Source organism: Janthinobacterium sp. EB271-G4-7A (genome assembly GCF_020858075.1).
In the GTDB taxonomy this organism is placed as follows: domain Bacteria; phylum Pseudomonadota; class Gammaproteobacteria; order Burkholderiales; family Burkholderiaceae_D; genus Janthinobacterium; species Janthinobacterium lividum.
In genome coordinates this window covers 1,348,042-1,405,712 of the sequence record NZ_JACYMI010000001.1, presented here as the reverse complement: position 1 = coordinate 1,405,712, position 57,671 = coordinate 1,348,042, and the positions used below count along the sequence as shown (strand labels likewise).

The window sequence follows — 57,671 nt, the reverse complement described above, 5'->3', positions numbered from 1 at the left end:
GTCGAGATGGTGATGCGCAGGCTGGAAACGTCCCTGCTGGACGGCAGCTTGCCGGCGGGCGCACAGTTGCCGGCAGAACGCCTGCTGGCGCTGCAATATGGGGTCTCGCGCAATACCGTGCGCGAAGCGGTGCAGCGGCTGGCGGCGCGGGGACTGGTGCGCAGCCGGCGCGGCGCGGGCGTGTTCGTGACGGATCAGTTGCGCACGGGCATGGCTTCGCCGTGGAGCCAGCTGGTGGCCGACCACCCCGCCCTGCGCGACGACATCCTGGAATTTCGCCGCGTGCTGGAAGGGGCGACGGCCTACTTTGCGGCGCAGCGGGCCAGCGGGGACGAGCGCGCGCAGATCATGGCGCTGCTGGCCGAGCTGGAACAGGCGCGCGCCAGCGACGACAAGCACGGCGAGGCGCAGGCCGATGCACGGCTGCATGAAGTCATCGCGCAAGCGTCGCACAACACCATGTTTTTGCACCTGCACACCAGCATCATCGGCATGCTGCGCGAACACATCACCATCAATGGCACGGGCTTGCGCCAGCAGGATGACGCCACGTCGCTGCACCTGCTGTCGCAGCACCGCACCCTGTGCGAGGCCATCTGCGCCAGCCAGCCCGAGGAAGCGCGCACGGCCATGCAAAGCCACATCGATTTCGTGCGCACGCGCGTCACCAGCGACGACGATTGAGGCCACTGGTAGGACCAGTAGATGAGCACAGTGGCCGCAAAAACTGCTACTATCGCGCGCCGCCACCTGATCCATCCTGCCATGACCGTCCTCGTCCACACCCACCCGCTGGTGCTCCAGCTGGAAAACGACTTGCTGCCCCTGTTCCGCGCCGCCCTGCCGCCACTCGCGGCCGCCATGCCCCGGGCGCTCGCCTCCGTCTTCGCCTTTTCCAGCGGCACGGCCAGCGCCTTCCAGGATTATCACTTCGGCATTTCCTGCCTGCTCGAGGACATGCCCGACGATGCCCCCGAGGAAGTCGCCCTGCTGGTCAGCGTCACGGGCCTCGACGCCGGCGCCCGGCTGGGCGCACAGGTTGTCTGGGGCCAGCCATCGGGCCTGGTGGAAATGCAGGCCGAACTGCAGGCCGACGACATGCCAGCCTTGCATGCGGCCCTGCCCGGCCTGCTGGCCAGCCTGCAACAGGCCGCCAGCCGAGGCAGGCCGGAAATGTGACAGGAGCATGAAAAAGTGCCAGGAAACAACAACTTACGCTTTCCGTAGCGCAACTTTATTGACTTCCACTAGCCCCAGCCCCTATCCTTTCAGTTACGTTTGGTGAGAATGTGTGCATGTTCATGCGAGCATGCCCGCAAGCCGCCTTGCCCCCACAAAAGTCCATTCCGCATTTTTATTGCAACCATCAGGGCAACGCGCCTGGACGGCCGCTGCCAGCAAATACGGAGCTGACTGCCATGCCATCGCACCACCATTTTCCTGCAACATCCTTGCTCGGCTGCGCCTTCCTGCTGGCCGCCGCCCTGCCCGTGCAGGCGCAGACGACGGACAATCCTGCCGCCACCTTCAGCGCCAATGCCAGCCTCACTTCGCAATACATTTCGCGCGGCTTTCGCCAGACCTGGGGCAAGCCGGCACTGCAGGCGGGCGCCGACTACGCGCACCCGAGCGGCTGGTCGCTGGGCACCTGGGCTTCCACCGTCAGCGACCGCTATATCGAGGATGCGACCATCGAATGGGACCTGTACGGCGGCTACAGCGGCACGGTGGGAGAACTGGGCTACAGCCTGCTCGCGTATTACTACAAGTATCCGGGCGCCGTCTACCGCGCCACGGGTGTCAAGTATGACTATGGCGAACTGTCGCTGGGCCTCAGCTACAAGATGCTGTATGCCAAATACAACCATACCGTCACGCGCGACTTCTTTGGCATCACGCATGCGCGCGGCACGGGTTACCTCGACGTGGGCGCGAATGTCGACCTGGGCAATGCCTGGACCTTGAACCTGCACGCCGGTAATGGCCGGGTGGCGGGCACGGGCAATGCCATCTGGAACTGGCGCGACGCCAAGATCGGCGCCACCAGGGCCTTCGACGGCGGCTGGAACGCCAGCGCCGCCATCACGCGCGCCTGGGGCGCCACCGATGCCTACGACCATTACACCCTGGGCATCCCGAATGCGGCGGGTCAGTTCGACACATCGAATCCCGCCGCGGCCACCGTCGTGCTGGCCGTCAGCAAGACCTTCTAGGCGCGCTACCCGCGACGCCCATGACACCGATATCCCTCCCCATCAAGGAACAGCCTCATGCAACTCTCACTGAACAGTAAAATCTGCGTCGCCGCCACTGCGCTCGCCGTCCTCAGCCTCGGCGTCACGGCGGCCGTGATCGGCTACAAGAGCAGCGCCAGCGCCGAAGCGGCCGCGCTGGACCTGGCGCGCACGTCGGCGCGCGAAGTGGCCGGCGCGCTGCAGGCGCGCATCGCCAGCAACCTGTCCAGCGTGTCCAGCCTGGCCGGCGCCATGCGCGGCACCAAAAGCGCCAGCCTGCCCCTGCAGCGCGAGCAGATCAATGAGCTGACCAAGGCGACCCTGACCAGTTCGGAAGACTTGCTCGGTTCGGCCGTGACGTGGGAGCCGAACGCGCTCGACGGCAAGGATGCGGATTTCGCCAACCAGAAGCCGTACTACGACGCCAGCGGCCGCTTCATGCCCTACTGGACGCGCGGCGCCGGCGGAAAACTGCAAGTCGAACCCATCGTCTTCGACCCGAAACCGGGCGCCAACGACTGGTACGACGTGCCCAAGCGCACCGGCAAGACGTTTTTCACGGAACCGTATATCTACCCCGTCGATGGCAAGGATGTGCTGATGGCCTCGCTGGTGGCGCCCATCATGATCGACGGCAGCTTCAAGGGCGTGGCCAGTGCCGACTTCATGCTCACGCGCCTGGCGAAAATCCTTGCCGACCTGAAAGTGATCGAGGGCGGCAAGCTGGCCCTGATCTCGAACGGCGGCCTGTACGCGAGCCACCCCGTGCCTGAGCGGCTGGGCAAGAAGGCGGACGACGTGCCGGCCGCCGGCCTGGAGAAAGTGCGCCAGGGCCAGCCTTATGAATACGAGGACGACAAGGGCTACATCCACTTGCTGCAGCCGCTGCAGATCCACCCCGATATCGCCCCGTGGAGCGTGGAACTGAACTTCCCGAAAAGCGTGGCCACGGCCTCGGCGCGCGACCTGATGATCTATACCCTGATCGTCGCCCTGCTGTGCGCGGCGGCCACGGCCGGCATTTTGATCCTCGTCGTCAACCAGCTGACGCGTCCATTGCGCACCCTGGGCCGCACCATGACGGATTTGTCGAGCGGAGACGCCGACCTGCGCGTCAAGCTGGAAGTCAAGGGCACCGACGAGCTGGCCGTCATCGGCAAGGGTTTCAACGCCTTCGTGGAAAAGATCCATGCCGTGTTGCTGCAAGTGCAAGCCAGCGCCGACAACGTGGCCCGTGCCAGCGCGGAAATTGCGCAAGGCAATAACGACCTGTCGGCCCGCACGGAACAGCAAGCCAGTTCGCTGGAAGAGACGGCCGCCTCGGTGGAAGAGCTGACGGGCACCGTCAAGGAAAACGCCGACCATGCGCGCCAGGCGAATCAGCTGGCCGCCTCGGCGTCGGACGTGGCGCAAAAGAGCGGCGAAGTGGTCAGCAAGGTGATCGAAACGATGACCTCGATCAATGATTCGTCGAACAAGATCGTCGATATCATCAGCGTCATCGACGGCATTGCCTTCCAGACGAATATCCTGGCCCTGAACGCGGCCGTGGAAGCGGCGCGCGCGGGCGAACAGGGGCGCGGTTTCGCCGTCGTCGCCACGGAAGTGCGCAACCTGGCGCAGCGCTCCGCGGCGGCAGCGAAGGAAATCAAGCTGCTGATCGACGATTCCGTGGGCAAGGTGGCCGTCGGCAGCAAGCTTGTCGATGAGGCGGGCGCCACCATGGAACAGGTGGTCGACAGCGTACGCAAGGTGACCGCCATCATGGCCGACATCAGCGTCGCCACCACCGAGCAAAGCGACGGTATCGCGCAAGTGAACCAGGCGCTGGCGCAGATGGATGGCGTGACGCAGCAAAACGCGGCCCTCGTCGAGGAAGCGGCAGCGGCCGCCGAAAGCCTGCAAGACCAGGCCAGCCATCTGGCCGAGGTGGTCAGCGTGTTCAAGCTGGGCGCGCAGCAACAGGCGGCGCTGCCGGCAGTGAAGACAGTGGCTGCGCCGCGCACGCCGCCAGCCGTCAAGGCGCCGCCGCCAGGCAAGCGCCTCGCCTCGATCAAGCCGGCGCCAGCGGAAAGAACGCAAGCCAAGACGCCGGCAGGCGATGACTGGGAAGAGTTTTAAGCCGGCCTTTCCTGCCGGCAGCGAGTTACTCTTGATTTAAATCAAGTCACGAATACATTCGGTGAGAATTGCCCCTCATCCATCCTTTTATACTGTTGCCGCGCTCACGGCACGCATGCTTGCCGGAATAAAAGGATGGGGCATGAAAAAAATAGTGGCAGTCTTATTGGCATCAAGCACCGCACTGCTGGCAGGTTGCGGCGGTGGCGGCGGCAGCGGCGATGCAGGCAATTCCAATGCTGGATCGGCGCTGGCTCCCTATGTCGGTACCTGGCAAGCGCCATGCGATGGACACGAGCGCGAGATCATGGTCGTTGCAGCCAAAGCCGATGGCAGCGGCGCCATGGAACTCAGTTCCACCACCGAAATCTATCTCAAGACCGGCTGCGGCGGCACCTTGCTGGGGACGGAAACCATGACGGCAAAGATCAGCGCGACACCGGATGGCGTGGTCGACGTTCTGGTCAAACTGACGGAAAATGGTGCCGCGAGCAACGTGCGCATCGACAAGCTGAACCTGTCCATTCCCGCCTATGCATTCAACGTCACGGGCCCTGGTGTGCAATACGTGAAGAAAGATGGCAAACAGCAATGGTGCATCGAATATGAAGGCGGCTCCACCTGCCTGCTCGACGAAGGCATGCGCCCGGCGCAAACCATCAAAGGTGGCATCGTCTTGCGCGACAACAACCTCTACACCTTCTCGCATAACGGCACCGCTTATGAACCCGACATGCTGTATGTAAAAAAATAAGCGCGTAACTTGCTGCGGAGCCCGTGGCCCCGCAGCTTCAGCGCCTCGGGTCCGTTAGCGAACATATGTGTAGAACCGAACATACATTGCGAAAATAGAAAGCTATTCTGTTGAAAAACAGGAGCTTGCCATGTCGCCCACCGCCTTTACGCTGCCATCCCACGCCGAGCTGACCGCCTTGCTGCGGCCACACGATAGCACTTTCTCCCCCGTCGAAGGCTTGCGCCGCTTGCGCGAGGCGGGACTGGACCAGCTGCCCCTGCCCGGCCACGGCGCCACTCTGCAGCGCTGGCAAATGCTGGCCGCCATCGCCGCCATCGACCTCTCCCTGCTCAAGCTGTATGAAGGCCATACCGATGCGCTCGCCATCCTGGCGGAAATCGATGGCCCCGGCGTGCCGGCCGGCAGCAGCTGGGGTGTCTGGTGTGCGGAAATGCCGGGCGCACGCGTCCGCTTGCAGCAGGCAGCCGATGGCCGCTATGTGCTCGATGGACGCAAGGCATGGTGTTCCGGCGCGAATGGCCTCAGCCATGCCTTGATCAGCTGCTGGAATGAGGACGGCCAGGCTTGCCTGGCCTCCGTGGCCCTGTCGCAGCCGGGTGTGCACGTCACGGACGAAGGCTGGCAAGCCGTCGGCATGCTCGCCTGCGCCAGCGTCGACGTGACCTTTTCCGCCGCGCGCGCCTTTCCCGTGGGTGCGCCGGGCGCATATCTGCAGCGCCCCGGTTTCTGGCATGGCGGCGCCGGCATCGCGGCCGCCTGGTATGGCGCGGCCTGCGCCGTCGCCAGCCACCTGCATGCGCGCGCGCAGCACGCCGCCCCCGATCCCGTCCGCCTGGCGCAACTAGGGAAAATCGATTGCGCGCTGCGCGCCGCCGGCGCACTGCTGCGCGAAGGCGCCGCCGAAATCGACGCACAGCCGCAGCGCGACGTCATGGGCCTGGCGCTGCGCCTGCGCCTGGCGGTGGAAGATGCCGCCACCCTGGTCCTGCACCTGGCCACGCGCGCCCTCGGCGCCGGCCCCCTGTGCCGCGATGCCCGCTTCGCCCGCCTGGTGGCCGACTTGCCCGTCTTCCTGCGCCAAAGCCATGCGGAACGCGATCAGGCCGTGCTGGGCGGCATCGTCGCCGGTGCCGAAGACCATCCCTGGGCGCTCTGACATGCCCGCCCTTCCCGATACGCATGCGCGCCGCATCGAAGGCCGCGGCACGCCGGACGACGTCTGGCTATCCTGGCCGGGGCTGAACGATATCCCCGCCATCGGCGCCCACACACTGGTGCCGCCGGGATCGCGCGCCGTCATCGTCGCGCCCCATCCCGACGATGAAATCCTCGCCTGCGGCGGCTTGCTGCAGCTGCTGGCGGCGCAGGGCAGCGAACTGCTGTTCGTCGCCGTCACCGATGGCGACGCCAGCCACCCGGGCTCCCCACTCTGGCCGCAGGAACGCCTGCGCCGCGTGCGTCCGCAGGAATCCGCGCAGGCGCTGCAGGTACTGGGGCTGGCGTCGCCCGCGTGGCTGCGCCTGCACCTGCCCGATGGCAGTGGGGAAGCGATGACGCCGCAGCTGAGCACGACCCTGGCAGCGCAGCTGCGTCCCGGCGACACCGTGTTTACCACCTGGCGCCTGGATGGCCACCCGGACCATGAAGCCTGTGGCTGGTCCTGCGCTGCGGCATGCTCGGCAAGCGGCGCCACCCTGGTGGAAATGCCCGTCTGGGGCTGGCACTGGGCCGCGCCCGGCGATGCGCGCGTACCATGGCACCGCGCGCATCGCCTGCCATTGCCGGACCAGATCCTGCAGCGCAAGCGCGCCGCCCTGCGCTGCTTCGCCAGCCAGATGGATGCCGATCCGTCTACCGGCCGTCCCGCCATCGTGGCTGGCGATGCCTTGCAGCGCCTGCTGCACGCCTGCGAAGTGTATTTTCTATGAATGCCTCGTCCATGCCAGACGACCAGCGCGGCAGCTATTTCGAGCAGCTGTACCGCCAGGATGCCGACCCGTGGCTGGTGCGCCAGCGCTGGTACGAGGAGCGCAAGCGGGCCCTGCTGCTGGCCAGCCTGCCGCAGCAGCGCTACCGCCACGCGTATGAACCGGGCTGCGGCAACGGCGAATTGACGGTCGAACTGGCACGGCGCTGCGAGCGCCTGCTGGCGGCCGATCTCTCGGCCGAAGCGTTGCGCCTGGCCCGCCAGCGCCTGCAGGACGCGGAACAGGATGCGCATGTCACCCTGGCACAGCACCGGCTGCCGCAGGACTGGCCGCGCATCCCGCCCGGCGCCGGGAAATTCGACCTGATCGTCTTCAGCGAGATCGCCTATTACCTGTCGCCGGAAGAACTGGCGCGCGTGGTCGAACACAGCATCGCCAGCCTGGCGCCGGGCGGCAGCATCGTCGCCTGCCACTGGCGCGCGCCGTTTGCGCAGCGCATCATCTCGACCGTGCGCGTGCATGCGGTCTTCCAGGACGCGCACGGTCTGCACCGGGTGCTGCGCCACGAAGAAACCGACTTCCTGCTGGAGATCTGGTCGAACGATGCGCGCTCGGTGGCGCAACGCGAGGGCTTCGCATGATAGGCGTGGTCGTTCCCGTACATGACGAGGAAGCGTGCCTGGGCGACTGCCTGGCGGCGCTGCGCTTTGCCGCCACCTGCCCGCTGCTGTCTGGCGAAGCCGTCAGCATCGTCATCGTGCTCGATGCCTGCAGCGACCAGTCGCAGCGCATCGTGCTGGCGCACGCCATGCAGGCAGACCTGCACTGGCGCCTCGACTGCATCGCCGTCAATGCCCATAACGTGGGCGCCGCACGCGCCGCCGGCGCGCAGCTGCTGCTGCAGCAAGGCGCACGCTGGCTGGCATTTACGGATGCGGACACGCGCGTCTCGCCCTCCTGGCTGAGTACCCAGCTGGGCTTGAACGCCGATGCCGTCTGCGGCACGGTGGCCGTGGACGACTGGTCGCCGCACGGGGCCAACGCCGATGCGCTGCGTGAACACTACGCCCGCACCTACACCGATGCCGACGGCCACCGCCACATCCATGGTGCCAACTTCGGCGTACGCGCCAGTGCCTACCTGCGCGCCGGCGGCTTCGCGCCATTGGCTTGCAGCGAAGACGTGGCCATGGTGGCGGCCCTGCAAGAATCCGGTGCGCACATCGCCTGGAGCGCCGCGCCGCGCGTCACGACCAGTGCCCGCCGCCATGCCAGGGCACGCGGCGGCTTTGGCGACACCTTGCTGCAGGTGGTGGCGGCGATGGAACAGTCTCCCCGCTCCTCACGCTGACATAGCCAAAAAAAATCGCCGGACCGGATGGACTCCGGGCCGGCGATCAGGGCTGGCCTGAAAGCTAACTGATTACTTGAGCGGCATGGCAATGCCGAACATCACCGACTGGCTACGCCCGCTATCCATATTCAGATTGCTGTTGTAGTCCAGGGTAATGGTCATGCCGTTCGACAGCAGCAGCTTCACGCCCAGCCCCGCCGTCCAGTTGCCCGTCTGCTGCGGCACCGTGCGGATCACGTACACGGGGCCGTCGGCCGCCAGGTCGGCATAGGCCAGGCGCGCATCGTCGGCACCCTGGAACTGGTGGCGATACTCGAGGCGCGCACGCGGGAACCACGTGCCCAGGCCGCCCACATAGATGCCCTCGGCCCGCACGCCCAGCGCGCCGATGCGCGAACGCACCGTCTGCTTGAAGTAGCTCAGCGCGTTGATGCCCGCCGCTTTCTCCGTGTACGGATCGAGCTTGGCCGACATCAGTTCCACCCGGCCATACGGCGACCACATCCACATTTCCTGGCGCATCTCGATGCCGCCCACCAGCGCGCCGAACACTTGCTTGCCGTCGCGTTCACCCGTGGCGAAACCGCTGCCATCGGTGAGGTAGCGCGACGCATCGTATTGCAAGGTACCGTAGCCGAGCACGCCGTCAAGGAAGACGCCCTTGCTCGGACGCAGGCTGCCATACACGGCCGCCACGGCGCTGTCGGCCGTGCTGCGGCTGCCGTTCTGGCCCACGTCGCTGCGGTCATGGCTGAAGCCGGCACCCACACCCAGGGTCGCTAGGTCGCTGAGGCGGTAATCGCCACCCACGCTCACGCCGTTGGTGCGGAAACGGAAGCCCGTGTCGCGGCCATTCACATAGTGCTGGCCAAAGTCCACCGCGCCGCCCAGCCACAATGCCAGGGCCTGCTTCTGCGTGTCCGGACGCTGCGGCATGTCCGGCAAGCCGTTCGTGGCGCCGCTGACATCCACCTGTTGCCGCTCGCTGCTGAAACCGGCATCGGGCTGGCGCAGGGAAGCCTTGCGCATGAACGGTTTCACGGCCGTGCCAAACACGCGATCCGCTTCCTGCTCCTGCCAGCGCGCCAGCGCCGCCGTCGGGTTGCCGCTGTCGTTCGGCGGCGTCAGGCTCAGGCCAAAGCTGGAACGTCCCCAGCCGTCGCCATGCAGGCTTTCCAGGCGCTGCGTGAAGTTCGACAGCTGCGCGCTGGCGAAACGCCGCGCCGCGTCGGCTTGCGCCGCCTGCAAGCCGATCACTTCCGGATCGACCGACGGATCGCGGCGCGCCGTCACCGTCACGTTGACCACGCCCGGCTTCGAGGTGGCAAAGGCATTGCTCAGGGTGTAGCTGACCACCGCTGCGCCGGCAAACTTGCCCGAGGCCGCAAAGCTCAGCTGGTACGACGGCTTGCCGGCCGTGCCCACATCGCGCACCACCGCCTTGCCCGCCTCCGCCGGCGCCACGCTCAGTACATTCGCCGCCGTGAACGGACCGCCCGTGGCGCCCGCCGTCAGGTCCACATTGACCGTCAGACCGGCCACCACCGTGGCGCTCTGGCTGGCCACCTGCGGCATCGGATTGACGGAAATCGTCGACGTCACCGGCGCCGAGGTGCCGAACACGTTCGACACGGTGTAGCCGATGCTGATCTGGCCGCTGGTATTGATGCCTGGCGTGTAGACGATGTCCATGCCATTCACCACTGCCGTGCCGCTGGCCGGCTGCGTCGTGATGGCCACGGCCGTGAACGGGCCGCCCGTGGCGCCTTGCGTCACGGGCAGGGTCACCGGCGTGCCGGCCAATACCGTGACCGTCTTGGCGACAGGTACCGGCACCGGCTGCGGCGCCACCGTCACACTGACCGTCGCGGGCGCGGACGTGCCGCCCGGCCCGGTCGCCGTGTAGCTGAAGGCGTCAGGACCGAAGTAGTTCGCATTCGGCACATACGTCACCTTGAAGGAGCGGCCGCTGCCGCCCCCCGCCGCGCCGCTCGCCACCACCGTGACGCGCCCATGCTGCGGCGGCGTGACGATGGTCACATCGGTGATCGGGCTGCCATCCGTGGAAGCGATGGTCAGGCTCACTTCCTGGTTGGCCGAGGTCGTCGCCGTTTCATTCGGCACCGGCGGCGGCGCCTGGTTCACTTGCAGGGTCAACGCTTGCTGCACCGTGAACTGGTGCGCGTCCTTCGCTTGCAAGGTGAAGTTGTAGCTGCCCGCCACCGTCGGCGTGCCGCTGACGATGCCGGTCGCCGCATTGAGCACCAGGCCGCTTGGCAAGGCGCCGCCGCTCACGGAGTACGCATACGGCGCGATGCCGCCGGCCGCCGTGAATGTCTGGCTGTAGGCATCGCCGGCACGGATTGCCGCCAGGCTGGCCGGCGTCAGTGTCAGGACCGGTGCCGCCACTGCCAGGGTATAGCTGTTGCTCGCGCTGAATGGCGCGCCCACGCCTGTGCTGCTATCGGTGACCTTGATGCTGAACGGGAAGCTGCCCGCCACATTCGTCGTGCCGGACAGTACGCCCGTGGCCCCGTTCAGGCTCAGGCCAGCGGGCAAGGTACCGCTGCTGACGCTGAAGGTGTACGGCGCCGTGCCGCCCGTCGCCGAGAGGGTCGCGCTGTAGGCCGCTTCCGCCGTTGGATTGGACAAGGTGGCTGGCGTCAGGCTGACCGTCGCCGAAGACACCACCAGGGTATAGCTTTGCGTGCCGGTAAACAGATGCGCATCGGCCGCCTGCACGGTCAAGGTAAAACTGCCGGCTGCCGTTGGCGTGCCGCTCAGCAAGCCGCTGCTGCTCAAGGCGAGGCCCGCTGGCAGGCTGCCGCCCGACACCGTGTAGGCATAGGGAGCGACGCCGCCGCTGGCCGACAGTGGCTGGCTGTACGCCGTGGCCACTGTCGCCGCCGGCAAGGTGGCCGGCGTGAGCGTGATCGTCGGCGCGGAAACGGCCACCGTATAACTCTTGCTCGCGCTGAACGGCGCACCCGCGCCCGTGCTGCTGTCGCTGGCGCGCAGGCTGAAAGTAAAGCTGCCGGCCACATTCGTCGTGCCGGACAGCACACCCGTGGCAGTGTTCAGGCTCAAGCCGGCAGGCAGGCTGCCGCTGGTCACGCTGTAGGTGTACGGCGCCATGCCGCCCGTCGCCATGACGCTGACGCTGTAGGGGGTTTCCGCCACGGGATTGGGCAAGGTGGCCGGCGTCAAGCTGACCGTCGGCGCGCCCACGGTGACTGTCACGGTGGCCGGCGCCGAGGTGCCGCTGGCATTCGTGGCCGTATAGGTAAAGCTGTCGCTGCCGCCGTAGCCGGTCGTCGGCGTATACGTGATGCCGGTACCGCTGGCCGTCGCCGTGCCGTGAGCGGGTAGCGACGCCACTGCCACGGAGGCCGCCGCGCCGCCGCCCAGGTTCAATGGAACCGGGTTGGCGCTGCTGCCGTAGGCCACCGTCGTGGTGACGGCGCCGGCCACGGGCACGGCGATCGCCACCGTGCCGGAATAGGCATGCACGCCTGTATACGGTCCGCTGCCGGTGCTGCTGTCTGTAGCAGTGATGCTGAAGCTGTAGGCGCCCGCCACCGTCGGCGTGCCGGACACGGTACCGTCCGCCGCCAGGCTCAGGCCTGTCGGCAGGCTGCCAGCCGTCACGGCATAGCCATACGGCGCCGTGCCGCCCGTGGCGGTGACGCCCTGGCTGAAGGCGACGCCGGCCGTCATGGCCGGCAAGGCCGCCGGCGCGATGCTGATCGCCGGTACCGCCACCGTCAGCGAATAGGCGCGCGCGCCCGCATATGGACCGCTGCCCGTCGAACTGTCCGTGGCCCGCACGGTGAAGTTGAAGGTGCCGCCCGCCGTTGGCGTGCCAGCCAGCAGACCGGCATTCGACAGGCTCACGCCGGCCGGCAAGGCACCGGCGCTGATCGCGTAGGCGTACGGTGCCAGGCCGTTCCCGGCCGTCAGGGTCTGGCTGTAGGCCGTGCCGACTGTTGCACCAGCTACGTTGGTTTGCACAATCGTCACGGTCGGCGTGCCCACCGTGATGCTCACGGTGGCCACCGCCGAGGTACCGATGCCGTTGGTGGCCGTGTAGGTAAAGCTGTCTGGCCCGCCATAACCGGCCGTCGGCGTATATGTAATGCTGGTGCCGCTGGCCGTCGCCGTGCCATGCGAGGCGCCGGAAGACACGCTTACCGAGGTCGCCACACCGCCGCTCAGGCTCAAGGCGATCGGGGTGGCGCTGCTGCCGTAGGCCACCGTGGCGCTGACATTGCCGGCAATGGGCGCACCCGGTGCCACGCTGCCGGAATAGGCGCGTGAGCCCGAGAAGGGAGCGCCTGCGCCGGTGCTGCTGTCGGTCGCGGTGACGGTAAAGCTGTACGCGCCCGCTGCTGCCGGCGTGCCGGACAAGGTGCCGTCCGCCGCCAGGCTCAGACCCGTCGGCAAACTGCCCGCAGTGACGGCATAGTTATATGCTGCCGTCCCGCCGGTGGCGGTAATGGCCTGGCTGAAAGCGACGCCGGCCGTCATTGCAGGCAAGGCAGGCGGCGCTACCGAGATCGTTGGCGCCGCCACCGTCAGCGAGTAGGCCTGCGTGCCGGCATACGGGCCGCTGCCCGTCGAACTATCCTGGGCGCGCACGGTGAAATTGAAAGTACCGGCAGCCGTCGGCGTGCCTGACAGTATCCCGCCGCTGGACAGGCTGAGGCCTGCCGGCAAGGCGCCTGCGCTGATCGTGTAGGTGTAAGGCGACGTGCCGCCCGCGGCCGTCAGAGTCTGGCTGTATGCCGTGCCGACTGTTGCGCCCGACACGCTGGTTTCCACGACAGTTACCGTTGCCACGCCCACCGTAATGGTCACGGTGGCCGGCGCCGAAGTACCGACGATATTGGTGGCCGTGTAGGTGAAGCTGTCAGGGCCGCCATAGCCGGCCGTCGGCGTGTAGGTGATGCTGGTGCCGCTGGCCGTCGCCGTGCCGTGCGAAGCGCCGGAGGCGATGGCCACCGAGGTCGCCGTGCCGCCGCCAAGTGACAAGGGGATCGGGGTGGCGCTGCTGCCGTACGCCACCGTGGCGCTGGAACCACCCGCAACTGGCGCACCGAAATAGGTGAACTGGTCCGCCGCACTGGTGGCGCTGGTACCGCCAAGCGTGGTCACGCGCACATCCACCGTGCCCGTGCCGCTTGGCGCCGTCGCCGTGATCTGCGTGGCGCCGTTGACGGTGAAGCCGGTGGCCGCCGTGGCGCCGAACGTCACGGCAGTCGCACCGCCCAAATTCGAGCCCGTGATGGTGACCGTGGTGCCGCCGGTAGCAGGGCCCGTGGCAGGCGAAATACCGCTCACCGCCGGTGCGGCCACATACGTAAACTGGTCCGCTGCACTGGTGGCGCTGGTGCCGCCAGCGGTGGTGATGCGCACGTCCACGGTACCCGTGCCTGCGGGCGCCGTCGCCGTGATCTGCGTGGCGCTGTTGACGGTAAAGCCGGTGGCCGCCGTGGCGCCGAAGGTCACGGCTGTCGCGCCGCTGAAATTCGAACCGCTGATGGTGACCGTGGTGCCGCCGGTAGCCGGACCGGCCGTCGGCGAAATGCTGCTGACCACCGGTGCCGCCACATAGGTATATTGATCGGCCGCGCTGGTGGCGCTGGTGCCGCCCGTCGTGGTGACGCGCACGTCCACCGTGCCCGTGCCGCTTGGCGCCGTCGCCGTGATCTGCGTGGCGCTGTTGACCGTAAAGCCGCTCGCCGCCGTGGCGCCAAACGTCACCGCCGTGGTGCTGCTAAAGCCCGTACCCGTGATGACGACGCTCGTGCCGCCGGTGGCCGGACCGGCTGTCGGCGAAATGCTGCTGACTGCAGGCAGCGTCACGTAAGTAAATTGATCGTTGGCACTGGTGGCGCTGGTGCCGCCCACCGAAGTGACGCGCACGTCCACCGTGCCAGCGCTGCCGGCCGGCGCCGTGGCCGTGATCTGCGTGGCGCTGTTGACGGTGTAGCCGGTGGCCGCCGTGGCGCCGAACGTCACGGCTGTCGTGCCGCTAAAATTCGAGCCGGTGATGATGACCGTGGCGCCGCCGGTCGTAGGTCCTGAAGTGGGCGAAATGCTGCTCACCACCGGCCGTGCCACATAGGTAAATTGATCGGCGGCGCTGGTGGCGCTGGTGCCGCCCGCCGTAGTGACGCGCACGTCGACCGTGCCAGCGCTGCCGGCTGGCGCCGTGGCCGTGATCTGCGTGGCGCTGTTGACCGTGTAGCCGGTGGCCGCCGTGGCGCCGAAGGTCACCGCCGTGGTGCTGCCAAAACCCGTGCCGGTGATGGTGACGGTGGTGCCGCCGGTGGCCGGGCCGGCCGTGGGCGAAATGCTCGTCACCGTCGGTACCGCCACAAAGGTGTACTGGTCCGCCCCGCTGGTGGCGCTGGTACCGCCCGTCGTGGTGACGCGCACGTCCACCGTACCGGTACCGGCAGGCGCCGTGGCCGTGATCTGCGTGGCGCTGTTGACCGTGAAGCCGGTGGCTGCCGTGGCGCCGAAGGTCACCGCTGTAGCGCCGGTAAACCCCGTGCCCGTAATGGTGACGCTCGTGCCACCAGCGGCAGGACCTGCCGTGGGCGAAATGCTGGTGACCGTTGGCGCAGGAATATACGTGAACTGGTTGGCAGCGCCGGTGGCGCTGGTGCCGCCAGTCGCGGTGACGGTCACGTTCACGGTGCCAGCACTACCGGAAGGCGACGTGGCGGTTATGGTCGTGGCATTGACGACGGTGACGGAGACGCCATTATTGGCGCCAAACTTCAGCGCCGTAACGCCCGTAAAGCCGGTACCAGTAATGGTGACGGCCGTGCCGCCGGTCGCAGGGCCGGATGCAGGCGACACGCCGGTGATGGTCGGCGGCGGCTGGGCGTTGATCACCAGGGAATAGCTTCTGGACGTGTTGTACGGTCCATTGCCGCCCGTGACATCCGTCGATTTGATCACAAAGTTATAGGTGCCCAGGGCGCTCGGCGTACCCGATAACAAGCCGCTGGAGGACAGGCTCAGGCCAGGCGGCAAACTGCCCGACTCCACCACATAGGTAAAGGGCGCAGTGCCATTCAAAGTGGACATCTGCTGACTGTAGGGCGCCGACAGCCCGCCGGCCGCCAAGGTGGTGGGCGTGATGGACAAGATCGGTATGGCGACCGTCACGGAATAATTCTTGATGACTACCTGCGGCGTGCCTGCCGTCGAATCGGTGACCTTGATGCCAAACGCAAAGGAGCCGGTAGCCGTCACGGTGCCGGAAATCACGCCGCTCGCCGATACGCTAATGCCAGGCGGCAAGGTGCCGGAGTCAAACGCATAGCTGTAGGGGGCCACGCCGCTGCTCGCCGACATGGCCTGGCTGTACGGCACGCCAATCACGGGCGCCGTCAAACTGCCCGGCGCCACGGTGAAGGCAGCCGCTGCGGGCAAGACGGTCACCGTGAAAGTGATCTCTCCTTGCGACTCATCGAGCAGCACAAACGTATCGGACAGCGCGCCATCTCCATTATTGGTATAGGTCGCCTTGTTGTCCTGATTGTTGGTGAGGCCGGTAATCGTACCGTGCAATGCCGTGGCGGAATTATCGTTCAGCCCAAAAGTATTGCAGCTCGACAAGTCGATGATGTACGAGGCACCCGAGGCAACTGTAAAACTCTGATTCGGAGGGCAGATAAGGCTCGGGCCTGCCGCCTGCGCGGGCGTGGCGCCGAACGCCAGCATCAGCAGGCACAACGAAGCAAGCCAGTGCACGAAACGGCCGGATACTGGCAGCCTCTCAGCGGCACTGTTTGGCATTCGCCCCTTGTTTCCGGCAAAAAAGGCAAGCAGGAAAGAAAGTGCCGGACGGGCGCCAATATCGTTGCAAATACGCAACATAATTTCTCCAATACAGTGTTTTTTAAATAAAAAATGCACATAAATCCAGGCTGCAAGCGATGCCTATCCAGGCTCTTCTACAGTGCCAACAGATGTTGACGCTTGCCATATGACAACGTATGCTAACCCGAGATTTCAATAAAGTAACTATAACAAAAAGGGTTTTTTAAAACGCAATATTGGTTGCAAATGGAAAATATTTCCAATTTGAAATTCAATTGCATTCCAACCGTGGGAGAACGATGATGGCTGATGTGTATCTAGGACAAATCATGATGGGCGGCTTCAATTTTGCGCCGCGTGGATTTGCGGCATGTAACGGGCAATTGCTGCCCGTTGCGCAAAATCAGGCGCTGTTTGCACTGCTGGGTACCTATTACGGCGGCAATGGCAGTACGACCTTTGCCTTGCCTAACTTGCAAGGCAGTACCCCTGTCGGTGCGGGTAGTTCTGTCGATGGCGCCTGGCAACCTTCCCCCTACCCGATCGGCACCCGAGCGGGGACCGAGGCTGTCACCTTGATATCGACACAGATGCCGCCGCACACGCATGCGGCCAATACGGTAACGACGCCCGGCACGTCGAAAAATCCCACGAATACCCTGTTTGGCGGCAGCGGCGCGGAATCCATCTATGGTTCGGCCGGGCCGCAAGTTACCCTGTCCAACCAAACCCTGGCGTTGACCGGCGGCAACCAGGCGCATAACAATATGCAGCCGTTCTCGGTCATCAACTTCAATATCGCCTTGAGCGGTATCTTCCCGTCGCGCAACTAACGAATCAGCCAATTCTTACGGAGCATAGTCATGACCACACCCTATGTCGGCGAAATTCGCCTGTTTGCCTTTCCCCGCATTCCCAGCGGCTGGTTCGCCTGCGACGGCAGCCTGAAACCGATCGCCAATAATGAAGTACTGTATACCCTGCTGGGCACCACCTACGGCGGCGACGGCGTCAACACTTTCGCCGTGCCCGACCTGCGCGGCCAGGTTCCCCTGCATATGGGCACCGGTCCCGGCCTGACCAACCGGCCCATCGGGCAACGAAGCGGCAGCGAATCGGTGACCTTGCTGGCAACCCAGCTTCCTTCGCATACGCACCCGTTCAATGTGAACAGCACCCTGGCGACGGCGAATGTGCCAGCGGCCAACCTGCTGCTGACGGCCCCGTCGAATAACGACAAGATGTACACCAGCGACCTGACCGGCCTGACCGCCTATGCACTGGCAACCACCGCCACGGGCGCGACAGGCGGCACCCTGCCGCACGAGAACACCATGCCCACCCTGACAGCGTCATTTTGCATCGCATGGGCAGGCATTTTCCCATCGCAGCAATAGCAGCCGGCAAGCCAGCGCAGCCCATAAAATCGATCAGGAGAACCTACCGTGACAACACCATACCTTGGCGAGATACAAGTCTTCGGCTTCAATTTCACACCCTACGGGTGGGCCAGCTGCAATGGCGCCACCCTGCAAATCCAGCAATATAGCGCCCTGTTTTCCTTGATCGGCACGCAGTATGGGGGGAACGGGACCACCACCTTCCAGCTGCCCAACTTCACGGGACGCGCGCCCTGCAGCCAGGGACAAGGACCGGGCCTGACACCGCGCGTGATGGGCGAGACCTTCGGCAGCAACAGTGTCTCGTTGAACGTCACGGAGATCCCGAATCACACCCATCAACTCAATGTGTACCGCCAGCCCACGGCCGCCCTGCAGCACAACACCCCGCTCGCTGGCGATGGCTTGATTGCGCTGGGCGGCACGTCCGCATTCGTGCCGACGACGCCACCCAATGTCACGCTGTCCCCGGCCGCGATCGGTACTGCCGGTGGCGGCCAGCCGCACGAAAACCGCCAGCCGATGCTGGCGGTCAATTTCTGCATCGCCCTGCAAGGGGAATTCCCGTCGTTTGATTAAGTTTGATGCATCCAGGCAGGCGGCGCCATCGCGGCGCCCGCCTTGCCCCTCTCCCCGTACCGGCCTCAGTTAAACACTGCCTGGTACAGGAAGCCGTGGCTGTCACGCGCCACCGGCACCAAAAAGATACCCACTTCGCCAAACGCATCATGCTGCATCTGGAAGATTTTCTGGCTGAACAGGATGGGAGAGCTATTGTGAAACAGCAGGCTGAACGGCTTGCGCATCAAGCCCTCCAGAGTTGCTGACGGCAGCGGGCGCACTTCCTTCAGGACAAAGGCGGCATTCCCGTCACCGGCCGCAATAAACGTCTCGTTGACGCGCGCGGCAAAATGTTCGATGGTCAGGACATTCATCATTCCAGATATTCCATTCCGTAAGCAGTGTGGTAAAGACGATGCCTGATTCTAATGGAATCATTGCCGCCCTGGCACGGCAATGACATGAAAAACCAGACGTCATATGCACCGCGGGGCGGGAGCAAGCTGCTCCCGCCCCGCGGCGTCACCTCCTTGAGCCGTAGCGCTACTTGAGCGGCATGGCAATACCGAACATCACCGACTGGCTACGTCCGCTATCCATGTTCAGATTGCTGTTGTAGTCCAGGGTAATGGTCATGCCGTTCGACAGCAGCAGTTTGACGCCCAGTCCCGCCGTCCAGTTGCCCGTCTGCTGCGGCACCGTGCGGATCACGTACACGGGGCCGTCGGCCGCCAGGTCGGCATAGGCCAGGCGCGCATCATCGGCGCCCTGGAACTGGTGCCGGTACTCGAGCCGCGCACGCGGGAACCACGTGCCCAGGCCGCCCACATAGATGCCCTCGGCCCGCACGCCCAGCGCGCCGATGCGCGAACGCACCGTCTGCTTGAAGTAGCTCAGCGCGTTGATGCCCGCCGCTTTCTCCGTGTACGGATCGAGCTTGGCCGACATCAGTTCCACCCGGCCATACGGCGACCACATCCACATTTCCTGGCGCATCTCGATGCCGCCCACCAGCGCGCCGAACACCTGCTTGCCGTCGCGTTCACCCGTGGCGAAACCGCTGCCATCGGTAAGGTAGCGCGACGCATCGTATTGCAGGGTACCGTAGCCGAGCACGCCGTCAAGGAAGACGCCCTTGCTCGGACGCAGGCTGCCATACACGGCCGCCACGGCGCTGTCGGCCGTGCTGCGGCTGCCGTTCTGGCCCACGTCGCTGCGGTCATGGCTGAAGCCGGCGCCCACGCCCAGGGTCGCCAGGTCGCTGAGGCGGTAATCGCCACCCACGCTCACGCCGTTGGTGCGGAAACGGAAGCCCGTGTCGCGGCCATTCACATCGTGCTGGCCGAAGTCCACCGCACCGCCCAGCCACAATGCCAAGGCCTGCTTCTGCGTGTCCGGGCGCTGCGGCATGTCCGGCAAGCCGTTCGTGGCGCCGCTGACATCCACCTGTTGCCGCTCGCTGCTGAAACCGGCATCGGGCTGGCGCAGGGAAGCCTTGCGCATGAACGGTTTCACGGCCGTGCCGAACACGCGGTCCGCTTCCTGCTCCTGCCAGCGCGCCAGCGCCGCCGTCGGGTTGCCGCTGTCGTTCGGCGGCGTCAGGCTCAGGCCAAAGCTGGAACGTCCCCAGCCGTCGCCATGCAGGCTTTCCAGGCGCTGCGTGAAGTTCGACAGCTGCGCGCTGGCGAAACGCCGCGCCGCATCGGCTTGCGCCGCCTGCAGGCCGATCACTTCCGGATCGACCGACGGGTCGCGGCGCGCCGTCACGGTCACGTTGACCACGCCCGGCTTCGAGGTGGCAAAGGCATTGCTCAGGGTATAGCTGACCACCGCTGCGCCGGCAAACTTGCCCGAGGCCGCAAAGCTCAGCTGGTACGACGGCTTGCCCGCCGTGCCCACGTCGCGCACCACCGCCTTGCCCGCCTCCGCCGGCGCCACGCTCAGCACATTCGCCGCCGTGAACGGACCGCCCGTGGCGCCCGCCGTCAGGTCCACATTGACCGTCAGGCCGGCCACCACCGTGGCGCTCTGGCTGGCCACCTGCGGCATCGGATTGACGGAAATCGTCGACGTCACCGGCGCCGAGGTGCCGAACACGTTCGACACGGTGTAGCCGATGCTGATCTGGCCGCTGGTATTGATGCCTGGCGTATAGACGATGTCCATGCCATTCACCGCTGCCGTGCCGCTGGCCGGCTGCGTGGTAATCGCCACTGCCGTGAACGGCCCGCCCGTGGCGCCTTGCGTCACGGGCAGGGTCACCGGCGTGCCGGCCAATACCGTGACCGTCTTGGCGACAGGTACCGGCACCGGCTGCGGCGCCACCGTCACACTGACCGTCGCGGGCGCGGACGTGCCGCCCGGCCCAGTCGCCGTGTAGCTGAAGGCGTCAGGACCGAAGTAGTTCGCATTCGGCACATACGTCACCTTGAAGGAGCGGCCGCTGCCACCGCCCGCCGCACCGCTCGTCACCACCGTGACGCGCCCATGCTGCGGCGGCGTGACGATGGTCACATCGGTGATCGGGCTGCCATCCGTGGAAGCGATGGTCAGGCTCACTTCCTGGTTGGCTGACGTCGTCGCCGTTTCATTCGGCACCGGCGGCGGCGCCTGGTTCACTTGCAGGGTCAACGCTTGCTGCACCGTGAACTGGTGCGCGTCCTTCGCTTGCAAGGTGAAGTTGTAGCTGCCCGCCACCGTCGGCGTGCCGCTGACGATGCCGGTCGCCGCATTGAGCACCAGGCCCGTTGGCAAGGCGCCGCCGCTCACGGAGTACGCATACGGCGCGATGCCGCCGGCCGCCGTGAATGTCTGGCTGTACGCGTCGCCGGCACGGATTGCCGCCAGGCTGGCCGGCGTCAGTGTCAGGACCGGTGCCGCCACTGCCAGGGTATAGCTGTTGCTCGCGCTGAATGGCGCGCCCACGCCCGTGCTGCTATCGGTGACCTTGATGCTGAACGGGAAACTGCCCGCCACATTCGTCGTGCCGGACAGTACGCCCGTGGCCCCGTTCAGGCTCAGGCCAGCGGGCAAGGTACCGCTGCTGACGCTGAAGGTGTACGGCGCCGTGCCGCCCGTCGCCGAGAGGGTCGCGCTGTAGGCCGCTTCCGCCGTTGGATTGGACAAGGTGGCTGGCGTCAGGCTGACCGTCGCCGAAGACACCACCAGCGTATAGCTTTGCGTGCCGGTAAACAGATGCGCATCGGCCGCCTGCACGGTCACGGTAAAACTGCCGGCTGCCGTTGGCGTGCCGCTCAGCAAGCCGCTGCTGCTCAAGGTGAGGCCCGCTGGCAGGCTGCCGCCCGACACCGTGTAGGCATAGGGAGCGATGCCGCCGCTGGCCGACAGTGGCTGGCTGTACGCCGTGGCCACTGTCGCCGCCGGCAAGGTGGCCGGCGTGAGCGTGATCGTCGGCGCGCCGACGGTCACGGTATAACTACTGGTGGCGCTGAACGGCGCACCCGTGCCCGTGCTGCTGTCCGTGACCTTGATACTGAACGGGAAACTGCCCGCCACATTCGTCGTGCCGGACAGTACGCCCGTGGCCGCATTCAGGCTCAGGCCAGCGGGCAAGGTACCGCTGCTGACGCTGAAGGTGTACGGCGCCGTGCCGCCCGCTGCCGTCAGCGTCGTAGTGTAGACCGCTTCCGCCGTTGGATTCGGCAAGGTGGTCGGCGTCAGGCTGACCGTGGCCGAGGACACCACCAGGGTATAGCTTTGCGTGCCTGTGAACTGGTGCGCATCGGCCGCCTGCACGGTCGCGGTGAAATTGCCGCCCGCCGTTGGGGTGCCGCTGAGCAGACCACTGCTGCTCAGCGTCAGGCCCGCAGGCAGGCTGCCGGCCGACACCGTGAAGGCATAGGGAGCGACGCCGCCGCTGGCCGACAATTGCTGGCTATACGCCGTGGCCACTTTCGGCGCCGCCAGCGAACCTGGCGTCACCGAGATTACGGGGGCAACCACTATCAAGGTATAGCTGTTGCTGGCGCTGAACGGTGCCCCCGCGCCGGTGCTGCTGTCCGCGACCTTGATGCTGACAGGGAAGCTGCCGGCCACATTGGTCGTACCGGACAACACGCCGGTGGCCGCATTCAGGCTCAGGCCGACAGGCAAGGTGCCGCTGGTCACGCTGTAGGTATACGGCGCCGTGCCGCCCGTCGCCGCCAGGGTTGCAGTGTAGGCTGCCTCCGCCGTCGGATTGGGCAAGGTGGCCGGGGTCAGGCTGACGCTAGGATTGCCTACTGTGACCGTCACTGTGGCTGACGCAGACGTGCCGCCGGCATTGCTGGCCGTATAGGTAAAACTGTCTGGCCCGGCATAGCCTGCCGTCGGCGTGTAAGTGATGCTGGTACCGCTGACCGTCGCCGTGCCGTGGCCGGCGGCGGAGGCCACCGCCACCGACGTCGCCGTACCGCCGCTCAGGTTCAGGGTGATCGGATTGGCGCTGCTGCCATACGCCACCGTCGCGCTGACGGCGCCGGCAATCGGCACGCTAGGCGTCACCGTGATCGTCACGACGGCAGCCGCCGACGTGCCGCCACCATTGCTGGCCGTGTAAGAGAAGCTGTCCGGCCCGGAATAACCTGCCGCCGGCGTGTAAGTGATGCTGGTGCCGCTGGCCGTCGCCGTGCCGTGGCCGGCGGCGGAGGCTACCGCCACCGACGTCGCCGCGCCGCCGCTCAGGTTCAGGGTGATCGGATTGGCGCTGCTGCCATACGCCACCGTCGCGCTGACGGCGCCGGCAACGGGCACGCTGGGCGTTACCGTGATCGTCACGATGGCTTCCGCCGACGTGCCGCCACCATTGCTGGCCGTGTAGGAGAAGCTGTCCGGCCCGGAATAACCTGCCGCCGGCGTGTAAGTAATGCTGGTGCCGCTGACCGTCGCCGTGCCGTGGCCGGCAGCGGAGGCCACCGCCACCGACGTCGCCGCGCCGCCGCTCAGGTTCAGGGTGATCGGATTGGCGCTGCTGCCATACGCCACCGTCGCACTGACGGCGCCGGCCACTGGGGGCGCCACCACCACCGTGACGGAGTAGGCGCGCGACCCCGTGTAGGGTCCGCTGCCACTGCTGCTGTCGGTCGCGGTGACGGTGAAGTTATATGGCCCCGCTGCCGTCGGCGTGCCGGACAAGGTGCCGTCCGCCGCCAGGCTCAGGCCCGTCGGCACGCTGCCGCCGGTGATGGCATAGCTATACGGGGCCGTGCCGCCGCCGGCGGCAATGCCCTGGCTGTAGGCGACGCCGGCTGTCATCGCCGGCATCACCGTTGGTGCCACCGTGATCGTCGGCGCAGTGACAGTCATCGAGTAGGCGCGCGCGCCGGAATACGGGCCGCTGCCCGTCGAACTGTCCGTGGCGCGCACGGTAAAGTTGAAGACGCCGCCCGCCGTCGGCGTGCCCGACAGCGTGCCGGTGGCAGCATTCAAGGTCAGGCCGGCCGGCAAGGCGCCGGCGCTGATGGCGTAGGTGTATGGCCCGGTGCCGTTCGCGGCCGTCACGCTCTGGCTGTATGCGCTACCCACGGCTGCCGCGGGCACGGTGCTTGGCGCAATCGTGATGGTGGGACCGCCGACCGTGATCGTCACGGTGGCGGGCGCCGAGGTGCCGATGCCGTTCGTAGCCGTGTAAGTGAAGCTGTCCGGCCCGCCGTAGCCGGCCGTCGGCGTGTAGGTGATGCTGGTGCCGCTGGCCGTCGCCATGCCGTGCGAGGCAGCGGAGGCCACAGCCACCGACGTCGCCGCGCCGCCGCTCAGGTTCAGCGTGATCGGGTTGGCGCTGCTGCCATAGGCCAGGCTGGCGCTGACGGCGCCGGCCACGGGCGCGCCGGCCGCTACGGTGACGGAATACGCGCGCGAACCCGTGTAGGGGCCGCTGCCGGTGCTGCTGTCGGTGCCCGTGACGGTGAAATTGAATGGTCCCGCCGCCGTTGGTGTGCCCGACAGAGTGCCATCCGGAGCCAGGCTCAGGCCCGTCGGCAAGCTGCCGCCGGTGATGGCATAGCTATACGTGGCCGTGCCGCCGGCGGCGCTGATGGACTGGCTGTAGGCGACGCCGGCCGTCATCGCCGGCATGACCGTCGGCGTGATGCTGATCGTTGGTGCTGCCACCGTCATCGAGTAGGCGCGCGCGCCAGAGTATGGGCCGCTGCCCGTCGAACTGTCCGTGGCGCGCACGGTAAAGTTGAAGACGCCGCCCGCCGTCGGCGTGCCCGACAGCGTGCCGGTGGCAGCATTCAAGGTCAGGCCGGCCGGCAAGGTGCCGGCGCTGATGGCGTAGGTGTACGGCCCGGTGCCGTTCGCGGCCGTCACGCTCTGGCTGTATGCAGCACCCACGGCTGCCGCGGGCACGGTGCTTGGCGCAATCGTGATGGTGGGGCCGCCGACCGTGATCGTCACGGTGGCCGGCGCCGAGGTGCCCACGCCGTTGCTGGCCGTGTAGGTGAAGCTGTCCGGCCCGCCGTAACCGGCCGTCGGCGTGTAGGTGATGCTGGTGCCGCTGGCCGTCGCCGTGCCGTGCGAGGCAGCGGAGGCCACAGCCACCGACGTCGCCGCGCCGCCGCTCAGGTTCAGCGTGATCGGGTTGGCGCTGCTGCCATAGGCCACGCTGGCGCTGACATTGCCGGCCACGGGAGCGCCGGCCGCTACGGTGACGGAATACGCGCGCGAACCCGTGTATGGTCCGGCGCCGGTGCTGCTGTCGGTCGCGGTGACGGTGAAATTGAATGGTCCCGCCGCCGTCGGCGTGCCCGACAGAGTGCCATCCGGAGCCAGGCTCAGGCCCGTCGGCAAGCTGCCGCCGGTGATGGCATAGCTATACGTGGCCGTGCCGCCGGCGGCGCTGATGGACTGGCTGTAGGCGACGCCGGCCGTCATGGCCGGCATGACCGTCGGCGTGATGCTGATCGTTGGTGCTGCCACCGTCATCGAGTAGGCGCGCGCGCCGGAATACGGGCCGCTGCCCGTCGAACTGTCCGTGGCGCGCACGGTAAAGTTGAAGACGCCGCCCGCCGTTGGCGTGCCCGACAGCACGCCGGTGGCAGCATTCAAGGTCAGGCCGGCCGGCAAGGCGCCGGCGCTGATCGCATATCCGTACGGCGCGAAACCGTTTGCCGCCGTCACGTTCTGGCTGTAGGCCGCCCCAACGTTTGCTGCTGGCACGGTGCTTGGCGCAATCGTGATGGTGGGACCGGCGACCGTGATCGTCACGGTGGCGGGTGCCGAGGTGCCGATGCCGTTGCTGGCCGTGTAGGTGAAGCTGTCCGGTCCGCCGTAACCGGCCATCGGCGTGTAGGTGATGCTGGTGCCGCTGGCCGTCGCCGTGCCGTGCGAGGCAGCGGAGGCCACGGCCACCGACGTCGCCGCGCCGCCGCTCAGGTTCAGGGTGATCGGGTTGGCGCTGCTGCCATAGGCCACGGTGGCGCTGACGGCACCGGCCACGGGGGCGCCGGCCGCGACGGTGACGGAATACGCGCGCGACCCCGTATAGGGGCCGCTGCCGCCGCTGCTGTCGGTCGCGGTGACGGTGAAGTTATACGGCCCCGCTGCCGTGGGCGTGCCGGACAAGGTGCCGTTCGCGGCCAGGCTCAAGCCCGTGGGCAGGCTGCCGCCAGTGATGGCATAGGTATAGGTGGCCGTGCCGTTCGCCGCAGTGATGCCCTGGCTATAGGCAAGACCGACTGTCATTGCCGGCATGACCGTCGGCGCGACGGTGATGGTTGGCGCATTGACCGTCAGCGCATAAGCGCGCGTGCCATTGGCAGCCAGCGAGTCCGTGGCCCGCACGGTGAAATTGAACGTGCCTCCCGCCGTCGGCGTGCCAGACAGACTACCGGCGCCGGACAGGCTCATGCCTGCAGGCAAGCTGCCAGCCGTCACCGCGTAGGTGTAGGGCGCCGCGCCGCCCGTCGCGCTCAAGGCCGTCACAGGATAAGCCTGGGCCACCGTCGCAGTCGGCACGGTGGCAGGCGACAGCACGATGGCGGAAGTGATCGTGACGTTGTACACGATGGGCTGCGCCACATCGTCCTTGACGGTGAAGGTATCGGAGGTCGCGCTGAGATTCGTATTCCTGTAGCGCACGGCATTCGTCTGGTTCGAATCCTCCAGCGTGCCGTGTTGCGGCGGCACCAGGGTGCCCGTCAGGCCGAAGGGGGAACAAGCCGAATTGGAATAATCCTCGTAATACTCTTGCCCCGCCACCACGCTGATGTTGCGCGGACTCGGGCAGGCACTGGCGGCGGAAGCCTGGCTGGAAAAGAGGGATAGCAAGACAAACAGCAGGGTTCCCGCCAGGCGCATCAGCCACGATGGCAGCAAGCCTTGGACAGGCGGCGCGCCATGGGCCCTGGCAATGAAGCCATCAACACTCCGGACAGGCGTGGATAGCCATCCAAATTTCGTGAAATTTAGAAACATTTGTCTTCCCTCAATACATTTATCTTGGCGCTGGAGCTATTGCAGATAACGGTCAAGGCAAACCTGCACGCCGATGACAACTACCGTCAACAGGACTCAAGGTGGCTTCCCAGCATGATTAAACCTTGCTTTAAGTCAATCTATGCTACTACGGCTTACAAAGAAAGCAACTATAAAATATTATCAAATAGGGAAGTTTTTTAATAAAAATCAATTGCTATTAAAATAGTGTATTTATTCAACAACAATTATGGAAAAGAAACCCGCGTGGGAGGCTCTATTGACCTGCTCGCCGTAAGCCATGCGGACGTGGCATCAGGCTAGTCTGCATGGGCAACAGCAAGGGCTTGCCGCCCATTTTCCCTGTCGAGTACGCTCGGTGCGCCAACAGGAAGACGGCTTTGCATGGGAAAATTCTGGCGGCGCATGCTTGCCGCTGCAGCAGCAGCGACCGCATCGAATACGGCCTCGCGTACCCTGCCCTCAGTTGCACGCACGCCACGCCCGAGGCTGTCACCTTGCAAGCCACCCGCGCAGAAATTCTTGCCAGCGGGCAGCATGGCCTGCCCGGCATGTTGCCCGGCAGGCCATTGCCACCTGTCGTCAGCTTTACTGCAGTGCTTGCTTCAAGCCCGGCGCAAACTCCGCGCCATGTTTCACCTGCGCGGTGGACGCCTTCAGGGTGGCGCCGATGGGCTCGGCGCGCCCAGCCAGGCATTGCCCCAGGAAGTTTTCCGTCACCGCATTGAAAGCGATGTTGTTCACGGGCCGGGCAAAACCATGGCCCTCGTCGGGGAACAGCACATACGTGACGGGGATGTTCTTGGCCGCCATGGCCGCCACGATCTGGTCCGATTCAGCCACGTTGACGCGCGGGTCGTTCGCGCCCTGGCCGATCAGCAGCGGGCGCTGGATATTCTGCGCAAAGTTCAGCGGCGAACGCTCCTTCAGCAGCGCCTTGCCCTCTTCCGTGGTCGGGTCGCCCATGCGCTTGTAGAACTGCTGCTTGCCCGCTTCCCAATACGGCGGTATGGTTTGCAGCAAGGTAAACAGGTTCGACGGGCCGACGATGTCGACGCCGCAGGCAAACGTCGTCGGCGTGAACGCCATGCCGGCCAGGGTGGCATAACCGCCATACGAGCCGCCCATGATGGCCACCTTGTCGGCCGTGGTCACACCGCTTTTCACCGCCCATTGCACGGCGTCGAGCAAGTCGTCATGCATCTTGCGGCCCCACTGCAGGTCGCCGGCCGAGATGAATTGCTTGCCGAAGCCCGTCGAGCCGCGGAAGTTCACCGACAGCACGGCGTAGCCGCGGTTGGCCAGCCACTGGTGATAGCCGTTGTAGCCATACGTATCGCGCGCCCACGGGCCGCCGTGCACCAGCAGCACCATCGGCACCGCCTGCGATGGCGTGCCGCCGGCGTTCGCCTTCGATGCTTGCGGCAGGGTCAGATACGACACCAGGTTCAGGCCGTCGCGCGCCTTGATTTGCTGCGGATACATGGGCACCAGCGGTGCGCCTTCCAGTTCCGGACGCGTCACGTACAGCCGCGTGAGCTTTCGGGTCTTGCGTTCGTACAGCCAGCTCGATGGCGGCGCCGTGACGGCATCGACGGCCACCAGCCATTTATCGTCGGCATCCGTGCGCGACGTTACCGTGAACTGGCCCTGGGTATTTTTTTTCAGGAAGGCCAGGTCGGCTTTCAGGTCGTTCGTCAGCGGCAGATATTCCTGCTGCAGAAAATTGACCGTGTAGGCCTGCACGCGGCCCGTGCGCGTGTCGTACAGCGCATCGGCAATATCCGTGCGCGGGTCTTGCGCCACCACCGTGCTCTTGCCGCTGGCCACGTCCTGCGCCAGCAGCGCCGAGGTATTGCGGCCGCGCGAATCGTTCCAGTACAGGGTCTTGCCATCGACCGTGAACGCCAGCGGCGACGTGGTCTGCGCATCTTCCAGGCCCACTTCGGCCAGCGGCGTGCTCTCGACCTTGCCATCGGCCAGGCGGAAATACGTCATGCCGCCATCGGCGCGCGCCTTGCTGGCAATGCGCAAGTTGAGCAGTTCATCGGCGACATAGCCGCCATAGCCATCATTCTGCTGCACCAGGGTCAGCTTGCCGCTGGCCAGGTCCAGGCTGTACACGTCGTGCCAGCGCGCATCGCGGTTATTGATGCCGACGAGGATGCGGTCCTTCACCTTGCTGCTGATCTGGACTATCCGCACGCGGGTCTTCTCGAACGGCGTGTAGTTGATCTGCTTGCCGCTCGCCACGTTCACGCCGTACAGCAGGAAGTTTTCATCGCCGCCCTTGTCCTGGATGAACAGCAGGGTTTTCGAATCGGGCGACCAGAAGCTGCTGCGGATGGGCCGCACCTTTTCTTCCGTCAGCGGGCGAGCTTGCGCCGGGTCGCTGGCCGGCGCCACCCACACATTGAGCACGCCGTCGCGCGGCGCGATCCACGACAGCCACTTGCCATCCGGGCTGATGCGCCCGCCGGACTTGCTGGGATTGCCAAAAATCTTCGCCCGCTCGATCAGCGGCGTGTCATTGGCAGGGGCTTGGGCGTGCGCCGGCAGGGCGGCGGCAAACAACAGGGCAGGCAGGGCAGGCAGGGCATAGCGGATCATGGACACCTCATGGTTGATGAATGAAGGGAAACTTCACACGTGCATGTGCCAGGCCATCATAGGCCAAACGGCTGTTGCCAGGCTGATCACAATGACCAAATCAGGAAACGGGGGAACAGAATGCCTGTAGCGGGGAATGAAATGCGGGAGGCGAGAATTGAGCAAGCGCAAGACGCTGGCACGATGGCACGATGGCGCGACCCGAGCGGACGTAGCACGCTTGCCAATTCTTGCAAAACCATACACTATCTGCGTGCAGTAATTCAGCCCTGACATGGAGAGAGCACTCATGAGCACATGTGACCATATCGTCCGAATGGCCGCCTACAATGAAGTAATGAACGAGAAACTGTATAGTGCAGCTGGGCAACTATCTCAGGAGGAGCTCTTTGCCGACCGCAAGGCTTTTTTTGGCTCCCTCTTCGGCACGATGAACCACCTTGTCGTCGCCGATACGATCTGGCTCAAGCGCTTCTGCGGACATCCGGCACGCCAGCCGGCGCTCGACGCCATCCGCGCGGCAGCCGCCCCGGCGGCGCTGAACCAGCCGCAGGCCGAAGACCTGACGGGCCTGCTCAGGCTGCGCCATACGCTGGACCAGACCATACAGCGCTGGGCCGCCGACCTGACGCCAGGTGACCTGGAACAGCCGCTCGGCTACGCCAACATGAAAGGCATGGTGTCGCGCAAGCGCTATTCGAGCCTGATCATGCATTTTTTCAATCACCAGACGCATCACCGGGGCCAGGCCACCACCCTGCTGTCGCAAAGCAGCATCGACATCGGCGTCACCGACCTGCTGATGCTGATTCCCAACGAAGATTGACGAGCGCAGGCACGGGCGGCAGCACGCCCCCGGCCGCCAGCCTTCCCGCGTCAGTCCGCGGCCAGCTTGCCGCGTCTGGCGCGGTCGCAGCGCCGCACCTCCATATGGTAGGCCGCCCGGATATCATAAAATTTCTCGTGGAATCCCGGATCTAGCACTTCATACGTCTCTTCGCGCCCCGTGCAAAGTTGCCGCACGATTAAGTCGCCTGCCTCGATCACCACCAGATCCTGCTGGGTCAAGATACTGTTTTTCTTGACCAGTGCACGCAAGCCATCGACACGCACACCGTTCGACTTCAAAACGGAAATTCTATCCGTCATCGCTTCTGGAAATTTCATCGGCATTACTCTTTTCTGATCACGGCGCCAGCAGGCGTGGCGCCACAACACCTTGTTGCTACTCGCAGATGCCAGCCGTTGCTTCCTGGGCCAGTGTCATGACACGTCTATTGTCGGACAGACACCTGTTGGAACCTACAGTATCAGTTAACTACAGTCAATGTTTATATGGAAGCATTATCAAATTTGAATGGAGAGCGAACCATGGTCATCACTGTCAGCGCCTGTACACGCGACAACATGAAACCCGAAGACACCCATGCCATGTACCGGCTGCGCCACATGGTATTCTGCGAACGGCTGCACTGGGACGTGCATACGGCGGACGGCATGGAATCGGACGAATACGATGATTTGTTCCCCGTGTACATGCTGGCGCGCGATATCAGCGGCAAACTGTTCGGCTGCGCGCGCCTGCTGCCGACGACCGGCGACTACATGCTCAAGTCCGTTTTCCCGCAATTGCTGCAAGGCAATCCCATTCCGAACGCCGAAGATACCTGGGAGCTCAGCCGGTTCGCCTTCGAGCAGTCGAAAGGCGGCGAACACCGCTTCTCGCTGGCCAGTTCGCACATGGTGGTCGAGGCACTGGAATTCGCCCTGGACAACAACATCACGTGCTACGTCGGCGTCACGACCGTCGCCTTTGAAAAACTGCTGCGCAAGATCGGCTTGCACGTCAAGCGCTTCGGCCCGCCGATGATGGTCGGGCACGAGCGCTCGGTGGCGTTCTCGATCGACGTCACGACGGCGCAACTGGCGGCGGCACGTTCGAGCCTGTTGCTTGCCGCCCAGCATGTGGCACCGCCGGCACGCGCCAGCCAGGCGGCGCGGGTAGTGCAATAGACGCGGCGCCATCTCAGGCAGCGGCGCAGGCACGCGCCACGGCATCACCCATCGCCTCGGTACCGACCAAAGTCGTGCCCGCTTCATGGATGTCGGCCGTGCGCAGGCCCTGCGCCAGCACTTGCTTGACAGCAGCCTCGATGCGGCTTGCCTGCTCTTCGCGGTTGAGCGAATAGCGCAGCATCATGGCCGCCGACAAGATCGTCGCCAGCGGATTGGCGATGCCCTTGCCCGCGATATCGGGCGCCGAGCCGTGCGACGGCTCATACAAGCCCTTGTTGTTGGCGTCGAGCGAGGCCGACGGCAGCATGCCGATCGAGCCCGTCAGCATGGCGGCCGCATCCGACAGAATGTCGCCGAACATGTTGCCGGTCACCATGACGTCGAATTTCTTCGGCGCCCGCACCAGCTGCATGGCCGCGTTGTCGACATACATGTGATCGAGCGCCACATCCGGGTATTCCTTGTGCACGTCGGTGACGATATCTTTCCAGAACTGGAAGGTTTCCAGCACGTTCGCCTTGTCCACGCTGGTGAGGCGCTTGTCGCGCTTTTGCGCGGCCTGGAAAGCCACGTGGGCGATGCGGCGGATTTCCCCTTCCGCATAGCGCATGGTGTCAAAACCTTCGCGCTGGCCCTTGAACGGACCATCCGGGCACTCGCGCACGCCGCGGGGCTGGCCGAAATAGATGTCGCCCGTCAGTTCACGGATGATCAAAATGTCCAGGCCGGACACCACTTCCGGCTTCAGGGTCGAGGCGCCCGCCAGCTCCGGATACAGAATGGCCGGACGCAGGTTGGCGAACAGGCCCAGGTTCTTGCGCAAGCCCAGGATCGCCTGCTCGGGACGGAACTGGCGCTCCAGATTGTCGTACTGGTAGTCGCCGACAGCGCCGAACAGCACGGCATCGGCCGCTTTCGCCAGGGCCAGGGTGCCTTCCGGCAAGGGATGGCCATGGGCGGCATAGCCGGCGCCGCCCACGGGCGCCGTTTCCAGCTCGAACGATTCGCCCAGCACATTCAAGACCTTGACGGCTTGCGCGATGATTTCAGGACCGATGCCGTCGCCGGGCAGGATTGCAATTTTCATGGAATGATCTTTACATTACGTTGGCCAACCAGGGATTTTTCGTCAAATGGCGTTCTTCAAAGCGGCGGATGGCATCGGCACGGCGCAAGGTCAGGCTGATATCGTCGAAGCCATTCAGCAGGCAATACTTCGTGAACGCGGAGATGAAGAAGGAACAGGCGAAGCTGCCATCGGTGGCGGCAACGCGCTGGCGCGCCAGGTCGACTTCCAGCCGGAAGCCCGGTTCGGCGCCGACCGCCTTGAACAGGTAATGGACTTGCGCTTCACCCAGCACGATGGGCAGCAAGCCGTTCTTGCAGCAGTTATTGAAGAAAATGTCGGCAAACGATGGAGCAATGATGACGCGAAAGCCGTATTGGCCCAGCGCCCAGGGCGCATGCTCGCGCGACGAGCCGCAGCCAAAATTGGCGCGCGCCAGCAGTATCGAGGCGCCCTGGTAGCGCGCCTCGTTGAGCACGAAGTCGGGATTCAGCGGACGACGGCTGTTATCCTGGCCCGGCACGCCGGTGTCCAGATAGCGCCACTGGTCGAACAGATTGGGACCGAAACCGGTGCGGTGGATCGCCGTCAGAAACTGCTTGGGCAAGATCGCGTCGGTGTCGACGTTGGCGCGGTCAAGCGGTACGACCAGGCCGGTATGCTGTGTGAATTTTTCCATGCTTTGAGCCTCCCCTGAAGAGCGCGCCGGCCGGATGTCCAGCCGGCGCCGCGTTGATATGCAAGCGGCGTATGCCGGCCTTAACTCATCTTGCGCACATCGACGAAGCAACCGGCAATGGCTGCCGCGGCGGCCATCGCCGGTGAGACGAGATGCGTGCGTCCGCCCGCGCCCTGGCGCCCCTCGAAGTTGCGGTTCGAGGTCGAGGCGCAGCGTTCGCCCGGTTCCAGGCGGTCGGCATTCATGGCCAGGCACATCGAGCAGCCAGGCTCGCGCCATTCGAAGCCGGCCTCCCTGAAGACGCGGTCCAGCCCCTCCCGCTCGGCCTGCGCCTTCACCAGGCCCGAGCCGGGCACCACCATGGCCAGCTTGACGCTGGCGGCGCGCCGCTTGCCGCGCACGACCTCGGCCGCCGAGCGCAGATCCTCGATGCGCGCATTGGTGCAGGAGCCGATGAACACCTTGTCGATGCGGATGTCGGCGATCAGGGTGTCGGGCGCCAGATCCATATAGGCCAGCGCCTTGCTCATGGCCTCGCGGCGCGCCGCGTCCCGCTCCGCGCCGGGATCCGGCACGCGGCCGTCGACGGCCACGACCATTTCCGGCGAGGTGCCCCAGGTCACTTGCGGGCTGATGCCCGCGGCATCGAGCAGTACCACGCGGTCGAAACTGGCGCCCGCATCCGTGTGCAGCGTCTTCCAATACGCGACGGCTTTTTTCCACTGCGCGCCCGCCGGCGCATACGGCCGCCCCTTGACATAGGCGATCGTCGTCTCGTCCACCGCGATCATGCCGGCGCGCGCGCCCGCCTCGATCGCCATGTTACAGAGCGTCATGCGCCCTTCCATCGACAGCGCGCGGATGGCCGGACCGGCAAACTCGATGGCGTAGCCAGTGCCGCCGGCCGTGCCGATCCGCCCGATCACTTCCAGGGCGATATCCTTGGCCGTGACGCCGGATGCGAGCACGCCGTCGATATGCACCAGCATGGCCTTCGATTTGCGGTCCAGCAGGGTCTGGGTAGCCAGCACATGCTCGACTTCGGAAGTGCCGATGCCGAAGGCCAGGCAGCCAAAGGCGCCATGCGTCGAGGTGTGCGAATCGCCGCAGACGACCGTCATGCCCGGCAGGGTCGCCCCCTGCTCCGGCCCGACCACGTGCGCTATGCCCTGGCGCCTGTCGTGCATGTCGAAATAGGTCAGGCCGTAGAAGCGGGCGTTGGTATCGAGGGTCTGGACCTGGCGCCGCGCGACCGGGTCGGCGATGCCGCCGGCGCGGTCGCCCGTCGGCACGTTGTGATCGGCCACCGCCAGGTTGGCGCCAACGCGCCACGGCTTGCGTCCGGCCGCACGCAAGCCCTCGAAGGCTTGCGGACTGGTGACTTCATGCAGCAGGTGCCGGTCGATATACAGCATGGCGGTGCCATCCTCGTCAACTTGCACCGCGTGGGATTCCCATAATTTATCGTAGAGCGTTTTCATCGTGTCCAGGGCGGCAAGGCCGCGTTAGGGGTCAGGTAGACAGGCGCCGCCTCAAAAGAAGTGGCGGATGCCGGCATTGAACAGGCGGTCGGTGTCGCCGTTGCGCGCGGCGTTGTATTTGGCGGCGCGGCCATTGTGCGTCTGCGAGTACGAGGTATACAGATTGGTCCGCCGCGACAGCGCATAGCTGTAGCCAAGGGCGAACTGGCCGGCATTGCCGCCAGCCTTGCCGCTATCCCATTTGCGGATGTAATCGGCCAGCAGCAGCGAGGCGCCGAACGGCACGCTCACGCCGAGCAGCAGGTCGCGCGTGTCCAGGCCGGCGCTGTCGGTGTTGCGCGCCGCGCCCGCGTGCAGCTTCAGCGCGCCCGCGTCGTACACGCCGCCCAGCATGATGGTGCTGGCACTGGCGCGCGTGCTGGCGCTGTCCTGGTCGACATAGGCCAGCGCCAGCGCCAACGGGCCACGCGCGTAGCTGGCGCTGGCGCCAAGCTGGCGGCCGGCCGCCAGGCCGCCGGGCTGTTCGCCGAATCCCCACGACAGCTGCGCGCTCATGCCGCGCAGCTCCGGCGTCGTGTAGCTGAGATTGTTGTTGACGCGCTTGCCACTCACATTGAACAGACGGCTGGCGTCGCCCGCCATATTGATGTGGAAGGGATCAAAGCTGTCGAGCACCTCGGCGCTGACCGTATATTTCCTGCCCAGCTTGAGCATGCCGAAATCGCCCCCCAGGGCGACCCAGGACTGGCGCCCGAAGAGTACCCCGCCCTGGTCGATGCCGCCGGTATCGGCCAGAATACCGTTCTCAAGCACAAAGCTGGCGACCAGGCCGCCGCCGAGCGCTTCGCTGCCCTTGATGCCGATGCGGCTGCTGCTCTGGCCGCCGCTGCTCAGGCGCGTGACGGTTCCTCCCCCGCTGCCATCATTTTCCAGATTCAGGCCCATGTCCATGAGGCCGTAGAGTTTCAGTTCGCCGCTGGCGGCGGCGCTGTGCCAGCCCAGCGCCGCCACCAGCGCCAGCAGGATGCCTGTCTTTTTTTTCATGAAATCGTTACCAGTCCTATGTAATGAATCGATCAGATCACCGCCTGTGCAGCTCTTCAGCGCCAGCGCAGCAAATACTCCTGCACCTGGTGGATCAGCCCCGACAACATGACGCCGATCAGTACCAGCACGCTCAGCGTCGCCATCATGGCGGCCGCGTCGCCCCGTCCCTGCGCCTCGATGATCAGGCGTCCCAGTCCCCGTTCGGAACCGATGAATTCGCCCACGATGACGCCGATCAGCGCAAACGACACGCTGGGCACCAGCGAGGCGAAGACCCATTCCAGCGTGGACGGAATGACAGTGCGGGTCATCACCTGCCAGTTCGTCGCGCCCAGCACGCGCGCCACATGGACCAGGTCGCGCTGCACCTGCCGCGCGCCGCCGAAGGTGTTAAAGAACACCACGAAGAAGACGATCAGCCAGGCCGTGAGGATCTTGGATGCATCGCCCAGGCCAAAAATGAGCACGATCAGCGGCACCAGCGCGATGCGCGGCACCGAGTTGAAGCCGACGATGTAAGGGTCGAAAACACTGGCCCAGAAAGGCGAGCGGCCCAGCAGCAGGCCGACGACGAATCCCGTACTCACGCCCAGCGCAAAGCCCCAGAAGGTATTGCGCAGCGTGGCGGAAATGGCGGCCAGCAGATTATTGTCGGTAGCGCTGAAGCAGGCCGCCACCGCCCCGGCACGCCCCAGCAGCAGCTGGCCTTCCTCGTCCGTCATGCACGCCATGTGGCTCAGCTTGTCCAGCACGCCCGTGGGCGTGGAAATGAAGTAGGGATCGATGAAACTGGGCACCAGCCACGGCAGCTTCGGCTGCAGGCTGAAGCCCCACTGCCACACTGTCAGCAGGATCAGCAGCACGGCAATGCGCCAGAACCAGACGGAATGCCAGGTATAGCGGCTCAGTGTCATGTCGCCTCTCCCTTGTTGAATTCCTCGCCCAGCGAATGCCAGATGCGTGCGAACAGGGCGCTGTATTCCGGCAATTCGCGCACCGATAGCGCGTCGCGCGGGCGTGGCAGCTTGACGTCGAAGATTTCCTTGATGCGGCCGGGCCGCGCCGACAGCACGACGATACGGTCCGACAGCGTAATGGCCTCGCCCAGATCATGCGTGATGAAAACCACCGTCTGCTGCTCGGCTTGCCAAAGTTCGAGCAGCAGCTTGTGCATCTCGAACTTGGTATGCGTATCGAGCGCGCCAAATGGCTCGTCCATGAGGAGGATGCTGGGACGCATGATCAGCGTACGCATCAGGGACACGCGCTGGCGCATGCCGCCCGACAGCATCTTGGGAAAGGCGCGTTCAAATCCCTGCAGGCCGATGCGTTCGATGGCCTCGGCCACCCGCCTGCGCCGTTCCGGCTTGGGAATGCCGGCCAGCTCCAGACCCAGGCCGATATTGTCGGCGACGCTGCGCCAGGGGTAGCAGTTATCGCTCTGGAAGACATAGCCCAGCTCGCGCATCATGTCGCTCGACGACAGGCTGACACCGTCGACCAGCACGTCGCCTGCCGTCCGCTCGAGCACGCCCGACAGCATGTTCAGGATGGTGCTTTTGCCCGAGCCGGACGGGCCGATCAGCGAGACGAACTCGCCCTTGGCGATCGATAGCGAGAGGTTGTCGACGACGCGTACGGGCCGCGCGTTGAGGGTGAAGTCGCGCGTCAGCCCGCGCAATTCCAGGCGCGGCTGCGCCGTTTCGGGCACCAGCCGCAACTGCGGTCCGGGCAGCGCTTCATGCAGGGGTTGTAATGTGCTAGCCATATTTGCGCCTACTCAGGTGAAGGAAAGACAGGTCGGTGACGTCCGCGTAGCGGATCGGCTTGATGCCAGTGCCTGGACGGAACCAGATGGGCGCGCCGTTGGCAAAGGCGGCGGCATCGGTTTCACCGTCGTAGCTGGCCGTGCGCTTGAAGGCATCGAGTTCCAGCACGGCCGTATCGGCGCGCGTTTCACGCAGCTGCCTGACGCCGACTTCCTGCCATATCTGCGCGCTGCTGCTGCGGCGTATCCAGTGCAGCGCGCGCACCATGCCATTGACATATGCCTGCACCAGTTGCGGATACCGGTCGATCGTCGATTGCAGCGCATAGGCGCATGTCACCGGCAGGGGGCCGCCGAAATAGCGGTTCCAGCTGGCGTCGTCGGACACGTCAAAGATGGTCTTGCCAAAACCGCCGCGCTCGGCCTCGATCTGCCAGGCGGCCGGCGCGACGATGGCGTCGAACTGGCCGCTGCGCAGGCCGCCGAGCATGGTCAGCGTGACGCCGCCGGACACCAGGTTCAGCTTGTTGGCGGCGCCGATCTGCTCGAACAGGTAGCTGGCATACACATACTGGCCGCCACCCAGGGTCGCCACGGCCACGATGGGACGCGCGCGGTCCGGCCGGCGGTAGTCGGCCAGCGCCTGCAAGGTGGTGATGCCTTTCTCGTACAGGTCGCTGCGCACCACCACGTTGGTATACGGACAGCGGCGGTCGATCGCCAGCAGTATCTTGGCCGGGCGGCCCCGGTTGGCCAGCTGGATCGGATGCGTGCTGTCGCCCAGGCCGAAGCTGACCTGGCCACCGGCGACGATGTCGCGCAGCTTGGTCCCGCCATCGGACGACATGAGGCGGAAATCGAGGCCCTCCTCGCGCATGTACTGCTGGGTCAAGGCGACCATGTGCGGCAGGTAGTTCACGATGTAGGCAGGGTGCCCGGCCAGCACGGGGGCCAGCGGCGCCGCCGCGGCCGTGCGCGCCGGCCAGGCGGCGGCACCGCCTGCCAACAGGCCCAGCCGGGCAAGCATAGTTCGTCGGTTCATCATGCGAAAGTCCTTCTCTGAAATTGGGGGGGACGCCGCCTACGCGGCCAGCAGCGCCATGGAACTCGTGTCGAGCATGACCGTGACCGGCATGCCCGGCGCCAGGCCGGCTTGCGGCGCCGCATGCACCAGCCACGGGCCGAACGCGGTGCGCAATTCGATCTCCAGCAAGCCACCGAGAAAGGTGACGCTGGTGATCTCGGCAGCCACGCCACCCGCCTGGCCCGCGCCCGCAAGACGCAGCGCCTGCGGCCGCATGGCCAGTTGCACCGGCCCCGGCGCCTGGCCGCAATGGGGCAGGCGCAGCTCCAGGCCGCCCATGCAGACTCTTCCCAGCGCACCTTCGATGGCCATCAGGCGACCCGGCGCAAGGTTGCAGTCGCCCAGAAAGGTGGCGACGAAAGCGTCGCGCGGCGCGCGGTAGATGCCCTGCGGCGTGCTGGCCTGCGCCACTTTGCCGCGATGCATGAGCACCACCTGGTCCGAAATGGCCAGCGCCTCGGCCTGATCGTGGGTGACGTACACCACGGTCAGCTGCAAGCGCTGCTGCAATTCGCGGATTTCCTTGCGCAGCATGCGGCGCAGCTGCGTATCCAGATTCGACAGCGGTTCGTCGAACAGCAGCACCTCCGGCTCGAGCACCAGCGCGCGGGCGATGGCCACGCGCTGCTGCTGGCCGCCGGACAGCTCGGACGGCCAGCGCCGCGCATACGCATCGAGTCCCGTCAGCGCCAGGCCGGCCATGGCGCGCTCCTGCACCTCGGCCTTGGGACGCCCCGCCAGGCGCAAGCCGTAGGCGACGTTGTCGAACACGCTCATGTGCGGGAACAGGGCGTAGCTCTGGAACACCATGGTGACGTTGCGCCCGGCCGCGCCGACATGCGTGACATCGCGGCCACCGATGAGAATCCGGCCTGCCGAGGCGAGTTCCAGCCCCGCCAGCATGCGCAGCATCGTGGTCTTGCCGCAGCCCGATGGCCCCAGCAAGGTCGTCAGCGATCCGGCCTCGATCGTCAACGACACGTCATCCACGGCGGTGACCGTGCCGTAGCGCTTCGAGACGCCCTGCAATTGAATCTGTGCTGCTGCCATCGTGCTGCTCCTCAGGAAACATGGATAGGGATACCACCGGGGCCGGCAGCCGGCCCCGCGCGGCGGCGGCCGGCCAGGCGCTGCACCACGGCCACGACCACCAGGCTGAGTCCGATCAGCAGCGTGCTGTAGGCCACCGCCAGTCCGTAATCGCCATTGATGACGCGATTGATGATGAACGTGGTCGCCAGCTCGTGGCCGGCCGAGACCAGGAAAATAACGGCCGTGATGGTGGTCATGGCGCGCACGAAGCCATAGATCAGGCTGCCGGTGAGCGCCTGGCGCAGCAAGGGCAGCTCGATGCGCAGCAGGGTCTGCCAATTGCTGGCGCCGAGGGTCAGCGACGCCTCGCCCAGGCTGCGTTCGACCTGCGCCAGTGCCGCCACCGTGGTCTGCACCAGCACGGGCAGGTTGCGGCACAGCAGGCAGATGACGATGATGGCCGCGCCGCCCGTCAGCTCCAGGGGCGGGCCGTTAAAGCTCAGCACATACGCCACGCCGATCACCGTGCCCGGCACCGCCAGCGGCAGGAAACTGAATGCCTCGAACAGGCGCTTGCCGGGAAACTGCTGGCGGCTGATGACCCAGCCGGCCAGCAGGCCCAGCACCGCGCCCAGCGGTGCCACCAGCAATGCCATGCCCAGCGTGCCGAGCAAGCTTTCCCAGGCCACGCCCGTCAGGGGATCGGCCGCGCCAGGGGTCACGCCGAACGCGTTCAGGTAATGCACCATGCTGGGCCGGTAGTCGCGCCCCCAGTTGACGACAAAACCGCCCACCAGCACCAGCATGAAAACCAGCAGCGTCAGCGCGCTCCACAGGATGGCAGCGCTCCCGCAGGCCCGTTGCAGGCTCACCGGTAGCGGCGCATGGCGCGTGGCGGCTCCCTTGCCGCCGATGGTGGCGTAGGAAGCCTTGCCCAGCACGCGCCGCTGCAGCCACAGCGCCACCAGCGTCAACCCCAGGAGCAATGCCGACAGGCTGGCCGCGCGGCCGACATCCTGCTGCGCGCCAACGATGGCAAAAAAGATATCGGTGGCCAACACTTCAGTATTGCCGCCAAGCAGGATGGGATTGCCGAAATCGGTCAGCGATTCGACGAAGCAGATCAGGAAGGCGCTGGTCAGACCCGGCTTGGCCAGCGGCAAGGTAATGCTGAAGAAGCGCTGATACGGCCCCGCCCGCAAGGTCTGCGCCGCCTCGTCGAGCGCCGGCGAAATACCCTCGACCACGCCGCGCAGGACCAGGCAGGCAACCGGCGTGAACGTGAACAACTGCGCCAGCAAGATACCCTGTACGCCATAGATCCAGCGCCCGGGCACGATGCCGAACCAGCTTTCCAGCAGGGTGTTGAACAGCCCGGAACGGCCAAACAGCAGGATGAATGCCAGGCCGACCACGAAAGGCGGGGCGATCAGCGGCAGGACCGACAGCCATTGCACCACGCGCGCCAGCGGTCCGCGCACGCGGGCCATCTGCAGCGCCAGCGCGAAGCCGACAAGCGTACACAGCAGTGCAGACACGGCGGCGATGAACAGCGTGGTCCAGACCGTGCCGCAGCGTCCCGCGCCGGTCAGGCAGGCGCCGCTCCACAGATAGCCGCTGTAGAGCAGTCGCAGCGGCGCGGTCCAGGCATGCCCGCCACGGCCATCATCGAATGCATGCGAGAGCATGGCGGCGGTCGGCACCAGCGTAAACACCCCTACGAGCAGGCTGATCGACAATACCGTGCCGGCCACGAACGCGTCGCCGCCGAAATAGCCGCGCTGGCTCAGGCCCAGCGCCAGGCAGGACAGCAGACTGGCCGCGCACGCCAGCTGGCCAGGCCCCATGCTGGCCCCGCTGGCGGCAAAAGCGCACAGGCCAAGCCACAGCAAGCCGGCAGCGCCCGCCAACAGCAGTGCCACGGCGGGCGGCCGACGGCGCCACGCGGCCCAGCCCAGCAGCAATGGCAGCAGCAGCGACGGCAGCGCGCCGCCATCACGCGACTGCAACAGCAGCACCGCGCCGGCCATGCTGGCCGGCTCGCCCAACAGCAAGGCCGGGGGTAGCAGCCAGCGTCCATCGGACTGCGCATGCCAGGGCAACAGACAGGCACCTAGCAGACCGAGCAGAACCCAGTACCAGCAGGACGCAATGCGGTGCCGGCCGGCGCCGCCGGCCGTGGCGCTCGCCGTGTTCACATCAGAAACAGCCATGGCGCGATATCCTGTCATTGGGCACTGGCAACATCTTTATTCCAGCGTCCCAGCAGCAAGGCATGCTGTTCGCGGGAGCCGAATTTGGCGTAGTCGTAGTCGAGGAACTTCGCCTTGGCCAGGTCCGGCATCCCGGGTGGCAGCTTGATGCCACGGTTGGCTGGCAGTGGATACTGCCTGAGCGAATATGGCAGGGCCTGTGCCTCCGCCCCCAGGGCCCAGTCATAGAACAGCCTGGCATTTGCCAGGTTGCGCGCATTGCGCAGGATCGCCATGGAGCCCGCCTCGGCCCCCGTGCCCTCGCAGGGCAGCGTATAGGCGACGGGAAAGCCGTTTTCGCGTTCCGTCATGACGCCATGCAGCATCGCCACGCCGATGCTGGCCTCGCCGCGCGCGACAGCCTTCAGCGGACCGGCACCGCTGCGCGAATAGCTGGTGACCGAAGGATGCAGCTGCTGCAGGTAGCGAAAGGCGCCGTCTTCGCCGAACAGTTGGGCCATCGTGGCCAGCATCATGTAGGCAGTGCCTGACGAGGCGGGATTGGAAAGTTCGATCTCCCCCTTGTAGATGGGGTCGACCAGGTTCCGCCAGCACTGCGGCGGCGCGAGTTTTTTCTTCTTCAGCAATTCGGTGTTATACGCCAGCACCATCACGGCGCGGTACACGCCGACGCTGCGGTAGGCCGACTGCTCCGCCTGGATCAGGGACCAGGCGGCCAGCTGCGCGAGCTGCGGCGAGCGGTAGGTTTCCAGCAAGCCGTCCTGCGCCGCCTGCAGGAAGGAATCGCCTGAGCCGCCCCACCACAGGTCGCCCTTCGGATTGCCGGCCTCGCCCTTAATCTGCGCATACAGCTCGCCGGTGGGCTTTTGCACCACGCTCACCTTGACGCCGTGGCGCGCGCCGAAACCATTCGCCAGCGCCTGGCACATGGCCGCGTCCGGGTAGGCGCAATACAGGTTCAGTTGCCCTGCCGCCTGCGCGACCGCCGGCAGCGCCCACGCCATGCATGCCGCCAGCGCCACTGCCGCCGCGCCCAGTACGCGGCGCAGGCGCGCCGCCCGGCTTACTGCCAAGTTCGGAAATATCATTGCAATTGCCTCGCTAAGATAGGTGAATGGAAATGCATGCGCGACGCGGCGCGTCACACCAGCAGGCGCTCGACGACGCGGTGATGGATCAGGTGTTCATCGATGATCTCGTCAATGTCGCTGGCATCGAGATAGGTGTACCAGGTCGCTTCCGGATAAATCACCAGCACCGGGCCCAGCTCGCAGCGGTCCAGGCAACCGGCCTGGTTGATGCGCACCTGCTCCTGGCCCAGCATGCCCAGCGCGGCCAGGCGCTCCTTGGCATGCTGGCGCAGTTGGTCGGCACCGTGGTTGGCGCAGCAATCGCGCCCGCCGTCGCGCTGGTTGCAGCAGAAAAAGACGTGGTGGCGAAAATGGCTCATGTCGCCTCCTGCGCCAGCGCGTCGGCCACGCACGCTTCGCCCTGCTCCCAGCCCGGCTCGTACACCCATGGCCGGCGCGTCCGGTCGGCGGCGGCGAAACGGGCGATGGCACCCGCATGCGCCAGCGTTTCGGCGATTTCATCGGTCCCGCGCAGCAGGCGCGCCGCATCGTCCGGCTCGATGTCGAAGGTCAGCGAAAATTGCGCGCAGTTGATGCGCTGATGGTGCAGGTCTATGCTCAGGCGCAAGCCGCCGCCTGCCAGCCGTGCCGCCTCTGCCAGGCGCGCATAGCCGTCCGCGCTGACACGCGCCGGCAAGATGCCGTTGCGCACGCAGTTGCGCTGGAATATTTCGCCAAACCCGGGCGCCACGACGGCGCGGATGCCGAAGTCGGCCAGGGCCCAGGCCGCATGCTCGCGCGAGCTGCCGCAGCCGAAATTATCGGCGGCGATCAGGAACGTGGCATGGCGGTGCTGCGGCTGGTTCAGCACGAAGGCAGGGTCGGGCACGCGCCCCTCCAGGTAGCGCCAGCGGGCGAACAGGCCCTGGCCCAGGCCACGCCGGGAAGTGGTCACCAGTTCGGTTTGCGGAATGATGATGTCGGTGTCGATATTCGGCACCGCCAGCAGGGCGGCATGTCCGGATTCGATCAGAAAGCTGCGGTTCATCGATGCTCCTTTTCTCAGAAATTGATGCGGCTGCCGATGCCCAGCAACGCGCTCTTGTCGGCCAGGCCGGCGTAATCGCGGCTGGACTTTCCCAGACGCACATACATGTCCTGACGGCGGCTCAGTTCATAAATCATGTCCATCTCGGCCGTGACGACGGCCAGCCCGGAAAAGTGGTAGCTGCGCACGACGCCACGCGCCACCAGCTGCGGCGTGAAACGCTTGGAAAAACGCGTGAACGTGTCGTAGCGGCCAAAATCCTCGTTGCCATGCACGGGAAACACCTGCACGAACAATTCCGCCTGATGGCGCTTGAACCAGGCATTCCACGGCGCGATGCGGTGCAGCGTCAGTTGTGCGCCCAGGCGCGCGTCAGCCAAGTGGTCATGCGCCCCGCCTGCGGGCGCGCCCAGTTTCAGGTAGTCGAGGCGCGCCACCCAGCCCAGCAGCTGAGGCGCCTCGCGCAGCGGTACCGGCCCGCCGACGAAGACCTGCAGCCGCGCCGTTTCCAGCGCATGCCGGCCCAGCTTGTAGTTGTAGTCGAACGCTTCGAGCAGGAACAGCTGCGACGGCCAGGCGACGAAATGCGATTGCGAGGCGCGCGCGACACCGCCGTCAAGGTAGGCCAGCTGCACCCGTCCCACGGATGGCGGCGTGGCATCGGCGGCAGTGGCCTCGGGCGCGTTGCCGCCCAGCGCCAGCAGCAGCACGGCCCAGGCGGCCACACGGCCAAGTGGCCCCAGCTGGCGCGGATCCGTCACCTTGCCCGTCAGCGCCGAAGCGGCGGCAACCGCCGGGCTCACGAGGTGCGTGCGTGCGCCGGCGCCCTGGCGGCCGATGAAATTGCGGTTGGAGGTCGACAGGCAGCGCTGCCCGGCGCCGACGAATTCCTGGTTCACGCTGGCGCACATCGAGCAGCCGGGCTGGCCCCAGCGAAAACCGGCCGCGTTCAGGATCGCATCGAGTCCCTCGCGCTCGGCGGCACGGCGCACCTGCTGAGAGCCGGGCACCACAAAGGCGCGCACGCCGGGTGCCACCTGGCGTCCCCTGGCCAGCTCGGCCACCACGCGCAAGTCCGACAGGCGGCCATTCGTGCAGGAACCGATGAACACCACATCGACCGGACGCGCCAGCAGGCGTTCGCCCGCCTGCAAGCCCATGTAGTCGAAGGCCACGCCGGCGCGCGCCGAATCGTCGGCGCCGATGACCGCGCCGATGTCGATCACCTGATCCGGATTGGTGCCCCAGGTGATCTGCGGCTGCAGGTCCGACACGTCGAGCAGCAGCTCTCGCTCGAAATGCGCCCCCGCATCGCTGGACAGCGCCGACCATTGCGCCAGCGCCGCCGCCAGGGCGGCATCGCCAGCGGGCCGGCCCAGCGCCGTGCGCACATACTCGAAGGTGATGCCGTCCGGTGCGATCAGGCCGATGCGCGCCCCCATCTCGATGGCCATATTGCACAGGGTGAAGCGGCCATCCATCGGCAATTGCCGCACGAAGCCGCCGGCAAATTCGATCGCGTGGCCGGTGGCGCCGCTGACCGTCAGCAGCTGGCACAGCTTGAGGATCACATCCTTCGCATACACTCCCGGCGCCAGCGCCCCTTCAAGCACCACGCGCAGATTGGCAGGCTTTTTCTGCACCAGGCTCTGTGTCGCCATCACGTGCTCGACTTCGCTCGTGCCAATGCCAAAGGCGACGCATCCGAGCGCGCCCAGGGTACAGGTATGCGAATCACCGCACACGGCCGTCATGCCGGGCAGCACCAGCCCCTGTTCCGGCGCCATCACATGCACGATGCCCTGGCGCGCATGGTCTACGGGGAAATGGCGCACGCCGAAGTGGCGGGTATTGGTCCGCGCATGCTCGAGCAGCTGCTGGCCCTGCGCAAAGCTGGCGCCGCTGCGCTCCGGCGCCGTCGAAACCACGTGGTCCTCGGTCGATACGGTCAGCTGGGGAAACGGCATGTCGCGCTGCTGCTCCAGCAGGCTGCTGAAGGCCTGCGGGCTGGTCACCTCGTGCAGCAGGTGGCGGTCGATGAACAGCAGGTCGTTGCCATCGTCGAAATGGGTGATCACGTGGCGCGCCCATATCTTGTCGAACAAAGTCAGGCTCATATGCGTTCTTCCTTGGTGAGGCGGGCGGCGCTGAAGGCCGGCGCCAGGTGGTGGCGGGCGCGCCGGCTGGCCCACAGCGTCGCCAGGCAAAGCACGGCCACGGCGGCCCAGCCCAGTGCCGGCAGGTACGCATACAGCGCGGGCAGCAGGAAGGCCGGCGGCAGGGACAGCAGCTCGGTGGCAAAGGCCATCGATCCCATGACCCTGGCGCGCTCGGGATGGTCCTCGACGGCGGTGCTGAACAAGGCCATGGCTGGCGGCAGCATCAGCGCGAAAGCCACCGTTTCAAGCACGAACAGCGCGGCAAAGCCGAGCGGCGCTTGCACCAGGCCCATCAGCAGAAGCGCAGCGCCCATGAACCACAGGCCGCCGTCGATCAGCGCGGCCTGGCCGACGCGCTGGCTGACATGGCCGGCCAGCGGCATCAGCAGCGTGGTCAGTACCGCCGAGACCGCGAAAAACATGCCGACCCGCGACGCTTCCATCCCCAGCGCACCCGTCACATGCAACGGCAGCAGAATCATCAGCGAGAAAAACAGCACGCGCCGCAGGCTTTGCGGGCTGTACAGGGCCAGCAGCATACCCAGCGCCGGACGTGGCCCGGCATGGCCCGCACGTGCCGCCACCGGCGCCAGCGCCACGCCGGCCAGCAGCATGGCAAGCAGCCCGACCAGCGCACCGGCGACGAAGATCGCCTGCAAGCCCAGCCAGTGCGCGATGGCGGCGCCGGCCAGCGGCCCAAGCAGAAAACCCAGGCCGAAGGCGGAACCGAAGCGGCCCATCAGCCGCACCCGCTGCTGCGAATCGACGCCCCGCGCATAGCCTATCGCCAGGTCGTTCAGGGCGATCGCCAGCACGCCCTCGACCAGGCCCTCGATGAAGCGCAGCACGCCGAACTGCGCCAGCGAGCCAGCCCCCAGGTAGGCGGCGAACACCAGCGCGTACAGCAGAAAGGCGGCCATCACCGCGCGCCGGTGCCCCCAGCGCATGATCGCCGACGGGCTGAAGGCGCGCGAGCACAGCCGCCCCAGCACCAGCGTGGCGTACGGCACGCTGAGGGCGGCGACGCTGACGTCGTACTGCTTGAAGTAGATGGGCAACACCGGCATGACGATGCCCATGCCGATGTTGGCCAGTACCGTCAGCAGCAGCAGCGCGGGAAAGCGCCATGCCTCCTTGTGCCGGTTCATGCGGCGCGTTCCCCGCGCTCGGCCACGCGCTGCGCCAGCACCTGCTGGTAGCGCGCGGTATCCGTCACCAGGTCGGGGAAGTACGGCTTCACCTTGTCGAGCCCCACCCAGCCGGCCCGCACCAGGTAGGGGCGGTCGAACGTGAGGTCGATGATGGTGTTGACGCGGTCCCCGCTGCCGGCCAGCTCCGCGGCCGTCGGCCCGGCATCGATGATCAGGTCGACCAGATGGCCGATATCCTCGATGGCCTTGGCCAGGGGCACGAAGATATTGCCCTGCCCGGACAGATTGGCCGAGGTGGCCGCGATGGGCCCGTCGATCCCCTGCGTCAGCATGCGGAAGATCGGATGCGTGGTGCAGCTGATGGCTACACTGTGCAAGCCACAGGTAAGCTGGTCCGGAAACGGATACTTCTGCTTGAAGACGAATGAGATCTCCCCCGGCAGCAAGTCGTCGAGCACGGCGTGGTTGAACCACTCGGGCAATTCGACATAGCGGCCCGCCACGGCAGGATGCGGCAGGCTCACCGGCAGCGGGCCGAACTTGACACGCTGCTTGACGGCGAAGATACGACTGACGGCAGCGGCGTTGGTGGCGTCGCAGATCAGGTTATAGTTGGTCGTCGTTGGCGAAATCACCAGCCCGCCGCGCTTGAGCACTTCGATGGCGCGCGGCAGGAAGTCTTCGTCCGACTTGACGATGGGAGCGATCATGGCAGTCTCCAGTGGCGGGCTTAGCGGACCGCGCTGCGGTTGAGCAGCGAGGCATAGTAGTCATGCAGCTGCAGCCAGGCATCGCAGATACGCTCGGTCACGGCCAGCGCGCGCTGGTCAAAACCGGCTACCTGCGGCGCATACTTGCGCACCAGCCGCACGCCTTCCTCGGCATGGTCGTCATCGGCATCGCTGTGCACGGTGAACCATTCGAGCTCGGCTTCGCTGTAGCCATATGCTTCGCGCAACGCGGCCAGCATCTTGCCCACGCTCTCGCCCGACTGCGACTCAATGGCGTAGATCGCCAGCAGGCCGACGGCGAAATGCTCGTCGCGCATGATGCCAAGCAGTGTGTCGACATAGCGCCGCACGGGTTCGGCCTGCGTGGCCGGGCCGAACTGGTCGGCGCCGACGCCGGAAGCCTCGGCAAAGCGGCGCATCAGGTTGTAATGGCTGTCGCTGCCGCAATTAATGCCCGTTTCCTCGGCCACCAGCTGTTCGATCATGAAATGGCGCACATCCTCGAACTGGGTCTTCGAATGAATAATGCTGAAGATCAAGTTCTGCGTGTAGACCTGGTGGTATTTCTGCAGCGCCCAGGCGGCCAGCGCCGCCCTGTCCGGCAAGCCGCGCTGCACGCTGCCGACGAACTGGTGGCGGCTGTAGCGTTTTTCATGCACGATCTGATTGCATTGCGCGATGACATCTTCGACCGGCAGCGGGGGGCGCACCCCGCTGTGGCCGGCGTTTGCGTGCAAGTCCATATCAATCCTTGAGGCCATAGAAGGCGGCGGCGTTGTCGTGCAATACCTGGCGCTTTTGCAGCAAGCTCAGGCCCACGTGGTCACGCATGAAATCGAATGACTGGCTCAGGCTCGCTTCGCCGTAATGCGTGTGGGGGAAGTCGAAGGCGCCGAGCACGCGGTCATCGCCGACGAGCTTCATAAATTCCGGCATGTAGTCGTAATCACCCTCGAAGCCGAAATACACGGCATGTTCGCGCAGCACCGCCTCGGGCGACTTCTTGCCGGGCCATGGCTTGCATGCGGCCGTCGGCCACCAGTGCATCGCCCGCTCCAGAAACAGGCTGAAAAAGCGGGCATCGTGTTCGACGAACGATACTTTCAGGCGCGGGAAGCGGTCATAGATGCCGCCCGTAAAGATACTGATATACGCCCACCAGACGGACAGGTCGAAGGCGCCGAGGAAAATGCTGGACGGCGTCGTGCACTCGAAGGTCTGGCGCGGATTGGGCCAGCCGATATGCACGCAGACCGGCATGTTCATGTTTTGCGCTTCGCTCCAGAACGGGTCGAACAGCGGATCGTGCAGCATGCGTTCGCCGGCCGTCGGCAAGATCATCACCGCCGTGGCGCCCTTCTCCTTGGCATGGCGCATTTCCTGCACCGCCAGCTCGGGCGAGCGGATCGGCACCAGGGCGGCGAATTCGATCATGTCCGGCGCCTTCGAGCGCATTTCCGCCATCCAGTCATTCCAGGCACGCATCAGCGCCGCCTCGTAGACCAGGTCGTCGGTCAGGGTTTCCAGGAACAGCGTGGAAAACAGCACGGTGCGGTCCAGGCCCTGGTCGCGCATCAGCTGCGCGCGCGCCACCGGGTCGGTGCAAGCCTGGATCGGCACGGGCACCGGCTTGCGCTTGGCAAAGTCCATCTCGGCCGGTGTGCTCATGACGACGCCGCCATTGCCCTGGTTCTTCGGCACCAGGCGCCCGTCGATATACCAGGTCTTGTTGCGGCTCGGGCGCAGCGACACATGGGGATTGTCGATCACATGCGGGCGCCGGTGCGCAAACTCCTCTGGCAGGTAGAGCTCCCAGCTGTCACCCACTTCCTGCACATGGGAATCGGAATCGAATTGCTTGAAATCGAAGGGCGAGGTGTATTTCTTCCATTGCTGCTGCGCTGGCGCGGCGGCGGAGGGAAGCGGATGTGGACTGTTCAATATCGTGCTCATGTACGGCTCCAAAGGGTTGAGTGGGATTTAAGACTGTGCTTGCAGGGCCAGGAAACCGGGTTCGATGGCTTCCCAGTTCACGCCGCGCCGCTTGAGCGACCAGTTGGTGAAGTTGACGATGGTGGTGGCGTTGCGCTCCGGATTGGCGTACTTGGAACGGCCATGGTCGATGGCGAAGTCGGCCGCCTCGCGCAATGTGACGGGAATGTCCTCGAACTGGTAGATATTGCCTTGCGACGAGGGATTGGCCGACGATCCCACCACCAGCAAGCCGGCCGTGCGCAGGCGGGCAATCACGTCTTCCAGGAAGGGCCCGACGTTGAGGAACACGGCAATGGTGCCGTTGGTAACAGTCTGGCCGTAGACCCACGGCGACAGCTTGCCCAGCAGCTTGCTGTGCGGATTGACGGGCAACACCACCGCCAGCGTCGTCTCGGCGGCGGTGGCGGCGATCCAGTCGCCGATGACGTCGTTGGGTACCAGGGCGACTTCGCGCAGGATGTCGAGGTTGCCGATGACGATGCAGGGATTGGTGTGGACCCTGCCCTTGGCGTCGTACATCTTGCGGATGGCGCGCTCCGAGTGGCCCAGCAGGCCGTAGCCGATGTCGCCCTTGAGCAAGACCAGGCTGCCGGCGGCAAAGGCATCGCAGCTGGCCCGCACGTCGTGCTCGGTGTGGGCCGTGCCGCTGTCTTCATAGTGCATGGAATGTGCATTCATGGTGTGGAGGATTTCGCTAGGAGGCTGCCGGCCTACAGCACGGCCAGCGGGGATTCGGCGTCGCTGCGCTCGCCACCACGGGGGGCCGGGCGGGTGGACACTTCGGACAGCAGCCGGTATTTCTCCACCAGCAGCTGGGCGTCGTTGTAGCTGGCCACGTCGTCTTCGCTCATGATGGCCGTGTACACCGCGTCGAGCACCGCCGAACTGACCTGCTTGACACCGGCGCGCATCAGGCGCTGGCGCAGGATATTGCGGCCGCTGTGGCGGCCGATCACGGTCTTCGACTCGGCGCCGAAGTTCTCCGCGCGCATGAATTCATACGTGAAGCGGTACTTCATCACGCCTTGCTGGTGCATGCCGGCCTCCGTGGCGAAGGCGTTGCGGCCGATGATGGGCTTGTGCAGCGGCACGCTCAACTGCAGGTAGTCGGCCACCAGCAGGCAGCTGTCGAGCAGGCGGTGGGTGACGATATCGTGGGTACAGTGCAGCTGGTCGCTCTTGTAAGTCAGCGCGGCGACCAGTTCTTCCATGCTGGCATTGCCGGCGCGTTCGCCGATGCCGCACATGGTCGTTTGCACCTCGTCGGCGCCCGCTTCGATGCCGGCCAGGGAGTTGGCGACGGCCAGGCCCAGATCGTTGTGGCAATGCGATGAAATGCGCAGGTCCGGACCGACAAATTCGCGCAGCTGGCGCACCAGCGCATAGTATTCCGCCGGCAGGCAGCAGCCGACGGTGTCGGGCACGGCGATGGCCGTGATGCCGTGCGCAATGCCTTCGCTGATCAGCTGCTTCATGAAGGCCATGTCGCCGCGGGTGGCGTCTTCCAGCGCCAGCGAGATGTCGCGGAAGCCGACGGCCTTCGCATGTTCGATGGCCTCGATCGCTTCACGGATGATCTGTTCGCGGGTGACGCCGCGCTTGTACTTGATATGAATATCCGAACCGACCGAGGCCAGTTCGATCTGCGGATGGCTGGCATCGCTCATCGACTTGGCGCAGGCATCGATATCCTCCTTGACGGCCCGCGCAAAGCCGCACGGCGTGGCCCGCGACAGGATGCGGCAGATCTCGCGGGTCGCTTCGAAATCGACCGGCGACGAGGCCGGGAAGCCCGTCTCGATGGTGTTGACGCCCAGGTGCTCGCTCGCTTCGGCGATCTTGATCTTCTGGTCGATCGCCAGGGCGTAGCCCGGCGCCTGTTCACCGTCGCGCAGCGTGGTGTCGAAAATGTTCACATGCCTTAATAGATTCATGTCCATCGTCTGTCCTATGAAAAAACACTAAGGGTGGCGCTGCCACTCGGGGACCGCCGCCTTGGCTGTCGGCCACGGCACACCAGCGAGCTTGCAAGACCGTTCTGCGGGAAGCGCGACGCCTGGATTTGACCTGGCACAAACGTTTCCTTGCGATAAAGACTACCGGAATCATGCAGGCGCGAAACCTGTCCGCCTCCTCACCTGTGGGCGCCCGCAGCTGTTGAGAGGAACAGCTAGTGTCGGCGCCTGCCGCTTGCTAAGGTGGCATGGCTGACTGAGGTCAACAGCGCAACGCGGGCGGCAGGAAGCGCTTTCGCACGAGGCCGGCGAGACCGGTAATTCTTAACAAGGGAGCGATATGGAGCTGCACATAGGATTGGAAAACATCGCGATTGCCAACAGCGCAATCAGCTATGCGAACGGTGAAAAGGGTGAATTGATCTACCGCGGCTACTGGGCCGGCGAACTGGCACTGGATAAATCGTATGAAGAAGTGCTGCACCTGATACTGTTCGGTACCCTGCCGGATGCCGCCGAGCTGGCGCAGCTGCGCGCCAGGCTCGAAGCGCTGCGCGTGCTCGACAGTGCTACGACTGCGATGATCGCGGCCCTGCCGGCGCAGGCCAGCGACATGGCCGCCCTGCGCGCCGTGCTGTCCTGCCAGCCCATTGCCGGCGCCGACTGGCCGCCGACGCTGGACCAGGCGCTGGCCATCTTTGCCATCGCGCCGACGGTGATCGCGCACCGCTACCGCCTGAGCCAGAAGCTGGCGCCGGTGGCCCCGCGCGCCGGCCTGTCGCACATTGAAAACTATTTGTACATGCTGAGCGGCAAAGTACCGGATCCGGACTTCGCGCGCGCGCTGTCCGCCTATCTGATCCTGTGCATCGACCACGACACCAACGCGTCCACGTTCGCGGCGCGGGTGGTGGCCTCGACCCAGGCCGATATCGTCTCGGCGGTCTGCGCCGCGATCGGTGCGCTGATTGGCCCGCTACATGGCGGCGCGCCGTCCAAGGTCGACGACCTGCTCGACGAGATCGGCAGCGCGGACCAGGCGCAGCGGGTCATCAGCGGCAAGCTGGAAAGAGGCGAACGCCTGATGGGTTTCGGACACCGCGTCTACAAGACCTGGGATCCGCGCGCGGCGGTGCTGAAGAAAGTGGCCACCAGCCTGCACGGCAAGGACCCCCTGCTCGACCTGAGCCTGGCCGTGGAAAAGACCGCCGTGGCCCTGCTGGAACAGCACAAGCCGGGGCGCAACCTGTACCCGAACGTGGAGTTCTGGGCCGCCGCCGTGCTGCGCGCCGTCGGCGTGCCGAAGACCTTGTACACGCCGACCTTTTGCTGTACCCGCATCGCCGGCTGGTGCGCGCATGTGCTGGAACAGGCGCAGGACAACCGCCTGATCCGGCCCAAAGCCGTCTACATTGGCGGACGTCCGGCCGCACCGGCGCAGCTGGACTGAGGCAGCCGCGGCGACCTGGCGGTGCGGCGCACCGCCATGTGCGGCCTTAACGGCTATAGCTGGTGCGTAAGACAGCCGTGCCAAGACGATTGGCGCCAAGCATGAAACCGATCATGGCCGGCGAGGCATCGGCGGGCACGCCCAGTTTGTCCGTCTTCAAGGCATGCAGCGTGAAGATGTACTGGTGCGGCTTGTCGCCTGGTGGCGGGCAGGCGCCACCGAAATCGTTGCTGCCGAAATCGTTGCGGGCCTGCTTGCTGCCGTCGGCCAGACTCGCCTGCTTGCCAATACCAGCCGGCAAGCCTGTCGCGCCAGCCGGAATGTCGTAGATGACCCAGTGCCACCAGCCGCTGCCGGTCGGCGCATCGGGATCAAAAACGGTGACGGCAAAGCTCTTGGTGCCTGCGGGCGCGTCGGCCCAGGACAGTTCCGGCGAGCGGTTGCCGCCGCTGCAGCCGAAACCGGCGTAGACCTGGGCATTGCCGAGCGGTGCGCCGGCCTGCAGGTCCCGGCTTTTCAACTCGAATGCCTGCGTGCCCGAACACACACCTGCGGAGAACAACATCATGAATAGCAGCTTGCGCATCTTACCTCCGGTTATGTTAAACAACGCAGGAAGTGTAGGCCAGGCCAGCAAGCCGAAACGCTCGATATGCATCGCCAATCGCTCAGGCGCCCGCCACGGCGGAAGGGTCGACGCCGAAGCGCCTGGCGAAGGCGCGCGAAAAGCTGGGCACGGAACGATAGCCGCAGGCGCCCGCCACTGCCTTGACGGGGCGGCGCGTGGTCTGCAGCAGCGCCAGGCCCGCATGCAGGCGCACATCGAGCAGCAGCGCGCGGAACGAGGTGCCTTCCTCGTGCAAGTGGCGTCGCAAGGTGGCACTGCTCATCTGCAGCTGCTGTTCCACGTGTGCCGACTTCCAGTCCTGCGCGGGCGCCGCGGCGATCATCAGGCGCACGCGCGCGGCGGTGGACGGATCGTGGGCCATGAGAAAAGCCCTGTGGCCCAGGCGCGCCAGCGCCACCAGCAGGCCCAGCGCCAGGTAATCGGTCATCAGCGGGTCTTGCGCATCCGCTTCCAGATAGGCGCGCAGGGGCATCACGATGGCTTCGAGCGCGCCGACCGAGATGCTGGCGGCGTGCGCGGGCCCGCTACCGGCGCCGGCGTGCGGACCGAGCAGGCTGCGCGCCAATTCCACCACATGCCAGGGAAACGCCAATGCCAGGGCGCGGTAGGGGCCATCGCGATCCGGCGTGTTTTCCACGTCAAATTGCAAGGCGCGGTGGACCAGCAGGAAATCGCCGGCTCCGCAGTCGAGCTGCACATCGCCGCAGCGCAGGCCTTTTTTGCCTTGCAGCGGCACCAGCAGCAACGGCATGTCGCACGCCACGGCCTGCAGGCGGTAAGCATGCACCGCCACGATGGTGACGGTAGCACTGGCAGCGCCGTCAAAACGCGCCGCCAGGGGATCGAGGGGCTGCGATAACAGCCAGGACAGATCGGAATGCACGTGCCTCCCTGATGAAATATGCGGGCGATTTCCCCGGCGGGAATGCGCACCATCGGAAATGCGCCGCCATTGCATGCATTGCAATTTACACGAAATATCACAATAAGGAAATATTATCCCTATATACGCCACGGCCAGTCGCTGCGCAAATTGGTATTAGCCGATGCCGCCCATTATATTGCCAGCCCCGCAGGGAAAGATATTCGCGCACAGCCACATGCGCCACTCCCGTGGAAACCGAAATAAATACAGTGTTTTATTTAATAACATAAATTCCGATACAAAATATTGAATTTTGAAAAGAACAACATCTAAAATTTGATAAATTACAGCAAGATAAATCAGAAGCACAGCGACATCACGCTTTTGAACAATATCGTTGCGTATCAAATAGAGCAAATGGATGTCAAGATAGTTAATAATTAAATATTATATTTATTGAGAAAGAGTTTCTATATGCTTCAGCCTCTGAGTAAATTTGAAAATTTGTTGCAATGCAAAAGCTTTGCCGATTTACACAAGAAAACCTCGGGTATCGTGCAAGAACTGGGATTTGAGCATTTTCTGTTTGGCTTGCGCATGGAAATAGTCGGACAGCCAACGGAAGACTTCGTGCTGAGCGGCTACCCCGAGCGGTGGTGGGAAGCCTACCAGGAGCATGATTTCGACCGCATCGATCCCATCGTCGCGCACTGTAAGACCAGCCACCGCCCGTTGCTGTGGGAACGCGAACAGTATTCGAATGCGTATGCGGCGGCCATGTTTGAAGAAGCCGCCATGTTTGGCATCCGCAGCGGCGTCAGCGTGCCTTTGCACGGCAGCGTGCGCCGCGAATTCGGCCTGCTCAGCCTGGCTTCCGACGATGCCTGCATCGATGGCTACACGGAACAGATCCTGGGCCAAAGCCAGCTGCTGGCCAGCTTCCTGTACGAAGCCGTACAAAAAATTGCCGCAAAACAGCTCAACGTCCTCTCCCCCACCCTCACGCCGCGCGAGCATGAATGCATACGCTGGGCCGCAGCCGGCAAATCGACGTGGGAAATCTCATGCATCCTGAAGACGTCGGAACGCACCATCTACTTCCACATCTGCAATGTGATGGCCAAATTGAATGTCGTCAATCGGCAACAGGCGATCGCCAAAGGCATGGCGCTGGGACTGATCTGAGCCATCGCTCACGGGCCGGCATGGCGCAGCGCGCCGGCAACGTGATCCCCCTCGCCATGCGGCGAGCGGAACGGCAGGTCCGCTGTTAACAAGAGCTCCCCTACACTTTCACTTCAAGGCGCGTATGAATTTTCAAGTACATCTCCAGCCCAGCGGCCAGCACTTTCCTTGCGAAGCAGAGGAAACCATTCTGGAGGCGGCACTGCGTGCGGGGGTCGGCCTGCCTTACAGCTGCAGAAATGGCAGCTGCGGCGCCTGCGCGGCAACCATCACGGGCGGAACCGTAGCGTACCCGGGCGCGGCACCGCGCGCGCTGACGCCGGAGCAGGCCGCGCGCGGCGTCTGCCTGCCCTGCTGCGCCATTGCCTGCACCGATGTGCTGCTTGAGGCCAGCGAGGTGGCCGGCAATGGCGACTTTCCGGTACGCAAAATGCCTTGCCGCGTCAGCGCGATGCAAAAGCTCGCGCCGGACGTCATGCAGCTCACGCTGCAGCTGGCGGCCAGCCTGCAATACCGCGCGGGCCAGTACGTCGATTTCATGTTGCGCGACGGGACGCGGCGCAGTTACAGCGTGGCCAATGCACCCGACCAGACAGGCGCGCTGACCCTGCATATCCGCCACATCTCCGGCGGCCGGTTCAGCGAACAAGTGTTTCGCGCGATGCAGGAACGCGACATCCTGCGCATTGAAGGTCCGCATGGCAGCTTTTTCCTGCACGAGGATTCGGACAAACCGATGCTGCTGCTGGCGACGGGCACCGGCTTTGCCCCGCTCAAGGCCATGGTCGAACAGTTGATCGCGCTCGAATTGCCACGTCCGATGGTGCTGTACTGGGGTGGACGGCGGCCGCATGACCTGTATATGGATGGCTTGTGCCGCGAATGGGCTGCGCGGCTGCCGCATTTCCGCTATGTGCCGGTGCTCTCCGCGCCTCTCGCCGAGGATGGCTGGCAAGGCCGCGTCGGCCATGCGGACCGTGCCGCGATCGCCGACTTTCCCGACCTGTCCGCTCACCAGGTGTACGCCTGCGGCGCGCCCGCCATGGTGGAAAGCGCGCGCCGCGATTGCGTGCGGCTGTGCCAGCTGCCGGAAGACGAGTTCTATGCCGACATCTTTGTTTCGCCGCAAGAAAAGAAACAGGCCACTCCGCAGAGTGGCCTGCGCCCTTGAATCCAATGCGCGCGGCGAAAAGATGCGCACTGTTAGGTTGCACCGAACTCTGACCGGGAATTTGCATTGAATTCCGACCCGCTCAGGTATGTAACGGTCAGGCGGATCGGAGCCGGGTTTTCCTTCCTTTTGCGAGGGCTTGAGTCGAGCTGTTTGTTCGTTTGCTCGCAGAATTGACCCACTCTGTTTGACCCGCCTTCCACTGCCTGGCAAACGCTGCCACGCGGTCGTATGACCCTGCATAGCCCAGCTCTTTCAGGTCCTCATGGATCTGCTTCAAATTGCGCCGCTGCTTACGCGGCTTAGTCGTCTCGGCCTTGAGCCACCCGGATAGCTGCACCGAGTATTTGTCTAATCCGCTAACTGATCGCCGCTCCGCATAGGAGGGCTCAGTGGTTTCCGAGCGCAGATAGCGTCGGACGGTATTGCGTGAGATATCCAGTCGCCTGGCGATTTCTCGTATTAGGATCTGGTCACGAAGGTGCCAGCGTCGAATGATACCGCGTAGAGCCACGTTGATCACTCCGATCTCCTGCCGATAAGACAGGTGGAATTGTGCTACTGACGTGGGTCGGATTCCGTTGCAAATTCGTGGGGAAAGTGGATCAATTTTCAGTGCAACTTAACAGAATGTCTC

The 57,671-nt window shown here is 65.2% G+C and carries 43 protein-coding genes and 1 pseudogene (1 of these 44 running past the window's edge); 17 read left to right on the top strand and 27 right to left on the bottom strand.

All coding sequences use genetic code 11. The annotated features are described in order from the left end of the window. From IGS58_RS06320 to IGS58_RS06280, 9 genes are all read left to right on the top strand, one after another. Window positions 1-684, top strand: partial view of a FadR/GntR family transcriptional regulator gene (locus IGS58_RS06320; RefSeq protein ID WP_225317387.1) — the 3' portion only. It extends 18 nt beyond the left edge of the window; 684 of the gene's 702 nt are visible here — the last part of the coding sequence; its start codon lies beyond the left edge, outside the window; it ends in the stop codon at window positions 682-684. A 21-nt stretch (window positions 685-705) separates the two neighbouring features. Next, the gene (locus tag IGS58_RS06315) at window positions 706-1,179 is read left to right on the top strand and encodes a hypothetical protein (protein WP_230520895.1); all 474 of its coding nucleotides are present in this window, start codon (window positions 706-708) and stop codon (window positions 1,177-1,179) included. Between the two features lie 239 nt (window positions 1,180-1,418). Beyond that, window positions 1,419-2,213, top strand: coding sequence for a TorF family putative porin (locus IGS58_RS06310; RefSeq protein WP_230520894.1), 795 nt, complete (start codon window positions 1,419-1,421; stop codon window positions 2,211-2,213). 57 nt (window positions 2,214-2,270) lie between these two features. Next, entirely contained in the window at window positions 2,271-4,355 is a 2,085-nt protein-coding gene (locus tag IGS58_RS06305) for a methyl-accepting chemotaxis protein (protein WP_230520893.1), read from the top strand. A 61-nt stretch (window positions 4,356-4,416) separates the two neighbouring features. Further along, window positions 4,417-5,109 (top strand): hypothetical protein, encoded by a 693-nt coding sequence (locus IGS58_RS06300; protein WP_230520892.1) that lies wholly within the window; start codon window positions 4,417-4,419, stop codon window positions 5,107-5,109. Between the two features lie 130 nt (window positions 5,110-5,239). Further along, complete coding sequence (locus IGS58_RS06295) at window positions 5,240-6,268, top strand: acyl-CoA dehydrogenase (RefSeq protein WP_099388501.1); 1,029 nt, start codon at window positions 5,240-5,242, stop codon at window positions 6,266-6,268. A gap of 1 nt (window position 6,269) precedes the next feature. Next, a complete protein-coding gene (locus tag IGS58_RS06290) occupies window positions 6,270-7,040 on the top strand; it encodes a PIG-L deacetylase family protein (RefSeq protein ID WP_230520891.1) in 771 nt (256 codons plus the stop codon). 11 nt (window positions 7,041-7,051) lie between these two features. Beyond that, window positions 7,052-7,681, top strand: a complete 630-nt coding sequence (locus tag IGS58_RS06285; protein WP_070254110.1) for a class I SAM-dependent DNA methyltransferase — start codon at window positions 7,052-7,054, stop codon at window positions 7,679-7,681. Continuing rightward, complete coding sequence (locus IGS58_RS06280; protein WP_230520890.1) at window positions 7,678-8,391, top strand: glycosyltransferase; 714 nt, start codon at window positions 7,678-7,680, stop codon at window positions 8,389-8,391. The genes IGS58_RS06285 and IGS58_RS06280 overlap by 4 nt, the downstream gene beginning before the upstream one ends. A gap of 72 nt (window positions 8,392-8,463) precedes the next feature. On the opposite strand, the gene IGS58_RS06275 is transcribed toward IGS58_RS06280, so the two are convergent. Beyond that, window positions 8,464-16,164, bottom strand: coding sequence for a putative Ig domain-containing protein (locus IGS58_RS06275; protein WP_230520889.1), 7,701 nt, complete (start codon window positions 16,162-16,164; stop codon window positions 8,464-8,466). A 398-nt stretch (window positions 16,165-16,562) separates the two neighbouring features. Between IGS58_RS06275 and IGS58_RS06270 the strand changes: the two genes are divergently transcribed. The 3 genes from IGS58_RS06270 to IGS58_RS06260 are packed head-to-tail and all read left to right on the top strand — an operon-like array spanning window position 16,563 to window position 18,212. Then, window positions 16,563-17,066 (top strand): phage tail protein, encoded by a 504-nt coding sequence (locus IGS58_RS06270; protein WP_230520888.1) that lies wholly within the window; start codon window positions 16,563-16,565, stop codon window positions 17,064-17,066. 30 nt (window positions 17,067-17,096) lie between these two features. Continuing rightward, window positions 17,097-17,630 (top strand): phage tail protein, encoded by a 534-nt coding sequence (locus IGS58_RS06265; protein WP_070253778.1) that lies wholly within the window; start codon window positions 17,097-17,099, stop codon window positions 17,628-17,630. A 48-nt stretch (window positions 17,631-17,678) separates the two neighbouring features. After that, window positions 17,679-18,212 (top strand): phage tail protein, encoded by a 534-nt coding sequence (locus IGS58_RS06260; RefSeq protein WP_115057554.1) that lies wholly within the window; start codon window positions 17,679-17,681, stop codon window positions 18,210-18,212. A 65-nt stretch (window positions 18,213-18,277) separates the two neighbouring features. Here the strand turns inward: IGS58_RS06260 and IGS58_RS06255 are convergent, their stop codons facing one another. The 3 genes from IGS58_RS06255 to IGS58_RS06245 form a co-directional block, all read right to left on the bottom strand. Further along, entirely contained in the window at window positions 18,278-18,571 is a 294-nt protein-coding gene (locus IGS58_RS06255) for a DUF6916 family protein (RefSeq protein WP_230520887.1), read from the bottom strand. A 166-nt stretch (window positions 18,572-18,737) separates the two neighbouring features. After that, window positions 18,738-26,609 carry a putative Ig domain-containing protein gene (locus IGS58_RS06250; protein ID WP_230520886.1) on the bottom strand — a complete coding sequence of 2,624 codons (7,872 nt, stop codon included), beginning with the start codon at window positions 26,607-26,609 and terminating at the stop codon, window positions 18,738-18,740. A gap of 609 nt (window positions 26,610-27,218) precedes the next feature. Beyond that, on the bottom strand, window positions 27,219-29,240 hold the full coding sequence (locus IGS58_RS06245; RefSeq protein ID WP_230520885.1) for a S9 family peptidase: 2,022 nt from the start codon (window positions 29,238-29,240) through the stop codon (window positions 27,219-27,221). Window positions 29,241-29,514: 274 nt separating this feature from the next. On the opposite strand from IGS58_RS06245, the gene IGS58_RS06240 reads away from it, so the two are divergent. Next, window positions 29,515-30,066 (top strand): DinB family protein, encoded by a 552-nt coding sequence (locus IGS58_RS06240; protein WP_308153819.1) that lies wholly within the window; start codon window positions 29,515-29,517, stop codon window positions 30,064-30,066. Window positions 30,067-30,116: 50 nt separating this feature from the next. Here IGS58_RS06240 and IGS58_RS06235 read toward each other — a convergent pair whose 3' ends face one another. After that, the gene (locus IGS58_RS06235; RefSeq protein WP_070260281.1) at window positions 30,117-30,413 is read right to left on the bottom strand and encodes a hypothetical protein; all 297 of its coding nucleotides are present in this window, start codon (window positions 30,411-30,413) and stop codon (window positions 30,117-30,119) included. A gap of 198 nt (window positions 30,414-30,611) precedes the next feature. Here IGS58_RS06235 and IGS58_RS06230 point away from each other — a divergent pair, with 198 nt between their 5' ends. Then, window positions 30,612-31,253 (top strand): acyl-homoserine-lactone synthase, encoded by a 642-nt coding sequence (locus tag IGS58_RS06230; protein WP_070260280.1) that lies wholly within the window; start codon window positions 30,612-30,614, stop codon window positions 31,251-31,253. 13 nt (window positions 31,254-31,266) lie between these two features. Here IGS58_RS06230 and leuB read toward each other — a convergent pair whose 3' ends face one another. From leuB to IGS58_RS06135, 19 genes are all read right to left on the bottom strand, one after another. Beyond that, window positions 31,267-32,343, bottom strand: a complete 1,077-nt coding sequence (leuB, locus tag IGS58_RS06225) for a 3-isopropylmalate dehydrogenase (protein WP_099394325.1) — start codon at window positions 32,341-32,343, stop codon at window positions 31,267-31,269. Between the two features lie 10 nt (window positions 32,344-32,353). Then, entirely contained in the window at window positions 32,354-33,001 is a 648-nt protein-coding gene (leuD, locus tag IGS58_RS06220; RefSeq protein WP_070260626.1) for a 3-isopropylmalate dehydratase small subunit, read from the bottom strand. Between the two features lie 80 nt (window positions 33,002-33,081). Next, complete coding sequence (gene leuC, locus IGS58_RS06215; protein ID WP_099394326.1) at window positions 33,082-34,482, bottom strand: 3-isopropylmalate dehydratase large subunit; 1,401 nt, start codon at window positions 34,480-34,482, stop codon at window positions 33,082-33,084. A gap of 51 nt (window positions 34,483-34,533) precedes the next feature. After that, on the bottom strand, window positions 34,534-35,526 hold the full coding sequence (locus IGS58_RS06210) for a porin (protein ID WP_230520883.1): 993 nt from the start codon (window positions 35,524-35,526) through the stop codon (window positions 34,534-34,536). A 56-nt stretch (window positions 35,527-35,582) separates the two neighbouring features. Next, complete coding sequence (locus IGS58_RS06205; protein WP_070260619.1) at window positions 35,583-36,443, bottom strand: ABC transporter permease; 861 nt, start codon at window positions 36,441-36,443, stop codon at window positions 35,583-35,585. Beyond that, window positions 36,440-37,297 (bottom strand): ABC transporter ATP-binding protein, encoded by an 858-nt coding sequence (locus tag IGS58_RS06200; RefSeq protein WP_230520882.1) that lies wholly within the window; start codon window positions 37,295-37,297, stop codon window positions 36,440-36,442. Before IGS58_RS06200 ends, IGS58_RS06205 begins: the two co-directional genes overlap by 4 nt. Then, complete coding sequence (locus IGS58_RS06195; protein ID WP_081345932.1) at window positions 37,290-38,342, bottom strand: ABC transporter substrate-binding protein; 1,053 nt, start codon at window positions 38,340-38,342, stop codon at window positions 37,290-37,292. The genes IGS58_RS06200 and IGS58_RS06195 overlap by 8 nt, the downstream gene beginning before the upstream one ends. Window positions 38,343-38,378: 36 nt before the next feature. Continuing rightward, window positions 38,379-39,431 carry an ABC transporter ATP-binding protein gene (locus tag IGS58_RS06190; RefSeq protein ID WP_070260613.1) on the bottom strand — a complete coding sequence of 351 codons (1,053 nt, stop codon included), beginning with the start codon at window positions 39,429-39,431 and terminating at the stop codon, window positions 38,379-38,381. Window positions 39,432-39,442: 11 nt separating this feature from the next. After that, complete coding sequence (locus IGS58_RS06185) at window positions 39,443-41,626, bottom strand: ABC transporter permease (protein ID WP_230520881.1); 2,184 nt, start codon at window positions 41,624-41,626, stop codon at window positions 39,443-39,445. A 14-nt stretch (window positions 41,627-41,640) separates the two neighbouring features. Next, window positions 41,641-42,714 carry an ABC transporter substrate-binding protein gene (locus IGS58_RS06180; RefSeq protein ID WP_211552278.1) on the bottom strand — a complete coding sequence of 358 codons (1,074 nt, stop codon included), beginning with the start codon at window positions 42,712-42,714 and terminating at the stop codon, window positions 41,641-41,643. 53 nt (window positions 42,715-42,767) lie between these two features. Continuing rightward, window positions 42,768-43,076: a (2Fe-2S) ferredoxin domain-containing protein gene (locus IGS58_RS06175; protein WP_070260607.1), complete on the bottom strand. Its 309-nt coding sequence runs from the start codon at window positions 43,074-43,076 to the stop codon at window positions 42,768-42,770. Beyond that, window positions 43,073-43,744 (bottom strand): 3-isopropylmalate dehydratase small subunit, encoded by a 672-nt coding sequence (gene leuD / locus IGS58_RS06170; protein WP_070260605.1) that lies wholly within the window; start codon window positions 43,742-43,744, stop codon window positions 43,073-43,075. The genes IGS58_RS06175 and leuD (IGS58_RS06170) overlap by 4 nt, the downstream gene beginning before the upstream one ends. Window positions 43,745-43,758: 14 nt before the next feature. Next, window positions 43,759-45,861 (bottom strand): 3-isopropylmalate dehydratase large subunit, encoded by a 2,103-nt coding sequence (locus IGS58_RS06165; RefSeq protein ID WP_329957972.1) that lies wholly within the window; start codon window positions 45,859-45,861, stop codon window positions 43,759-43,761. Then, window positions 45,858-47,051 (bottom strand): MFS transporter, encoded by a 1,194-nt coding sequence (locus IGS58_RS06160; RefSeq protein ID WP_099394332.1) that lies wholly within the window; start codon window positions 47,049-47,051, stop codon window positions 45,858-45,860. Before IGS58_RS06160 ends, IGS58_RS06165 begins: the two co-directional genes overlap by 4 nt. Then, window positions 47,048-47,764, bottom strand: coding sequence for an L-threonylcarbamoyladenylate synthase (locus tag IGS58_RS06155; protein WP_070260599.1), 717 nt, complete (start codon window positions 47,762-47,764; stop codon window positions 47,048-47,050). Before IGS58_RS06155 ends, IGS58_RS06160 begins: the two co-directional genes overlap by 4 nt. A 20-nt stretch (window positions 47,765-47,784) precedes the next feature. Continuing rightward, window positions 47,785-48,528: a TenA family transcriptional regulator gene (locus tag IGS58_RS06150; RefSeq protein ID WP_170846318.1), complete on the bottom strand. Its 744-nt coding sequence runs from the start codon at window positions 48,526-48,528 to the stop codon at window positions 47,785-47,787. A 1-nt stretch (window position 48,529) separates the two neighbouring features. Beyond that, window positions 48,530-49,738 carry an amidohydrolase family protein gene (locus IGS58_RS06145; protein ID WP_070260595.1) on the bottom strand — a complete coding sequence of 403 codons (1,209 nt, stop codon included), beginning with the start codon at window positions 49,736-49,738 and terminating at the stop codon, window positions 48,530-48,532. 27 nt (window positions 49,739-49,765) lie between these two features. Further along, complete coding sequence (locus tag IGS58_RS06140; RefSeq protein WP_230520880.1) at window positions 49,766-50,458, bottom strand: Sua5/YciO/YrdC/YwlC family protein; 693 nt, start codon at window positions 50,456-50,458, stop codon at window positions 49,766-49,768. A gap of 32 nt (window positions 50,459-50,490) precedes the next feature. After that, window positions 50,491-51,714, bottom strand: a complete 1,224-nt coding sequence (locus IGS58_RS06135) for a homocitrate synthase/isopropylmalate synthase family protein (RefSeq protein ID WP_167468690.1) — start codon at window positions 51,712-51,714, stop codon at window positions 50,491-50,493. Window positions 51,715-52,075: 361 nt separating this feature from the next. Here IGS58_RS06135 and IGS58_RS06130 point away from each other — a divergent pair, with 361 nt between their 5' ends. Continuing rightward, on the top strand, window positions 52,076-53,185 hold the full coding sequence (locus IGS58_RS06130; protein WP_070260588.1) for a citrate/2-methylcitrate synthase: 1,110 nt from the start codon (window positions 52,076-52,078) through the stop codon (window positions 53,183-53,185). A 46-nt stretch (window positions 53,186-53,231) separates the two neighbouring features. Here the strand turns inward: IGS58_RS06130 and IGS58_RS06125 are convergent, their stop codons facing one another. Both IGS58_RS06125 and IGS58_RS06120 read right to left on the bottom strand, forming a co-directional pair. Next, complete coding sequence (locus IGS58_RS06125) at window positions 53,232-53,771, bottom strand: YbhB/YbcL family Raf kinase inhibitor-like protein (protein WP_070260586.1); 540 nt, start codon at window positions 53,769-53,771, stop codon at window positions 53,232-53,234. Between the two features lie 82 nt (window positions 53,772-53,853). Then, a complete protein-coding gene (locus IGS58_RS06120) occupies window positions 53,854-54,696 on the bottom strand; it encodes a helix-turn-helix transcriptional regulator (RefSeq protein WP_070260584.1) in 843 nt (280 codons plus the stop codon). A gap of 456 nt (window positions 54,697-55,152) precedes the next feature. On the opposite strand from IGS58_RS06120, the gene IGS58_RS06115 reads away from it, so the two are divergent. Together IGS58_RS06115 and IGS58_RS06110 are read left to right on the top strand one after the other, a co-directional pair. Beyond that, window positions 55,153-55,863: a LuxR family transcriptional regulator gene (locus IGS58_RS06115; protein ID WP_070260582.1), complete on the top strand. Its 711-nt coding sequence runs from the start codon at window positions 55,153-55,155 to the stop codon at window positions 55,861-55,863. A gap of 124 nt (window positions 55,864-55,987) precedes the next feature. Further along, window positions 55,988-57,034, top strand: coding sequence for a CDP-6-deoxy-delta-3,4-glucoseen reductase (locus IGS58_RS06110; protein WP_230520879.1), 1,047 nt, complete (start codon window positions 55,988-55,990; stop codon window positions 57,032-57,034). A gap of 196 nt (window positions 57,035-57,230) precedes the next feature. Here IGS58_RS06110 and IGS58_RS06105 read toward each other — a convergent pair. Further along, window positions 57,231-57,557, bottom strand: a pseudogene (locus IGS58_RS06105) (IS21 family transposase); the annotation flags it as partial. Window positions 57,558-57,671 lie beyond the last annotated feature (114 nt).

Bases quoted from the DNA above. Each gene is read 5' to 3' on its own strand.
- IGS58_RS06315 (WP_230520895.1), top strand. From the start codon at position 706: ATGAGCACAGTGGCCGCAAAAACTGCTACTATCGCGCGCCGCCACCTG.
- IGS58_RS06310 (WP_230520894.1), top strand. From the start codon at position 1,419: ATGCCATCGCACCACCATTTTCCTGCAACATCCTTGCTCGGCTGCGCC.
- IGS58_RS06305 (WP_230520893.1), top strand. From the start codon at position 2,271: ATGCAACTCTCACTGAACAGTAAAATCTGCGTCGCCGCCACTGCGCTC.
- IGS58_RS06295 (WP_099388501.1), top strand. From the start codon at position 5,240: ATGTCGCCCACCGCCTTTACGCTGCCATCCCACGCCGAGCTGACCGCC.
- IGS58_RS06290 (WP_230520891.1), top strand. From the start codon at position 6,270: ATGCCCGCCCTTCCCGATACGCATGCGCGCCGCATCGAAGGCCGCGGC.
- IGS58_RS06285 (WP_070254110.1), top strand. From the start codon at position 7,052: ATGCCAGACGACCAGCGCGGCAGCTATTTCGAGCAGCTGTACCGCCAG.
- IGS58_RS06280 (WP_230520890.1), top strand. From the start codon at position 7,678: ATGATAGGCGTGGTCGTTCCCGTACATGACGAGGAAGCGTGCCTGGGC.
- IGS58_RS06270 (WP_230520888.1), top strand. From the start codon at position 16,563: ATGATGGGCGGCTTCAATTTTGCGCCGCGTGGATTTGCGGCATGTAAC.
- IGS58_RS06265 (WP_070253778.1), top strand. From the start codon at position 17,097: ATGACCACACCCTATGTCGGCGAAATTCGCCTGTTTGCCTTTCCCCGC.
- IGS58_RS06255 (WP_230520887.1), bottom strand. From the start codon at position 18,571: ATGATGAATGTCCTGACCATCGAACATTTTGCCGCGCGCGTCAACGAG.
- IGS58_RS06250 (WP_230520886.1), bottom strand. From the start codon at position 26,609: ATGTTTCTAAATTTCACGAAATTTGGATGGCTATCCACGCCTGTCCGG.
- IGS58_RS06245 (WP_230520885.1), bottom strand. From the start codon at position 29,240: ATGATCCGCTATGCCCTGCCTGCCCTGCCTGCCCTGTTGTTTGCCGCC.
- IGS58_RS06240 (WP_308153819.1), top strand. From the start codon at position 29,515: ATGGAGAGAGCACTCATGAGCACATGTGACCATATCGTCCGAATGGCC.
- IGS58_RS06235 (WP_070260281.1), bottom strand. From the start codon at position 30,413: ATGCCGATGAAATTTCCAGAAGCGATGACGGATAGAATTTCCGTTTTG.
- IGS58_RS06230 (WP_070260280.1), top strand. From the start codon at position 30,612: ATGGTCATCACTGTCAGCGCCTGTACACGCGACAACATGAAACCCGAA.
- leuB (WP_099394325.1), bottom strand. From the start codon at position 32,343: ATGAAAATTGCAATCCTGCCCGGCGACGGCATCGGTCCTGAAATCATC.
- leuD (WP_070260626.1), bottom strand. From the start codon at position 33,001: ATGGAAAAATTCACACAGCATACCGGCCTGGTCGTACCGCTTGACCGC.
- leuC (WP_099394326.1), bottom strand. From the start codon at position 34,482: ATGAAAACGCTCTACGATAAATTATGGGAATCCCACGCGGTGCAAGTT.
- IGS58_RS06210 (WP_230520883.1), bottom strand. From the start codon at position 35,526: ATGAAAAAAAAGACAGGCATCCTGCTGGCGCTGGTGGCGGCGCTGGGC.
- IGS58_RS06205 (WP_070260619.1), bottom strand. From the start codon at position 36,443: ATGACACTGAGCCGCTATACCTGGCATTCCGTCTGGTTCTGGCGCATT.
- IGS58_RS06200 (WP_230520882.1), bottom strand. From the start codon at position 37,297: ATGGCTAGCACATTACAACCCCTGCATGAAGCGCTGCCCGGACCGCAG.
- IGS58_RS06195 (WP_081345932.1), bottom strand. From the start codon at position 38,342: ATGATGAACCGACGAACTATGCTTGCCCGGCTGGGCCTGTTGGCAGGC.
- IGS58_RS06190 (WP_070260613.1), bottom strand. From the start codon at position 39,431: ATGGCAGCAGCACAGATTCAATTGCAGGGCGTCTCGAAGCGCTACGGC.
- IGS58_RS06185 (WP_230520881.1), bottom strand. From the start codon at position 41,626: ATGGCTGTTTCTGATGTGAACACGGCGAGCGCCACGGCCGGCGGCGCC.
- IGS58_RS06180 (WP_211552278.1), bottom strand. From the start codon at position 42,714: ATGATATTTCCGAACTTGGCAGTAAGCCGGGCGGCGCGCCTGCGCCGC.
- IGS58_RS06175 (WP_070260607.1), bottom strand. From the start codon at position 43,076: ATGAGCCATTTTCGCCACCACGTCTTTTTCTGCTGCAACCAGCGCGAC.
- leuD (WP_070260605.1), bottom strand. From the start codon at position 43,744: ATGAACCGCAGCTTTCTGATCGAATCCGGACATGCCGCCCTGCTGGCG.
- IGS58_RS06165 (WP_329957972.1), bottom strand. From the start codon at position 45,861: ATGAGCCTGACTTTGTTCGACAAGATATGGGCGCGCCACGTGATCACC.
- IGS58_RS06160 (WP_099394332.1), bottom strand. From the start codon at position 47,051: ATGAACCGGCACAAGGAGGCATGGCGCTTTCCCGCGCTGCTGCTGCTG.
- IGS58_RS06155 (WP_070260599.1), bottom strand. From the start codon at position 47,764: ATGATCGCTCCCATCGTCAAGTCGGACGAAGACTTCCTGCCGCGCGCC.
- IGS58_RS06150 (WP_170846318.1), bottom strand. From the start codon at position 48,528: ATGGACTTGCACGCAAACGCCGGCCACAGCGGGGTGCGCCCCCCGCTG.
- IGS58_RS06145 (WP_070260595.1), bottom strand. From the start codon at position 49,738: ATGAGCACGATATTGAACAGTCCACATCCGCTTCCCTCCGCCGCCGCG.
- IGS58_RS06140 (WP_230520880.1), bottom strand. From the start codon at position 50,458: ATGAATGCACATTCCATGCACTATGAAGACAGCGGCACGGCCCACACC.
- IGS58_RS06135 (WP_167468690.1), bottom strand. From the start codon at position 51,714: ATGAATCTATTAAGGCATGTGAACATTTTCGACACCACGCTGCGCGAC.
- IGS58_RS06130 (WP_070260588.1), top strand. From the start codon at position 52,076: ATGGAGCTGCACATAGGATTGGAAAACATCGCGATTGCCAACAGCGCA.
- IGS58_RS06125 (WP_070260586.1), bottom strand. From the start codon at position 53,771: ATGCGCAAGCTGCTATTCATGATGTTGTTCTCCGCAGGTGTGTGTTCG.
- IGS58_RS06115 (WP_070260582.1), top strand. From the start codon at position 55,153: ATGCTTCAGCCTCTGAGTAAATTTGAAAATTTGTTGCAATGCAAAAGC.
- IGS58_RS06110 (WP_230520879.1), top strand. From the start codon at position 55,988: ATGAATTTTCAAGTACATCTCCAGCCCAGCGGCCAGCACTTTCCTTGC.